The organism is Salinibacterium sp. TMP30 (assembly GCF_038397785.1).
In the GTDB taxonomy this organism is placed as follows: Bacteria; Actinomycetota; Actinomycetes; order Actinomycetales; family Microbacteriaceae; genus Rhodoglobus.
Map to the genome: position 1 here is coordinate 690716 of NZ_CP151642.1, position 56873 is coordinate 747588.

The 56873-nt window shown below is 59.9% G+C and carries 54 protein-coding genes, 1 tRNA gene and 1 pseudogene (2 of these 56 running past the window's edge); 25 read left to right on the forward strand and 31 right to left on the reverse strand.

Features of this window, described 5'->3' with window-relative positions:
* Positions 1-1014, forward strand: the end of a protein-coding gene (locus AADH44_RS03350; RefSeq protein WP_341954090.1) for an HAD-IC family P-type ATPase. It extends 1653 nt beyond the left edge of the window; 1014 of the gene's 2667 nt are visible here — the last part of the coding sequence; the start codon falls outside the window, past its left edge; its stop codon occupies positions 1012-1014.
* Here the strand turns inward: AADH44_RS03350 and AADH44_RS03355 are convergent.
* The 4 genes and pseudogenes from AADH44_RS03355 to AADH44_RS03370 form a co-directional block, all read right to left on the reverse strand.
* Positions 1011-1607 (reverse strand): ArsA-related P-loop ATPase, encoded by a 597-nt coding sequence (locus tag AADH44_RS03355; RefSeq protein ID WP_341954901.1) that lies wholly within the window; start codon positions 1605-1607, stop codon positions 1011-1013. The genes AADH44_RS03350 and AADH44_RS03355 overlap by 4 nt on opposite strands.
* Positions 1586-1708: pseudogene (locus AADH44_RS03360) on the reverse strand (ArsA-related P-loop ATPase); the annotation flags it as partial. The pseudogene AADH44_RS03360 and the gene AADH44_RS03355, both read right to left, overlap by 22 nt.
* Complete coding sequence (arsD, locus tag AADH44_RS03365; RefSeq protein WP_341954091.1) at positions 1689-2081, reverse strand: arsenite efflux transporter metallochaperone ArsD; 393 nt, start codon at positions 2079-2081, stop codon at positions 1689-1691. The pseudogene AADH44_RS03360 and the gene arsD, both read right to left, overlap by 20 nt.
* Before the next feature lie 17 nt (positions 2082-2098).
* Complete coding sequence (locus tag AADH44_RS03370; protein WP_341954092.1) at positions 2099-2488, reverse strand: metalloregulator ArsR/SmtB family transcription factor; 390 nt, start codon at positions 2486-2488, stop codon at positions 2099-2101.
* A 362-nt stretch (positions 2489-2850) separates the two neighbouring features.
* Between AADH44_RS03370 and AADH44_RS03375 the strand changes: the two genes are divergently transcribed.
* A complete protein-coding gene (locus tag AADH44_RS03375; RefSeq protein WP_341954093.1) occupies positions 2851-3357 on the forward strand; it encodes a YetF domain-containing protein in 507 nt (168 codons plus the stop codon).
* Positions 3358-3524: 167 nt separating this feature from the next.
* On the opposite strand, the gene AADH44_RS03380 is transcribed toward AADH44_RS03375, so the two are convergent.
* From AADH44_RS03380 to AADH44_RS03400, 5 genes are read right to left on the reverse strand one after another with little or no spacing between them, the layout of a single operon-like run.
* Positions 3525-5210 (reverse strand): alpha-glucosidase, encoded by a 1686-nt coding sequence (locus AADH44_RS03380; protein WP_341954094.1) that lies wholly within the window; start codon positions 5208-5210, stop codon positions 3525-3527.
* Positions 5197-6813, reverse strand: a complete 1617-nt coding sequence (locus AADH44_RS03385) for a glycoside hydrolase family 66 protein (protein ID WP_341954095.1) — start codon at positions 6811-6813, stop codon at positions 5197-5199. Before AADH44_RS03385 ends, AADH44_RS03380 begins: the two co-directional genes overlap by 14 nt.
* Positions 6810-7652, reverse strand: coding sequence for a carbohydrate ABC transporter permease (locus tag AADH44_RS03390; protein WP_341954096.1), 843 nt, complete (start codon positions 7650-7652; stop codon positions 6810-6812). Before AADH44_RS03390 ends, AADH44_RS03385 begins: the two co-directional genes overlap by 4 nt.
* Positions 7649-8635, reverse strand: coding sequence for a sugar ABC transporter permease (locus AADH44_RS03395; RefSeq protein WP_341954097.1), 987 nt, complete (start codon positions 8633-8635; stop codon positions 7649-7651). Before AADH44_RS03395 ends, AADH44_RS03390 begins: the two co-directional genes overlap by 4 nt.
* 4 nt (positions 8636-8639) lie before the next feature.
* On the reverse strand, positions 8640-9917 hold the full coding sequence (locus tag AADH44_RS03400) for an extracellular solute-binding protein (RefSeq protein ID WP_341954098.1): 1278 nt from the start codon (positions 9915-9917) through the stop codon (positions 8640-8642).
* A gap of 191 nt (positions 9918-10108) precedes the next feature.
* Here AADH44_RS03400 and AADH44_RS03405 point away from each other — a divergent pair, with 191 nt between their 5' ends.
* Positions 10109-11251: an ROK family transcriptional regulator gene (locus AADH44_RS03405; RefSeq protein ID WP_341954099.1), complete on the forward strand. Its 1143-nt coding sequence runs from the start codon at positions 10109-10111 to the stop codon at positions 11249-11251.
* A 42-nt stretch (positions 11252-11293) separates the two neighbouring features.
* Here AADH44_RS03405 and AADH44_RS03410 read toward each other — a convergent pair whose 3' ends face one another.
* The 3 genes from AADH44_RS03410 to AADH44_RS03420 form a co-directional block, all read right to left on the reverse strand.
* A complete protein-coding gene (locus tag AADH44_RS03410) occupies positions 11294-12601 on the reverse strand; it encodes an ABC transporter permease (RefSeq protein WP_341954100.1) in 1308 nt (435 codons plus the stop codon).
* Positions 12598-13296 carry an ABC transporter ATP-binding protein gene (locus AADH44_RS03415; protein WP_341954101.1) on the reverse strand — a complete coding sequence of 233 codons (699 nt, stop codon included), beginning with the start codon at positions 13294-13296 and terminating at the stop codon, positions 12598-12600. Before AADH44_RS03415 ends, AADH44_RS03410 begins: the two co-directional genes overlap by 4 nt.
* A 130-nt stretch (positions 13297-13426) precedes the next feature.
* On the reverse strand, positions 13427-13723 hold the full coding sequence (locus AADH44_RS03420) for a hypothetical protein (RefSeq protein ID WP_341954102.1): 297 nt from the start codon (positions 13721-13723) through the stop codon (positions 13427-13429).
* A 237-nt stretch (positions 13724-13960) separates the two neighbouring features.
* Between AADH44_RS03420 and AADH44_RS03425 the strand changes: the two genes are divergently transcribed.
* The gene (locus tag AADH44_RS03425) at positions 13961-15178 is read left to right on the forward strand and encodes an ammonium transporter (protein WP_341954103.1); all 1218 of its coding nucleotides are present in this window, start codon (positions 13961-13963) and stop codon (positions 15176-15178) included.
* Positions 15179-15240: 62 nt separating this feature from the next.
* On the opposite strand, the gene pdxH is transcribed toward AADH44_RS03425, so the two are convergent.
* Both pdxH and nhaA read right to left on the reverse strand, forming a co-directional pair.
* Positions 15241-15882 carry a pyridoxamine 5'-phosphate oxidase gene (gene pdxH, locus AADH44_RS03430; RefSeq protein ID WP_341954104.1) on the reverse strand — a complete coding sequence of 214 codons (642 nt, stop codon included), beginning with the start codon at positions 15880-15882 and terminating at the stop codon, positions 15241-15243.
* A 44-nt stretch (positions 15883-15926) separates the two neighbouring features.
* Positions 15927-17261, reverse strand: coding sequence for a Na+/H+ antiporter NhaA (nhaA, locus tag AADH44_RS03435; protein WP_341954105.1), 1335 nt, complete (start codon positions 17259-17261; stop codon positions 15927-15929).
* A 167-nt stretch (positions 17262-17428) separates the two neighbouring features.
* On the opposite strand from nhaA, the gene AADH44_RS03440 reads away from it, so the two are divergent.
* Complete coding sequence (locus AADH44_RS03440; protein ID WP_341954106.1) at positions 17429-17746, forward strand: iron-sulfur cluster assembly accessory protein; 318 nt, start codon at positions 17429-17431, stop codon at positions 17744-17746.
* A 62-nt stretch (positions 17747-17808) separates the two neighbouring features.
* Here AADH44_RS03440 and AADH44_RS03445 read toward each other — a convergent pair whose 3' ends face one another.
* The gene (locus tag AADH44_RS03445) at positions 17809-19107 is read right to left on the reverse strand and encodes a hypothetical protein (RefSeq protein WP_341954107.1); all 1299 of its coding nucleotides are present in this window, start codon (positions 19105-19107) and stop codon (positions 17809-17811) included.
* A 262-nt stretch (positions 19108-19369) separates the two neighbouring features.
* Here AADH44_RS03445 and AADH44_RS03450 point away from each other — a divergent pair, with 262 nt between their 5' ends.
* Complete coding sequence (locus AADH44_RS03450; RefSeq protein WP_341954902.1) at positions 19370-23020, forward strand: AAA family ATPase; 3651 nt, start codon at positions 19370-19372, stop codon at positions 23018-23020.
* Between the two features lie 299 nt (positions 23021-23319).
* Here AADH44_RS03450 and mscL read toward each other — a convergent pair whose 3' ends face one another.
* Genes mscL through AADH44_RS03465 form a run of 3 tightly spaced genes read right to left on the reverse strand, consistent with a single transcriptional unit; the run spans position 23320 to position 24752 of the window.
* A complete protein-coding gene (gene mscL, locus AADH44_RS03455) occupies positions 23320-23730 on the reverse strand; it encodes a large conductance mechanosensitive channel protein MscL (protein WP_341954108.1) in 411 nt (136 codons plus the stop codon).
* A gap of 31 nt (positions 23731-23761) precedes the next feature.
* Positions 23762-24154, reverse strand: a complete 393-nt coding sequence (locus AADH44_RS03460) for an FmdB family zinc ribbon protein (protein ID WP_341954109.1) — start codon at positions 24152-24154, stop codon at positions 23762-23764.
* 7 nt (positions 24155-24161) lie between these two features.
* Positions 24162-24752 carry a 5-formyltetrahydrofolate cyclo-ligase gene (locus tag AADH44_RS03465; RefSeq protein ID WP_341954110.1) on the reverse strand — a complete coding sequence of 197 codons (591 nt, stop codon included), beginning with the start codon at positions 24750-24752 and terminating at the stop codon, positions 24162-24164.
* Between the two features lie 38 nt (positions 24753-24790).
* On the opposite strand from AADH44_RS03465, the gene galU reads away from it, so the two are divergent.
* The 3 genes from galU to AADH44_RS03480 all read left to right on the forward strand — a co-directional run bounded on the left by galU (position 24791) and on the right by AADH44_RS03480 (position 27434).
* The gene (galU, locus tag AADH44_RS03470; protein WP_341954111.1) at positions 24791-25681 is read left to right on the forward strand and encodes a UTP--glucose-1-phosphate uridylyltransferase GalU; all 891 of its coding nucleotides are present in this window, start codon (positions 24791-24793) and stop codon (positions 25679-25681) included.
* A gap of 3 nt (positions 25682-25684) precedes the next feature.
* Positions 25685-26344: a GNAT family protein gene (locus tag AADH44_RS03475; protein WP_341954112.1), complete on the forward strand. Its 660-nt coding sequence runs from the start codon at positions 25685-25687 to the stop codon at positions 26342-26344.
* Between the two features lie 151 nt (positions 26345-26495).
* A complete protein-coding gene (locus tag AADH44_RS03480) occupies positions 26496-27434 on the forward strand; it encodes a hypothetical protein (RefSeq protein ID WP_341954113.1) in 939 nt (312 codons plus the stop codon).
* A gap of 130 nt (positions 27435-27564) precedes the next feature.
* Here the strand turns inward: AADH44_RS03480 and AADH44_RS03485 are convergent, their stop codons facing one another.
* Genes AADH44_RS03485 through AADH44_RS03495 form a run of 3 tightly spaced genes read right to left on the reverse strand, consistent with a single transcriptional unit; the run spans position 27565 to position 31644 of the window.
* Positions 27565-29196, reverse strand: coding sequence for a cation acetate symporter (locus AADH44_RS03485; RefSeq protein WP_341954114.1), 1632 nt, complete (start codon positions 29194-29196; stop codon positions 27565-27567).
* Positions 29193-29585 (reverse strand): DUF485 domain-containing protein, encoded by a 393-nt coding sequence (locus AADH44_RS03490; RefSeq protein ID WP_341954115.1) that lies wholly within the window; start codon positions 29583-29585, stop codon positions 29193-29195. Before AADH44_RS03490 ends, AADH44_RS03485 begins: the two co-directional genes overlap by 4 nt.
* A gap of 52 nt (positions 29586-29637) precedes the next feature.
* Complete coding sequence (locus AADH44_RS03495) at positions 29638-31644, reverse strand: AMP-binding protein (RefSeq protein WP_341954116.1); 2007 nt, start codon at positions 31642-31644, stop codon at positions 29638-29640.
* Between the two features lie 119 nt (positions 31645-31763).
* Here AADH44_RS03495 and AADH44_RS03500 point away from each other — a divergent pair, with 119 nt between their 5' ends.
* Both AADH44_RS03500 and AADH44_RS03505 read left to right on the forward strand, forming a co-directional pair.
* The gene (locus AADH44_RS03500; protein WP_341954117.1) at positions 31764-32621 is read left to right on the forward strand and encodes a LuxR C-terminal-related transcriptional regulator; all 858 of its coding nucleotides are present in this window, start codon (positions 31764-31766) and stop codon (positions 32619-32621) included.
* Between the two features lie 77 nt (positions 32622-32698).
* A tRNA-Ala gene (locus tag AADH44_RS03505) sits at positions 32699-32774 on the forward strand.
* A 15-nt stretch (positions 32775-32789) separates the two neighbouring features.
* Here AADH44_RS03505 and AADH44_RS03510 read toward each other — a convergent pair.
* Both AADH44_RS03510 and AADH44_RS03515 read right to left on the reverse strand, forming a co-directional pair.
* The gene (locus AADH44_RS03510; protein ID WP_341954118.1) at positions 32790-34544 is read right to left on the reverse strand and encodes a biotin carboxylase N-terminal domain-containing protein; all 1755 of its coding nucleotides are present in this window, start codon (positions 34542-34544) and stop codon (positions 32790-32792) included.
* 78 nt (positions 34545-34622) lie between these two features.
* Positions 34623-35267 carry a Maf family protein gene (locus AADH44_RS03515; RefSeq protein WP_341954119.1) on the reverse strand — a complete coding sequence of 215 codons (645 nt, stop codon included), beginning with the start codon at positions 35265-35267 and terminating at the stop codon, positions 34623-34625.
* Between the two features lie 20 nt (positions 35268-35287).
* Here AADH44_RS03515 and AADH44_RS03520 point away from each other — a divergent pair, with 20 nt between their 5' ends.
* The 4 genes from AADH44_RS03520 (at position 35288) to AADH44_RS03535 (ending at position 39619) form a co-directional block, all read left to right on the forward strand.
* Entirely contained in the window at positions 35288-36520 is a 1233-nt protein-coding gene (locus AADH44_RS03520) for a TRAM domain-containing protein (RefSeq protein WP_341954120.1), read from the forward strand.
* Between the two features lie 81 nt (positions 36521-36601).
* Positions 36602-37312 carry a response regulator gene (locus AADH44_RS03525; RefSeq protein ID WP_341954121.1) on the forward strand — a complete coding sequence of 237 codons (711 nt, stop codon included), beginning with the start codon at positions 36602-36604 and terminating at the stop codon, positions 37310-37312.
* A complete protein-coding gene (locus AADH44_RS03530; protein ID WP_341954122.1) occupies positions 37302-38573 on the forward strand; it encodes an ATP-binding protein in 1272 nt (423 codons plus the stop codon). The genes AADH44_RS03525 and AADH44_RS03530 overlap by 11 nt, the downstream gene beginning before the upstream one ends.
* Positions 38570-39619 (forward strand): hypothetical protein, encoded by a 1050-nt coding sequence (locus AADH44_RS03535; protein ID WP_341954123.1) that lies wholly within the window; start codon positions 38570-38572, stop codon positions 39617-39619. The genes AADH44_RS03530 and AADH44_RS03535 overlap by 4 nt, the downstream gene beginning before the upstream one ends.
* Positions 39620-40020: 401 nt before the next feature.
* Here AADH44_RS03535 and AADH44_RS03540 read toward each other — a convergent pair whose 3' ends face one another.
* Both AADH44_RS03540 and AADH44_RS03545 read right to left on the reverse strand, forming a co-directional pair.
* The gene (locus AADH44_RS03540) at positions 40021-40254 is read right to left on the reverse strand and encodes an acyl-CoA carboxylase subunit epsilon (RefSeq protein ID WP_341954904.1); all 234 of its coding nucleotides are present in this window, start codon (positions 40252-40254) and stop codon (positions 40021-40023) included.
* Positions 40254-41825, reverse strand: coding sequence for an acyl-CoA carboxylase subunit beta (locus AADH44_RS03545; protein ID WP_341954906.1), 1572 nt, complete (start codon positions 41823-41825; stop codon positions 40254-40256). The genes AADH44_RS03540 and AADH44_RS03545 overlap by 1 nt, the downstream gene beginning before the upstream one ends.
* A gap of 140 nt (positions 41826-41965) precedes the next feature.
* Here AADH44_RS03545 and AADH44_RS03550 point away from each other — a divergent pair, with 140 nt between their 5' ends.
* The 3 genes from AADH44_RS03550 to AADH44_RS03560 all read left to right on the forward strand — a co-directional run bounded on the left by AADH44_RS03550 (position 41966) and on the right by AADH44_RS03560 (position 44676).
* Complete coding sequence (locus AADH44_RS03550; protein WP_341954124.1) at positions 41966-42742, forward strand: biotin--[acetyl-CoA-carboxylase] ligase; 777 nt, start codon at positions 41966-41968, stop codon at positions 42740-42742.
* Between the two features lie 3 nt (positions 42743-42745).
* A complete protein-coding gene (locus AADH44_RS03555) occupies positions 42746-43288 on the forward strand; it encodes a PH domain-containing protein (RefSeq protein WP_341954125.1) in 543 nt (180 codons plus the stop codon).
* 86 nt (positions 43289-43374) lie between these two features.
* Positions 43375-44676 (forward strand): UDP-glucose/GDP-mannose dehydrogenase family protein, encoded by a 1302-nt coding sequence (locus AADH44_RS03560; protein WP_341954126.1) that lies wholly within the window; start codon positions 43375-43377, stop codon positions 44674-44676.
* Here the strand turns inward: AADH44_RS03560 and AADH44_RS03565 are convergent.
* On the reverse strand, positions 44575-45123 hold the full coding sequence (locus AADH44_RS03565; RefSeq protein WP_341954127.1) for a GtrA family protein: 549 nt from the start codon (positions 45121-45123) through the stop codon (positions 44575-44577). The two genes, AADH44_RS03560 and AADH44_RS03565, sit on opposite strands and share 102 nt — an antisense overlap.
* A 103-nt stretch (positions 45124-45226) precedes the next feature.
* Between AADH44_RS03565 and AADH44_RS03570 the strand changes: the two genes are divergently transcribed.
* From AADH44_RS03570 to AADH44_RS03580, 3 genes are read left to right on the forward strand one after another with little or no spacing between them, the layout of a single operon-like run.
* Positions 45227-46345, forward strand: coding sequence for a 5-(carboxyamino)imidazole ribonucleotide synthase (locus AADH44_RS03570; RefSeq protein WP_341954128.1), 1119 nt, complete (start codon positions 45227-45229; stop codon positions 46343-46345).
* A gap of 8 nt (positions 46346-46353) precedes the next feature.
* The gene (gene purE / locus AADH44_RS03575) at positions 46354-46857 is read left to right on the forward strand and encodes a 5-(carboxyamino)imidazole ribonucleotide mutase (RefSeq protein ID WP_341954129.1); all 504 of its coding nucleotides are present in this window, start codon (positions 46354-46356) and stop codon (positions 46855-46857) included.
* A gap of 47 nt (positions 46858-46904) precedes the next feature.
* The gene (locus AADH44_RS03580; protein ID WP_341954130.1) at positions 46905-48212 is read left to right on the forward strand and encodes an LCP family protein; all 1308 of its coding nucleotides are present in this window, start codon (positions 46905-46907) and stop codon (positions 48210-48212) included.
* Positions 48213-48225: 13 nt separating this feature from the next.
* Here AADH44_RS03580 and AADH44_RS03585 read toward each other — a convergent pair whose 3' ends face one another.
* The 5 genes from AADH44_RS03585 to AADH44_RS03605 are packed head-to-tail and all read right to left on the reverse strand — an operon-like array spanning position 48226 to position 53165.
* A complete protein-coding gene (locus tag AADH44_RS03585; RefSeq protein WP_341954131.1) occupies positions 48226-49356 on the reverse strand; it encodes a glycosyltransferase family 1 protein in 1131 nt (376 codons plus the stop codon).
* The gene (gene rfbD, locus AADH44_RS03590; RefSeq protein ID WP_341954132.1) at positions 49353-50207 is read right to left on the reverse strand and encodes a dTDP-4-dehydrorhamnose reductase; all 855 of its coding nucleotides are present in this window, start codon (positions 50205-50207) and stop codon (positions 49353-49355) included. Before rfbD ends, AADH44_RS03585 begins: the two co-directional genes overlap by 4 nt.
* Positions 50204-51187 (reverse strand): dTDP-glucose 4,6-dehydratase, encoded by a 984-nt coding sequence (gene rfbB / locus AADH44_RS03595; RefSeq protein WP_341954133.1) that lies wholly within the window; start codon positions 51185-51187, stop codon positions 50204-50206. Before rfbB ends, rfbD begins: the two co-directional genes overlap by 4 nt.
* Positions 51184-52191 (reverse strand): NAD-dependent epimerase/dehydratase family protein, encoded by a 1008-nt coding sequence (locus AADH44_RS03600; RefSeq protein ID WP_341954134.1) that lies wholly within the window; start codon positions 52189-52191, stop codon positions 51184-51186. The genes rfbB and AADH44_RS03600 overlap by 4 nt, the downstream gene beginning before the upstream one ends.
* 35 nt (positions 52192-52226) lie before the next feature.
* Positions 52227-53165, reverse strand: a complete 939-nt coding sequence (locus AADH44_RS03605) for a glycosyltransferase family 2 protein (protein WP_341954135.1) — start codon at positions 53163-53165, stop codon at positions 52227-52229.
* Positions 53166-53231: 66 nt separating this feature from the next.
* On the opposite strand from AADH44_RS03605, the gene AADH44_RS03610 reads away from it, so the two are divergent.
* The 4 genes in view from AADH44_RS03610 to AADH44_RS03625 are tightly spaced (at most 31 nt apart) and all read left to right on the forward strand, a layout consistent with a single transcriptional unit that may run on beyond the window.
* Positions 53232-54224 (forward strand): glycosyltransferase family 2 protein, encoded by a 993-nt coding sequence (locus tag AADH44_RS03610; protein WP_341954136.1) that lies wholly within the window; start codon positions 53232-53234, stop codon positions 54222-54224.
* Between the two features lie 31 nt (positions 54225-54255).
* Positions 54256-54867 (forward strand): dTDP-4-dehydrorhamnose 3,5-epimerase, encoded by a 612-nt coding sequence (rfbC, locus tag AADH44_RS03615; protein WP_341954137.1) that lies wholly within the window; start codon positions 54256-54258, stop codon positions 54865-54867.
* Positions 54867-55736, forward strand: coding sequence for a glucose-1-phosphate thymidylyltransferase RfbA (rfbA, locus tag AADH44_RS03620; RefSeq protein WP_341954138.1), 870 nt, complete (start codon positions 54867-54869; stop codon positions 55734-55736). Before rfbC ends, rfbA begins: the two co-directional genes overlap by 1 nt.
* Positions 55733-56873: the 5' portion of a glycosyltransferase family 4 protein gene (locus tag AADH44_RS03625; RefSeq protein WP_341954139.1), read on the forward strand. It continues 215 nt past the right edge of the window; only the first 1141 of its 1356 coding nucleotides appear in the window; it begins with the start codon at positions 55733-55735; its stop codon lies off the right edge, out of view. Before rfbA ends, AADH44_RS03625 begins: the two co-directional genes overlap by 4 nt.

Genomic DNA, 56873 nt, shown 5'->3' on the forward strand with positions numbered 1-56873 from the left:
CCGTTGACCGCCACCACAATCGCGCGTCGGCTCGGCATCGCCGACTACGACAACGTGATTACGGGCGACGAACTCGACGACCTCGACGACGCAGCGCTAGCCGAACGTGTCGCTCACGCCGGAGTGGTGGCGCGTGTCTCACCCTCAGACAAGCTGCGCGTCGTCCAGGCACTGCAGGCCAATGGCGACACGGTTGCTGTAACGGGCGACGGCGTGAACGACGCGCCCGCACTCAAGGCGGCCGCGATCGGCGTCGCGATGGGCGAATCGGGCACGGACGTGGCGCGCGAGGCCGCAGATGTCGTGCTCACCGATGACCGCTTCGCCACCGTTGTCGAGGCGGTGCGGCAGGGGCGCATTGTGTTCTCGGCGATCCGCAAAGCTACCTTCTTCTTGCTGTCGACCGGATTTGGCATCATGCTCGCCGTCGCCATCAGCTTCTTTTTTGAGCAGCCGTTGCTCTTGATACCCGTGCAGGTGTTGTGGATTAACGTTGTTACGAGTGGCCTACAAGACGTTGCGCTCGCGTTTGAGCCTGCGGAGGGGGACGAGCTGCGGCGACCTCCGCGGGCCGCGCGCGAGGGCATCCTGTCCCGCGAACTGTGGGTGCGCACCGTGATCTCGGCGAGTTGGATGGCGACCGTGCTGCTCATCACCTTCCAAATGGCGCTCGCCGCGGGCTATGAAATCGAGCACGTACGCACCATCACGATGACTGTGTTCGTGCTCATGAGTTTCTTCCAATCGGGCAGCGCGCGCACCGAGCGCCGCTCGCTCTTCACCATCAGCCCATTCAGCAACCCGTTTCTCATCGCGACCGCCCTCGGCTCGCTCGGGTTGCAGTGGCTCGTGATGACCTGGCCGGTCAGCGCAGGCGTGCTGGGGCTTGTGCCGCTCACGCTCAGCGAGTGGGTGGGGTGTGCACTAGCCGCATCGACCCTGCTGGGGCTCATCGAGACGGAAAAATTTGTGCGACGCATGCTGGCTCGGCGCACGAGTGCGACTGCGGTCTAGACAGGCTGGTGAGCACGCTGCGTCAACCTGGAGAGCTTCACCTCACCGATCGGCTCTTCGGCGAGCAGCGGCACGAGCGCGATCCGTGGGCTGAGCGCACGCACGCCGGCGATCTGTTCGACTTCGTTCGCGGCCCGCTTGCGCAAAAACGGCGACACCGGGTGCGTGGCAGCGATCGAATTGTTGACTACCCAGCCCCATGGGTGAATGCCCGCACGTTCCAGGTCCTGCTGTAGCCCTTCGGCTTCGAGTACGGGGGTTGTTTCCGCCAGGGTGACGAGGATGACCTTCGTCTGCGCCGGATCCTGCAGGCGCATCAGCGGCGTAACGAACGTGAGGATGTCACCGATCTGGCGGGCGATCTCGCGATGGTAGGAGCCCGTGGCATCCAACAGCAGGAGGGTGTGCCCGGTGGGGGCGGTGTCGAAGATGATGTGGTCGTAGCGACCGTAGCTGGAAGTATCGGTGAGGAGGTTCGTGAACTCGTCGAAGGAGGCGATCTCGGTGGTACACGACCGATATTGGATGCGGGGTCGGTGCTTACCAGCAGAACTTGCTTGCCGCGGGCAGCGATCTCGAGCGCGGTCGCGCAGGCGACCGAGGTTTTGCCGACGCCTCCTTTACCGGTGAAGAAGAGGAATCTGGGCGGATCTTCGAGAAACTTCACGGTCGACTCAGCAACATCCAGTTCCACCGCAGCAGCCGCCGGCCGTCTTCTGGGTGAGCCCGAGGTCGAGACGCTCAGCGGATGTCGTGGCAGGGGTGCCGAGGCCGGCAAGGTCGTGCAGCGCCTCTTTAGTGGGATACGCGCCGGTGGCAACGGTGACTCCATCGACGACGGTCAGCGGCAGTCCCTTCGACCCGACGGTGTGCATGAATGCGCGCACCGTTTCATCGCCTGTGAACGCCGTGGGGTCGTTGGCCAGGTTATGGCGCGTGATGTCGGCGCCCAGTTCTTGAAGGCTGCGAACGTCTGCAGTGACGGTCACGAGTGACTGGTCGACGTCGACACCGCACACTCCGGTGTCGCAGCAGAGGGCAGCTTCGTAAATATGGATCGTGGGCATGAGGTTCTCTTTCTCGCTTAGGTGGAACAGGTTGGGAGGTCGAAGTTGGCGGGCGCGTCCACATGGATAGCGACGCCGAGGGCCCGGATCGCCTTGGATTCGACCGCGTAGTGCACGTTCATGCCCCGGCGCTTCTTTGAGACAAGTCCGGCCTTCTCCAGCGTCTTTAGATGGTGGCTAACCGTCGGCTCCGAAAGCCCAACAGCTGGTGCTAGGTCGCAAGTGCAGGCTTCCTTGTTGGGCTGGTTGAGCATAAACGCGATGAGCCGAAGACGCGCAGGATCAGCCAGTGCCTTCAATCGCACTGCGAGACGCACCGCATCATCTAGGGGAAAGTCCGGAGTTGATGACAGCGGCGCACAGCAGATCGGCGACACATCATCCAAGGCCGGGAGAGCTTTAGGCATGGTCCCAGTATGGCACTTATTAGACATATATCAAATAGTCAAGAAGGCGTTGTTAGCAAACCGTATGTCCGCTTCTGGTTGCCGTTCGACGGTTCCTGTCGTCGCCACTGCCCACTGGTCTGCCGACATATGTACCGCACCGACTCGACAGCGTGGAACTTGTTGAGGTTCGAAGGCTGCGCATCCTAAACGCGATTGCTAGTGGCGAACGCAGGTAAGCGCAGCAAGCCCATGCGGTTGTGAATCGGTCGCGGATCATGGTTCCTACTTTGGGCGAGTTCAAGAACCAGTAGCAGGATGACCCAACTATGGTGTGACGCAGAGGAGCGTTGCGCTGCCGTCAGGGGAAAAGGTGACACATCATGTGGTTCGATTCGTGGTCTGACCTCATCCGTATCGCGCTTGCGGGAACAGCGGGATACGCCACTCTCATCATCGTCTTACGTATCTCGGGCAAACGCACCCTGTCACAGCTCAATATCTTTGACTTTGTCGTGACGGTCGCGCTCGGCTCCATCTTGGCGACAGTCTTGTCGAACACGGATGTGTCATGGTCGGAGGGCGCCGCAGCGTTCGCACTTCTTGCTGTTCTTCAGTTCATTGTTGCGTGGGCTACATCTAGGTGGCCGCGTGCCCGAGGCGTGGTCACCTCCACCCCAGTGCTGCTGTTTAGCGACGGGACGGTCCGCCACCAGGCACTAAGGCGCGCCCGTCTTACCGAGTCTGAAGTGCATCAGGTGATCCGGGAAAGCGGGGCGGGTGACCTAGCGGACATTCGAAGCGTCGTCTTGGAATCCAACGGGAAACTCAGCGTGATCTCTGCGAGTAAGTACGGGGACGGCTCAGCGCTCAAGGATGTGAAGAACTAGGCGCCGACTCGAGCGCCGACACCGCCGGATCTGTCGTGATCTCGGGATGAGTGCCGCTGAGCGTCGAGAAGAAGCAGAGCACCTTGGTTCGGATCTGATTTGTCGCCTGGTCTTCGCGAACTGAGCGCGGCAACCGGTACTAGAGATTTCCGATAAGGATGCTCGAACTAACCGATATCGTCGTGTGGGCCGTGATTCACTCGCAGCACTCGGACCTCCCACGGCCGAAGAAGGCCCATGCTCTCGTCGTAATTTCCGAGGACCCACTCGCCGACGACATTGTGATCGACGTTGTCCCCGCTCAGGTTTGCTGCGACAGTGAGCGTAACCCCATCCCAGAATCTTTCGTAGACAAAAAGTGAAGGATGAAGCGGCTCGAGAAGTCGAAAATTGCCGTGAACAACAACAGGATCAGCGTGGCGCAGCGCGATGAGGGAACGATAAAATTCATAGACCGATGACTCAACTCCCACCTGCGACTCTGCGTTCACCGACACCGTGTTGGGATTCATCGCGATCCATGGATCACCCGTGGTAAAGCCTCCGGCGGAGCTCCACTGCATCGGCGTCCGAGCGTTGTCCCTGCCGATTCGCTGGATCGAGGCGATCGCCACGTCGGGAGGTGTTCCCGAAGCAACTGCTTCAGAGTAGTAGTTGAGTGATTCGATATCACGGACGTCGCCGATGTTCAGCCCGGCAACGTTGGTCATGCCGAGCTCTTCGCCCTGATAGATGTACGGCGTTCCGCGTTGCAGATGCAGTACCGCGCCAAGCGCTTGTGCGGACTTTTCGCGATACTCGCCGTCGTCACCGAAACGGCTTACCGCCCGTGGCTGATCGTGGTTGTTCCAGTAGAGACTGTTCCAGCCAACCTCTCCGAGCCCGATTTGCCACTTCTCCATCGACGCTTTAAGTTCGACGAGGTCGAGCGGGCGTCCTTCCCACTTGCCGGTTGGCCCGTGGTCGAGACCGACGTGTTCGAACTGAAAAACCATGTTGACTTCACCGCGGGATGGATCGGTGAAACGTTGAGCCTGATCAACGGTGACTCCGGGCATCTCTCCGACAGTGAGATACGCCTGGGGCCGCCCGCTAAATACTGACTCGTGCATCTCTTGGAGGTACTCGTGAATATGTGGTCCGTAGCTAAAATGCGGGAAGCCGTCACCGAAGCGTGAACCGGGATGCGATACGCCATCAGGCAGGCCCGGTTCCTTGGAGATCAGATTGATCACGTCCATGCGGAAACCGTCGACCCCACGGTCGAGCCACCAGCGCATCATCGAGTAGATCGCTTCGCGAACCTCTCGATTCTCCCAGTTGAGGTCTGGTTGCTTCTTCGAGAAGAGATGAAGGAAGTGCTGCTCGGTTTCCTCGTGCCATTGCCAAGCAGATCCAGAAAAGAACGACTCCCAGTTGTTCGGCTTGTCCCGCCATATGTACCAGTCGCGCTTCGGACTTTCGCGTGAGGATGAGCTATCTATAAACCATGAATGTTCGTCGGAGGTGTGATTGACGACGAGGTCCATTACGAGCTTCATCCCGCGCGAATGGATGTCTGCGAGTAGATCGTCGAAATCTTGCATCGTGCCAAATACTGGGTCGATTGCCTGATAGTCACTGATGTCGTAGCCGTTGTCGTCGTGGGGTGACGAGTAGATCGGAGAGAGCCAGATGACGTCGACTCCGAGATCTTGGAGATAATCTAGGCGACTGCGGATTCCCGGGAGATCTCCGATCCCATCGCCGTTGCTATCGGCGAAACTCCTCGGGTACACCTGATAAACAACGGCACTGCGCCACCATTCGGCGTTAGGAACTAAAACAGTGTTCGTCTTCTCAACGATTGTCATTGTCTTCGCCCTGTCTGCTCGTGGGATCAATCAGCACGAGCTGCCATACGGCCAAGGGCGGGAGCACAGCGAAGGCGAATTCGCCGTCGACCGTAACCTCCACATCGATCAATCGTCCAAGTCCGTCTGGGTCGGCGACCTGCACTCGTGGCACGCAGCCGGGGATTCGACGGATCTTTACTCGGCCAGCGCCGACGTCGGCGGTCGGATTGCGGGGCGCGTCCCATAGAGAGTCGACCTGGCCGACCAGATTGATGAGATGGATGATCCGGCGACCATTGGATTCGGTGACTCGTCGCCAGATCTCGCCCGGCAGGCCAGTTTCGCCCACGATCGCGGACTCGAAAGTGACATCCGTGTCATCGTTGTATGCACCCACGGTCGCACCGGTGACATCGACGATTGAGGTGTCGAGCAGCAGCTCATCGTGCTCGACGAGGAAGTCGTACCACCGTTTCAGGAGCTCTGCAGTTGAGGGTTCGACGGGGTGGTTGCGCACATAGTAGGGGTCAACGAGGATTCGGTCGGCCTCGCCGGCGAGCAGATGGGTGGCGCCGTGGGAGTAGAGGGCAGCCATCGTCAGAGCGGTTGCTCGATCGGATTCCGCAGTTGGCGCGGAGTCATAGACGTGCTGATAGGCCGCGATGACAATCGGTTTTGATCCGGCCACCGTTCGTGCACGCGTGACCACTGACGCTAGAGAGCCCAGTGTTTCTTGGGGAGACCAGACTTCGATATAGACGGCGTCTTGCGGCGACGAGCCTGTGCTCCACGTCGGGAAGTCGTTGACGTTGTTGAATACGAGCGTGGCTTCGGGAAGTCCGCTCCGCACCGTATCGATCATCGTGGTGAATGATTGGGCCACGTCAACGATGTCACCATCAGGGCGTCGTGCCATTTTCGGGTAACCGTATTGGTCGAGGTGGAATCCGTCGAAGCCGACCGAATCGACAGCTGCGGTGAGGTCACCGACGAAGTGTTCCAGCCAGTCCGGTGCGGCTGGGTCGACGAGGAACAGGAAGTCTCCCAAACCGTAGGGTGCTTGCGCGCCATTCAGCAATGCTTGATGTTGCCAGGCCGGCCATTCATCCGGCCCTACCGCGTAGACGGCGGCGTACCCAAGGGCTTTCGCTCCTGCCTGCTGTACGACCTGGACTAGTTCTCGAACGGTTGCGAGCGAGATCGGCTGCGCGAGGGCATCCGTGTAGTTCTCGCCTCCGCCCATGAGCTCTGCGTGCCTGTATGCCCAGTCGTAGAACTGGACTCCGGTGAGGTGGAGTCGACGCACGGTATCAGAGACACCGGTCAGGTCTCGGTTCGGGGAGTAGTCCACGACGAAGCCGTAGCGAAGACGCGCTGCACTCTGCTCCGCCACCTGTACAGCGGTCCGCACTGTGGACGTTCCGTCGCTGAGCTCGATTCCGTAGGACCCAATACCGAGTCCGGGGAGTGCGATTGTGGCTGACCCGTCGTAGTCGAGTTCCAGCACGGAATCCCCGAGGTACCAGACGCTCATTTTTCCTCGAGGCGCATCTCCTCTGATCTCGATCTCGACGAGCTCTCCCGGGGTAAAGGTTGACTTGGTGGGAAGGAGTTCGATCATCCTTTTACTGCTCCTGATGTGAGGCCCTGCACGAAATAGCGTTGGAATACGAGGAAGACGATGATCACCGGCACGATCGCGATCATTGATGCCGCGAATACGAGTCCCCACTGCACGGCGTTGTTCCCCTGACCGGCAAAGAGTTGTATCGCAATCGGTAATGTTCGATTCTCTGGTGAGTTAGTGAGGGTGAGCGCGATAGTGAACTCGTCCCAACACGCCAGGAAGGTGAAGATCGTCGCTGTAGCAAGGCCGGGTTTGGCTAGGGGTAGAGCGAGCTTCCAGTAGCGCAGCCAAGCGTTGGCTCCGTCGACCTGCATCGCTTGATCAAGTTCTGCCGGGATAGATTCGAAGAACCCCCGGAGGAGGAACGTATTCAGGGCGAGAGAGCCGGCGACGTAAAACACGATCAACCCCACGAGCGAATCCAACAGGTGCAGATTCTTGGCAAGGATGAACTGCGGAATGATCAGCATGATCGCCGGGATCATCAACCCGAGTAGGAGAACCCGGAACAGAGTTTCTTTGAAACGAAACCGGAATCGCGCGAAGGCGTAGGCCATCATCGAGCTAACAAGCAGCGAAAGTGCGGTCGAAATGACCGCAACTATCAGCGAATTCATGAAGTATCTGACGAAGTCCGACGATTCGATTGCCTGCTCGTAGTTCGCCGTGGTTGCGGGGTCGGGGATGAACTGCGGTGGGTTGGTGAAGACGTATGTCTGCTCCTTGAACGAGGTCGAGAGCATGTAGATGAACGGGATGATCATGATGATCGCCCCGACTGACAGTACGAGAATCCGGACCGCATTTCCGGCTGCGAAGCGTCGTGTTCTCACAGCGCACCTCCTCCATTGCGATCGCGGAAGACCCTCATCTGAACGACGGAGAGAGCGAAGACAAGCACGGTCAGGATGACGGCGATTGCCGATCCGTATCCGAAGTCCAGGTTATTGAACGCCTGTTCGTACATGTAGGTGAGGAGCACGTCGGTGCGCCCCGCTGGCCCGCCACCCGTTATCAGATACACGGATACGAAGACATTGAAGCCACCAATCACGAGCATGACAGTGACGAAGAGCAGCGCGGGCCAGATCGCGGGAACGGTGACGACCTTGAATCGTTGCCATCGGTTTGTGCCATCCATGGTCGCTGCTTCGACAAGCGTTTGGGGCACGCCTTGGAGGGCTGCGAGGAAGATCATCATCGACCAGCCGATACCTTTCCAGACGCCAAGGGCGCAGATTGCGATGAGGGCTGTCCACCGGTCGGCTAACCATGCAGTGTCACCGTTGGTGATCTGAAGCAGGTCGCCGAGCGCGAAGTTAATCAGTCCATCATCGGAGAAGAGAAATTTGAAGAGGAACGAGACGACAACCCAACTGGTCACCACGGGCAGGTAGAAGAGCACGCGGAAAAGGGGCTGAGTTGGACTCTTCTTCTGAATAAGAAGCGCGATCGCGAGGCCAATGATGATCTGCGGTGCCACGGTGAGCACCATGTAGACTCCGCTGTTGCTCAGAGCGAGCCAGAAATGATCGTCAGCGAATGCTTTCGCATAGTTGTCTAGTCCGAGGAATTCGCTGGCCGCAGACCCGACGATTTTCCAGTCGAAGAAACTCATCTGGAATGCCTGGACCGTGGGATAGAGCACGGTGACAGCAAAGAGGATGAATCCGGGCGCGAGGAATAGGTAGGGCGTTGCAGCGAGGACTGCTCGGCCTTTAGAGCGCCGGCGCCGTTTTTTGGGTGGTGCTGGCGTGACGGAGAGGACCTCCGCCACGCCAGCGCTCAGGCTTTCGCCTGTTGAGAGTACAGACACGAAGCTAATTTCCTGCCAAAATTGCGTCGATCTCCGCGGCGGCGCCAGTTAGCGCGTCCTTCACCGTTACAGATCCTTCAAAGGCGGGAACGAGTGCTTGGTTGAGGATGGTGTCAACCTCAGACCCCTGGGGGATTGCCACTCGCGCTCTGGCGGTTGCGAGCTGGTCCGTGAACAGAGCAAGGTACGGCAGTAACTCGACCTGCTTGTCACCCAGAGCCTTGATGACCGTCAGCTGTCCTGTCGGTACAAGCGCCATCTGGAATTCTTCTGACTGAGTGAATTCGATGAACTTCATGGCTGCTTTTTTATGCTCGGACGTCGAGGTGAGAACGATGTCCTCGCCGCCGACGACGCTGACCGACCCACCGTCTCCGGCGGGCATTGGCGCATAAATGGGGGTGAAGTCGGGGAACTGCTCGCTCCAGATACCGTTCATCCACGGTCCGTCGAGGATGTTTGCGTAGTTTCCTCCGGGAAGGCCTTCTGATGTCGACGTTGCGCCGGCGTTGCCGATGATGCCGTTAGAGATTTGGCCGTCTTTGTAAAGATCCACGAGCATCTGCACTGCTGCCACTGACTTGTCGTTGTCGAGGTAGCCAGTCGACGTCGTGACCTTGTCGTCGGTGACAGCGCCGCCACCCGACCAGATCCATGGCGAGATGTTCCATGCACCCAAGCCACCATCGGCGAACACTTGGACACCCGAATCAGTAAGTGCATCTGCTGCTGCGACGAACTCGTCGAAGGTTGCGGGTGGAGCGTCGAGTCCCTGTGCGTCGAGAGCTTCTTGGCTAGTGATGAGCACGCGGGTGTTGGTATCTAGCGGGAGCCCGTAGTACTTGCCGTCGTAGAGGTTGGTTGAAAGGACGCCGGGGAATGTTGCGTCAGCGAGTTCCTGGAAGTTGTCCATTTCGTCCGAGAGGGGTACGAGCACACCGAGGTCGGCGAACTTGGGAACCCATCCAAGATCGGCACGCACGAGGTCGGGCAATTCATCGCCTGCCGCGCTCGTGGTGAGCTTCTTGAGTAGGTCGTCATACGGTACGTCGACGTATTCGACCGTAATGCCCGGGTTCGCTTCTTCAAACGACGGGATCAGAGTGTCGTTGAGCACGTCTGCTTGTGCAGAGTTGCCGCCGTTGCCGTACGCGCCCCAGAAAGTAATGGTCACGGGCTCGTCGGCAGTGCCTTCGGACTCGGGCGCTGACGAGCAACCCGCCATTACGAGGGCGATGGTCGCGGCGACAGCTGTCACCGCGATGACTTTGGAACGCTTCATTGCAGTTCTCCTCATTGATGTTTACATTCTGACTCAGGGCAGAGCCGGGTATGTGCTTGCGAATTAGTTCTACGGCAAAAGTAATGCCGTGTCAATTGTTGTCATTTAACAAGTTTTGAGCCCTACTTACTTCCCTTGCAAAAGGAATAGGCGCTATGGTGAGACGGTCCGCCGATAAAGAGAGGGTCTTCGTGACTATTGAGGATCAATCGTGGACCAGAGACGGCGGAGCGTCATTATCTGTCGCTCTTCAAGTGCTCATTAACGGCCCGATTTCTCGCAGCGATATTGCTCGCCGACTCGACATGTCCCCGGGTTCGCTAACCCGCCTGAGCACGCCGCTAATCGACGGTGGGCTCCTAGTCGAGGTCGGAGAACGCGCTGACGGACGCGCAGGCCGACCCTCGACCCTGCTTGACGTCGTTGCTCGGTCGCGAAATTTCATTGGGATGAAAATCACTTCGACAGAGGTCCTCGCAGTGGTGACAGACCTCAGGGCGAGCGTGCTTCACCAACGCTCAGCGAAGCTCACGTCGCGCGATCCCTCTGCGGTGATCGCGGTAATTGCTGATCTGGTCCAGACCCTTGCCGCCCGCGTGCCATCGGTGACCGCTATTGGCATCGGCTTGGGCGGCTTGGTAGGCGCCGACGGAATCGTCGAGAGTGCCCCATTCTTGGAATGGACCGACGTCTCCATCCGGGCCCTCGTCGAGGACGCAACCGGCTTTCCCACGGTCATTGACAACGACCTCGTAGCCTTCACCGAGTACGAGCGCTGGTTTGGTGCAGGCAAAGGACTGCAGAACTTCGCCGTGCTCACCCTGGGCGCCGGCATCGGATACGGGGTCGTTATCCACAACGAAATCGTTACTAGTGTCGATTCTGGAATCGGATTGGTAGGCCACTGGCCGCTGGACCCGTTTGGTCCAGTCTGTCCCGCCGGGCACCGCGGTTGTGCGAAGAGTGTGCTTGAACAGGGCGCTATCGTTCGCAATGTTTCCGCCGTAATAGGCCGGGAAGTGACGTACGACCAAGCACTGGACCTTGCGGAGGCCGGAGAGCCGGCCGCACGGCGAATAATCGACGAGGCCGGAGCCGGGCTAGGAACACTGTTGGCTGCGATCGCGAACCTCACGATGCCGCAGCGGATCATCCTTGGTGGTGAGGGTGTTCGCCTTGTAGACGTTGCGTCGGCGGCGATCCAGGAAGGCATCAATGGCCACCGTGATGCGCGCGCATCCGCGATCGACCTCGTCGCCACGTCCGGCGACAACACTGAATGGTGTCGCGGTGCTGCCGTACTCGCGATCCAGAAATACGTCCTCGACAAGTAGTCCAGTCAGCTCACCGTGATCAATGCACACGCGGGAGCCGCCCTATTCGTACCGAAGCGACTCCACAGGGTCAGCCCGAGCAGCGCGCGCGGCGGGCAGGGTGCCGGCGAGGAACGCGATGGCCATCACGACGAGGATGATCACGGCGACCGAGATCGGGTCAAAAGCGATTAGCGTGAGGCCCGGTAGGTCGGCGAGGATTGCGCCGGAGAGCAACGAACTGATCGCAGTGCCCACGATCATCCCGATTCCGACACCGATCGCGCTGCCCAAGAAGCCAATGAAGACAGCTTCGAGGCTGAAGAGTCCGAAAACTTTGCCGCTGCCCATGCCCATCGCTTTCATGAGGCCAATCTCGCGGGTGCGTTCCTGCACAGACATGAACAGGGTGTTCACGATTCCGAAGCTGGCAGCCAACAGGGCAATAATCGCGAACGCATTCAACACCAGCACGATTGCATCAATGATGGTCTTGAACGTGCCCAATTGGTCGGCGACAGTCGTGCCAGTGAAGCCTGCATCTGTGAGCCGCTCCTTGAGGGAAGTGACCTCGGCATCGGTCGCCGCCGGATCGAAGCGGATGCTCGCCTGGGCGTAACGTTCCTGCTGATCAGCGGGGATTCCAATGTTCTGGGTCTGATACAGCTCATCGGTCAGCGCAGAGTTCACGACAAGTCCGCCAGCACCGGGAGCAGCAATGCTCTCCTCGGCAACGCCCACGATGGTGGCGTCGATAAAGTGTTGCGTGCGCTCAGCATCCGTGATCGCAATCGTGAGGGTTTCCCCCACGGCGGCAGCTGAGTCAGCGAACCCGAGCGACTCCACATAGGTGACAGGCACATTCAGTTCGAGGGCATCCGAATCTGCGGCAGGCACTGCCCCAGCAGCAAGCTGCACGGTTTGGCCGGCAACGAGTCCGCCGACACTTGTCAGATACTGCGTGCCATCGCCATACTGAATCCAGTCCGGGGAAATCGACTTTGTCGCCTCAACATCGAGCACACCCGCGATGGTGGCGAGAGCATCCAAATCATCGGGAGTGAGGGCCACGACAGTGGAACCGGGACGGCTGAAGCCTCCGCTGACCACCGCATCAGGGTCGTATTCGGCCGGCCCAGAGGCATCACCAAAACCGGCATTAGCGTCCTGGGTCACCGAAACCGTCATCACATCTTCCGCACCGATGGAGGTGACCGTGTCATCGATGTACCGATTGATGCCCGTACCGAGGCCGTTGGTTATGGTGAGAGTGAACGCACCAACGAAGATCGCGAGAATCGTCAGAATGGTGCGGGTCTTCGAGCGGAAGGTGTTCGACGCGGCCGAGCCGATCAGGTCGAGAAGGTTCATGCGGCTACCTCCGTGGTGTCGTTCACGAGCAGGCCGTCGCGAATGTAGAGGCGTCGATCGCATCGTGCCGCCAGCTCCTCGTCGTGAGTGACCACGATCAAAGTGATGCCGTTATCACGGTTGAGATCGAACAGGATGTCTTCGACGACTGCGCCGGTGGCGGTGTCGAGATTTCCCGTGGGCTCATCAGCGAAAATGATGCGTGGGTTATTGACCAGCGCGCGAGCGATCACGGAACGCTGCTTTTGACCACCAGACAGGTTAAGAGCCTTGCTCGACGCTTTGTCGGCCATTTCGAGTTCCTCAAGAGCGACAAGGGCTCGCTGCTTGCGCTCGCTGCGCCGAATGCCCGCGATTTTCATCGGCAACATCACGTTTTCGAGAACGGATGCGTTTGCAGTGAGGAAGAACTGCTGAAATACGAACCCGAAAGTCTTGTTGCGCGCGCGGTTGAGGCTTTTTCCCTTCAGTGAGCTTGTGTCCACACCTTCAAGCTCAACGCTTCCTGATGTTGGGGCATCAAGCAGCGCGAGAACGTGCATCAGGGTTGATTTGCCCGACCCACTCTTGCCGATGATGGCGATGCTTTCGCCCTCAAAAATGTCGAAAGACACCCCTTTGAGTGCATCGAATCGGTTCGGGCCTCGGCCGTAAGACTTGTGTACATCCGTGACGCGGATGATCGGGGTATCCATAGCTCTCAGTCTCACGAGTTTGTGGGGAGAAAGCATCAGCCGTGGGGAGGTATTTGCCTACGCCGAACGGTGTATCTTCGGCGTCCGTAAAGTTTCCTTCGTCGTCGCCAGCGGGCGATTAGTTCGTTACCTACAACTTGAGCTTCGCCTTACGCTTCTGCTCGGCAGCACGCTCGAGCCGTTCAACGCGCAATACGTCTACGAGCAGTGCCGCGATAGGCACGACGGACGCGATGCCAAGCCATTCCTGCGTTGCGCCGGTGCTGACATAGATCACGTTGAAGACCACAGCCCAGACGAGTCCGCCGACGAGCCAAACCATCCGCCACCATGGTGTCGTGAGCTGACGGATGCGAGTGCGAGCCGCCGAAGGCTGCTCCGGTGGGGTTGTTGACTCGGTCGCATGTGCGGGCGTGGTTTCGTCCATGCGTCAACTCTACGGGCTCCAGAAATCTGATTCGCTGGATACAGCTGGCTGCCGGAAACCAACCCGTAACACCCACGGCACACGTTTAACGTGCTCGAAACATAACTGGCGAGCTTACGAAACGCTAAGACGGAATGCTTTGTGGTGCGGGTCGGTGGGAGTGGAATAACCCGGCACTCACTGAAATCCGCCACAGAGTTACGTGTGCACTAGGCGCACAAAGCGAAAGAGGTTGAGATGGATACAGTGGTATGGGTACTCATTAGCACTGCATTAGTGCTGCTTATGACCCCCGGTTTGGCTTTCTTTTACGGTGGACTCGTAAAAGAGAAGTCCGTAGTCAGCATGATGATGATGAGCTTCGGAGCGCTCGGCCTTGTTGCTGTTCTCTGGATTCTTATCGGCGCGAACATGAGCTCGATCGATGGGTCGATCTGGTCATTCTCGGGCAACCCGTTCAGCAACTTCGGTCAAGAGGGCGTCGCAGGCGTTGACCTCTTGAGCGTTGCTTTCGGTGGAACCTTCGCCATCATCACCACCGCACTCATCTCGGGTGCCATCGCCGATCGTGCACGCTTCGGACCGTGGATGATCTACACCGGTGTCTGGGCAACGCTCGTCTACTTCCCTGTCGCCGCGTGGGTTTGGGGCGGTGGCTGGATCCAGAACCTCGGCGACACCCTCGGCGGTCTTCCTGCAGTAATTGACTTCGCTGGTGGTACCGCAGTTCACATCAATGCCGGTGCTGCTGCTCTCGGTCTCGCCCTAGTTCTCGGCAAGCGAGTTGGCTTCAACAAGGGCATTGCGCAGCCTCATAACGTTCCCCTCGTTCTCATTGGTGCAGCTCTGCTCTGGTTTGGCTGGTTCGGATTCAACGCTGGTGCTGCTGGTACGCCTGATGAAGCTGGACTCATCGTCTTCAACACTCTCGCTGCCCCTGCCGCCGCAATCCTGGGTTGGATCGTTGTTGAGAAGCTTCGCACCGGTAAGGCCACCGCAGTGGGCGCCGTTTCGGGTGTTGTTGCTGGTCTTGTCGCCATCACCCCGGCATGTGCAAACCTCACGCCCGGCTGGGCATTAGTACTCGGTGCTGTAGCGGGTGCTGTTTGTGCTCTCGCTATCGAGCTCAAGTTCAACCTGGGCTTCGATGACTCGCTCGACGTTGTTGGACTCCACCTTGTTGCCGGCATCATCGGAACGATCTACCTCGGCTTCTTCGCAACCGACACCGGGCTCTTCGTTGGTGGGGATGCAGGCCAGCTCGTCGTTCAGACCATCAGCGTTCTCGCCGTCGCAATCTTCTCCTTCGCGATGTCGTGGTTGATCGGAACTGCCATTCAGAAGACCATTGGATTCCGCGTGACTTCTGAAGAAGAAATCGCTGGCATCGATCTCGCCGTCCACGGCGAGTCGGGCTACGCAATGCAGGCACGGGGAACCGTACCGGCTGAGTAGAGCCCACAACCTCGGGAGGGGCACGACTGTTATCGCGGTCGTGGCCCTCTTTTGGTGTGAGGTTACGGCTGCAGCCGCATCCGCTCCCAGCTGCCCGACGCAGCACGGGTGAAGCGCACCCGGTCGTGCAGTCGTGAGCTGCGGCCCTGCCAAAACTCGATGGTGTGTGGCTCAACAACGAAGCCGCCCCAGTCATCCGGACGCGGCACGTCACTGCCCTCAAACTCTTTCTCGAGCTCCGTTACGCGCTGTTCAAGCAGCGCTCGGGATGTGATGGGTTGCGATTGTTCGCTGGCGTGCGCCGCGATTTGGCTGCCTCGCGGTCGCGTCGCAAAGTATTCGTCTGAGACGGCTGCGGGCACGGGCCGAGCAACTCCCTGCACGAGCACTTGCCGGTGGATTGCATACCAGGGGAACACCAACGCAGCGGCAGGGTTTGCCAGCAGTTCCCGGCCTTTGATGGAGCTGTAGTTGGTGAAGAACTCGAGGCCGGCGTCGTCTATTGCGCGCAACAGCACGGTGCGGCTGCTGGGGGAGCCGTCGGCATCCACGGTCGACAGAACCATCGCATTGGGCTCATACACGTTCGAATCGGTGGCGTTTGTCAGCCACATCCGAAACTGTTCGAGAGGATCGTCGAGCACGTCGGCGTCATTGAGCGGCAACTGGCCGTAGTCGGTGTGTTGGCTCAGCGGATCTGACACGGAATGTCCTTTCGAGAGGGTGGAGCAGCCTGCGAGTGCACCAGCTAGTCGGCACCGTCGATTAGCGCTCTGTTCTTGTCGGGGATGCCGTCTTCGTTCATGTCGCGCTTGCGGGCGAGACGTGAATCCCAACGCAGGCTGATTGCCGCAAATATTGCCGCCAGTGCGGTGCCGATGAGGATGGCGAGTTTGGCTCCTGTGGTGTGCACGCTGTCGGGGAATGAGAGCTCTGAGATGAGCAGCGAAACCGTGAATCCGATACCGGTAAGGAAACCAATGGGGAGAAGGTCACGAAGCCCAATTGAGTCTGCTAACCGGAATTTGGTGACTTTGGTGATGAGGGCGGTCGTGCCGAGCACTCCGATTATCTTTCCTACCACCAAGCCGATAACGATTGCTGGCACAACGGGCTGAACCAGAACCGAGCCGATGCTGTCTTCGCCGCCCAGCGAGACGCCTGCTGCGAAGAATGCGAAAACAGGAAGGGCTATGCCGGAGGAGGTGGGGCGCACTGCATCGTCGAAGACGTGGGTGCGAACTTCTTTTTCGCCGTGAACGATTTTGGCCGGAACGGTGAATCCGAGCAGAACGCCCGCAATTGTCGCGTGCACTCCCGAGTCGTGCATGAATGCCCAGGCGACGAGCGCCAACGGAATCAATAGCCACCAGTAGGGCTTGCGTGAGCGAACCACAAGACCGAACAGGGCAATCGCGACAAGTGAGAAGAGAAGGGACAGAAGGTCGATGCTGTCGGTATAGAACAGCGCGATGATGATGATCGCCAGGAGGTCGTCAACGACGGCCATGGTGAGCAGGAAGGTGCGTAGTGCGCGCGGCAGTCCGCGACCGAAGATCGCGAGCACTGCGAGAGCGAAGGCGATGTCGGTTGCCACCGGAATTGCCCACCCCTGCAGCGCGGAAGGGTCGCCCATTGTGAGCACGATGATCACGAAGAGCAGCGCAGGGAAGATCATCCCGCCGATTGCAGCGAAAACGGGGACGGCGGCTTCGCGTGGTTTGCGCAGGCTGCCCGCAATGAGTTCGTGCTTGAGCTCAACACCGACAACGAAGAAGAAGATCGCCAGTAAGCCGTCAGCAGCCCACTTGGCCAAGGAAAGATCGAGGTTGAGCGCAGCAGGACCTATGACCGTCTCGGTGAGCGCTGCGTAGCCTTCGCGCCATGGCGAGTTTGCCCAGATAAGAGCGAGCGCGGCGGCAACCATGAGCAGGATGCCGCTGGTGGTCTCCATGGTGACCCACCGGCGAAGTCGCGTACGGGGGCTCAATTTCTTTGTGGATGTTGTCACTGAATTCCAGACGTTGAGGTTCGTCAGCGGGGTCGCCGACGCAATCGCCGACCAGACTTCCCGGCACTCCACAAAGAATTCTACCGCGTGCACAGCTGGGGAACGCGCGAATACGCACCCTGACTGCGCGCTCCACTGCGCATGGGAGTTGTCTCACAATCGGCGCTCACGGTTGATGCGCGGCGCCCAGTAAGGAATCGTGGGTTGTTCATTCCGCTGAATCTGGAAGGACGAACACTATGCTCACACTCACCGAAACAGCCACCACAGTCGTCAAAACGATTGTTGACCAAGATCCCAATACCGAAGCTTCGGGTCTCCGCATTAATGGGGAGCCTGGCGCCCCCAACCTCACGGTTGCCGTTGTTGCTGAACCTGAGGCGGGAGACTCCATCGTTGAGGCTGAAGGCGCACGCGTATTTCTGGAAGAGAACGCCGCCATCGCACTCAGCGACAAGACTCTTGACGCACAGGTCGGCGAAGATGGCGCAGTGAATTTCGCCATTGTCGACAACGGCAGCGCTAGCGACAACGGCAGCGCTAGCGACAACGCCTAGTCAGGCACAAGGGCAGTAACTAGATCTAGGTTCGTTGGCGCACGGTCGACGGAATCCTGAGACTAGTAGCGGGCGAGAGCGTCAGCATCTCGAGCATGAGTAACCGACCGGCGGATGGCGTCTAACGCCTCCACGGGGTCTGTCTCAGCTTCAGCGATCATGAGCTGGCGCTCCGCCTCCGCTAGTCGAGTGCGAGCACTCGCACTTGCACCACCCCGGCCGATCAGTTCTCTCACAGCGCTGATCTGGCTCCGGGCCGCGATAAGAGTTCCCCGGTAGGCCGCGCGGGCGTGTTCGAACCGCTGTTGCTGGTTACGCGCCGTCGCAAGGGCTGCATCCAAATCAGCGCCGGCATCGCCGAGCGCTATCAGTTGTGTAAACGGATCGATCGTGGCGCCGGGATCGACGGCGGTCTCAGTAAGAGCCTTCTCTACGGCAGCAATCGCCGCAACGATGGCGGCTCCTGTGTCGGGATCGGGCGCACGTTCCAGCGCCAGCCGCGCTTCACGCAGGTCACCCGCACTCGTGTCGCGCATCCGGCCCACCGCAAGTTCGGCATCTGCGAGCTCTGCCAGAGCGCGTTCGGATGCCGCGAGTTGCTGGTCTGCCCGGTGCAGTTCAGTAGCAGCAGCATGCAACCGGTCTGCCACGGCGTTCACTCCGGTCGAACTGATCTCGGGGGAGGCGACATCCAGTTCCTGCTCGGCACGGTCAAGAAACGCCTCGCCGTGGGTCACGTACCGCGCTGCTGGTGCGAGCACCACCTCACCGAAACGGTGGGCAGCGTCAGCGCATTCCTGCTGAGAGTGTAAAAGTCGATCACGCAGGGCACATAGCTGCTCCCGCAACGCGCGTACTGTCTGCGCTGCATCCACTTCGGTGCGGCGCCGTTCAGCAAAAGCCGCGTCGAAACGGTCAAGATTCGCCAGAGCCTTCTCGCAAATGGCAATCATTTGCCGGGAGTTGCGGCGACGCAACTGTTCAGCATCACTCGCGGCGGTGTCCCGCTGCTGGCCTAAACGAAACGCTTCGGTCAGCTGAAGCTTCGCGTCAGTGAGAGCGCTGTCGAAATCACGGGCGCTCGCGGCCCCGAATTGGGCCACGGCAAAACCGACTTCGTTGTGGGCATCGCGCACCCGGTCATCCAAACTCACCAGCAGCGCAGCGGCCTGGGAATCGAGAGAGGCCTGAGAGGTCGCGCCACGACGACCACGATCACCTCCGCGACGAAACAGCACAACGAACGCCCCGGCTCCCAGCAGCAGCACAAGCACGATGAGGGCGACGACCGCAACTATGGTGCCGCGCGCAAGTTCGGCGGCATCGGTGGCGGCCAACAGGGGGAGGGCGTAGGGCACCATGACTCGTATTCTACGGCGGTGAACCGCAAGAACTGGGGGTGCTGCCGGCGACTGAGTCTCGCGAAACTCGTGGTTGTTGCACCATTTCTTGCGGTTAGACGCTTAAGGTGGCGGTGTGTGGCGTGCAGATAAAGTTTCAGATGACTTCTCGGTCGATCCAGATTCGGTTGACGAGAATGTCGACGACGCCGAAAACGAGCACTCCCATCCCCACATTCAGGTAACAGCGCCTCATACGCTGAGTTTTGGTGAGCCGAACATCATGGCCGGAAACGTTGCAGAGCCCACGTGGACGCTCTGGCGTTCGCAATTGTCAGAGCTGGGCGGACAGTCGCCACTCTTACACTTCGTCGATTCGCCTCGCACACGCGTTGAGCTCTCTACGACGCATCCGGGCGGTTTGGCCCAGTTCATCACCGGTAAGCGCACACTGCTGTCGAGTTTGATCCGCGACGATGTTGCTTTGCGCTCGGCCAAGGTCGCGGCCGGCGCTGTCGCAGCGAAGGGTCTTGAACTCTCGACGGCTCGCGGAATCGATTCCGTGCACTTGGGCATTGGCATTGCGCGCTGGAACCACGACGGCGTTGAGTACTGTGCCCCAGTGTTGCTGCGGCCCCTCGCCATCCGTCGGCACGGTCGTGACTTTGAGCTGAAGTTGCGCGGCGCCGCCTACCTCAACCCAGAATTTGCTCGTGCACTCGATGAGCAGTTCCATTTGCGCCTCGACGCCGAATCGTTTGTCGCGCTCACGGATGCCGATGGCACCTTCAAGCCGAACCCGGTCATTGATCGCCTGCGCGGTCTCACCTCGCACCTCACGAATTTCGCGGTCAGCCCACGCCTCGTGGTGTCGTCCTTCGCCGATGTTGCGCCCGGTCTTGCTGACGATGCCGCCGAATTACAGCATCCGATCCTCGATGCACTAGCAGGCAACACTGCGGCAGCGTGGACCATCAAGGAGGGTTACGCTCCTGTGCCCGCGCTGTCGGCTGATGAGCGCTCGCCGCAGACCGATAACCTGCTGCTCGATGCCGATGCTGAGCAAGAGAATGTGATCGCCCAGATCGAAGCCGGCAACTCGTTGGTCGTTCGAACGCTCCCCGGCACTGGTGGCACCCAAACAATCGTCAACGCCGTTGGTGCACTCGTGGCGCGGAATAAGCGGGTGCTTGTCGTAACCCCGCGTCGTGCATCGCTGCACTCGATCGCTGATCGCTTTGGCGACATCGGGTTACCGGGCCTTGCTGTGGCACCGCGCACGTTGCGTCGCGACATCATCCGGTCCATTTCCCGCAGCGAAAAAGCGGCACGGCCGCAAATCGAAGACGTGGATGATGCACTGCTGCGCCTGCGCAAGATCATGCTCGACTACCGCGGGTCGATGGCTGTCGCCGATGATGTGCTCGGTGTCTCGGTTCTCGATTGCGTATCGGAGCTCAGCCGATTGGCGCTGCTGCCCAACCCGCCATCGACGACCGCACGACTCTCGCGCGAAGCCGTAGAGAAGCTTGCCGCGGATCGCACCTCCGCTACCGGTGTGATCATTGCCGCCGCCAAGCTGGGCGAGTTCAAGTATGGCCCTGGAGATTCGCCATGGTACGGAGCCCAGTTCGCTAACGGTGGCGAGGCGCTCAAAGCTCACGAGGTTGCCAAGCGTGCCAACACGCAGCTGTCTGAACTCTTAAGTGTCGCCAACCGTCTGGTGTCGAACACCCGCATGCGGCCATTCCAGAGCATTGAAGAGTTGGGCGTCTATTTGCGCCTCCTCGTTGATCTTCGGGAAACACTCGACCGTTTCGTGCCCACCGTTTTTGATCGCGCAATTACCGAACTTATTGCTGCGACAGCTCCGCGTCGCGACTTTCCCGACATGACCGCTGCCAACCGCCGCCGCCTCAAGAAGCTTGCTCTCGAATATGTGCGGCCCGGTGTGCGCGTGAACGACATGCACGCGGCCCTCATGCGCATTCAGAAGCAGCGCGTGCTGTGGCACCGTTTCGTTGCCGAAGGTGCAAGCCCCGCTGTTCCCGTCGGCATTGGTGAAGTTCAACGTTCGTACCAGCAGGTCTCAGAAGACCTTGCCGCCCTCGACATCCCGCTCGGCATTGCAGATTCTCACCTCACCCTGTCAAGTTTGCCCATCCCGTTCCTGATCGAAAAGGTCGAGGCGCTCGCCGCCGAGTCAGATGTGCTCAACAATCTGCAAGAGCGAACGGCGCTCATGGGCAGTCTGCGTGAGCTCAAACTCAACCCCCTGATCGATGATCTGGCCAAGCGTCACGTGCCCGAAGACCAGGTCGCCGCGGAGCTTGAACTCTCGTGGTGGAAATCAGCACTCGACTCCATGCTCGAAATGGATCGTGCACTTCTCAACGCCAACACGTCGGTGGTTGATCGTCTTGAAGCCGACTTCCGCCTTGTCGATGAAGCTCACGCCTCGGCAAACGCGAAGCAACTCTCCTGGCAGATCGCCGAAAACTGGAAAATCGGGCTCGTCGACTGGCCCGACGAAGCAGGTGCTCTCAAACGAGCGCTGGGCAAAGAGCGGCTCACGTCATTTGACGTTCAAACGTCAGCACCGCACCTTTCTCGCACCATTGCACCCGTTTGGTTGGCCTCGCCCTACGAGATCGACTCAGTCGTTGACACAATGCCGTTCGACACGGTGTTCCTCGTTGATGCCGGCGCGATGACCGTGGCCGAAGCGGCGGGAGCAATCCGCCGCTCGAAGCAGGTTGTCGTTGTTGGCGACCCCGTTATCCAGTCGCCAACCCCGTTTGAGATCGCGGTGCGCGACGCGACAGCTGATGCACCACCACCCATTGATGATGAGGTGCGCGAGGCTCTAGTCGAAGATTCAGCGTTCGCTCGCTTGAGTGGCCTGCTGCCGACTCTGACGTTGACCCGCAGCTACCGGCCCGGTGGCGAAGAGCTCGCCGAACTCGTTAACCGCCGCTTTTATGGCGGCCAAATCGAGTCCCTGCCCTGGGCGGGAAGCTTCCTCGGGCACGGCAGTCTCGCCGTCAGCTACGTTGCCGACGGTGTCGGAATGCCTGATCCCGACTCTGGCGCGGTCGAAAGCCCCGACGCCGAGGTCTCGCGCGTTGTTGAACTTGTTCTCGACCACGCCACCAAGCGGCCACAAGAGTCGCTCATGGTCATCACGGCAAGTCCGCTGCACTCGGTTCGGGTCATGCAGTCAGTGTTGGATGCTGTCAGCCGCCGTCGCCCCGAACTGCTCGATGTCATCATCGGCGATCGTGCTGAACCGTTTACGGTTACCACGATTGATCAGGCTGTGGCCCAAAGTCGCGACCGGGTAATTTTCTCTATCGGATACGGCCGCACACCACACGGTCGCGTGCTCTCAGACTTCGGTTCGCTTGGTGAGCCCGGGGGAGAACGGCTTCTCGCTGTCGCAATGACGCGTGCTCGTCGTTCGCTCGAAATCGTCACGTCGTTCCGTTCTGAAGACCTCGACGACGGTCGCATGAAGCACGGTGCGGTCGCCCTCGCTGAAGTGCTCGACGAAGTGGATGCGCGCTACGCCGAAATTCCTGTGCCTGACGACAGCGAGCCCATGCTGGTTGATCTTGCGCGCCGTCTCGAAAAGCGCGGACTGCGCGTTGCTCTCGGGCATCGCGGCAAACTGGGGCTTGTCGCCTCGCGTGGCGGTCGTTGCGGAACCGTCGAAACCGACGCCATGGTGCACGAGTCAAGCTTGCGTGAGTCGCTTCGACTGCGCCCCGAGCTGCTGCGTCGACTCGGCTGGCACTACCTCCGCGTGCACGCCTTCGAACTCTTCAGTGATCCCGATCAGGTGGCTGACAAAGTGGCCCGGATGCTCGGAGCGGAGCCTGCTCCCACGACCGAGCCCATTGGGATCATCCCCGCCACACGTCCCGAGCAGTAACTCGTGGGAGGCACTGACAACTCGCGGTCGAGCGAGCAGCACGGCGAGTCCAAGAAACATGACTCGCGGGAGTCCGGGCGCGAGCACACCGCCAAGGTCACCAAGCGCCGCCGTGTGACAACCGCACCACCCACCGGTTCCGACCCGCACCCGACTGGTGAGCCCGAGCGGCATCCTGCTAACGAGAACGATGAACGGCTTAGGGGCGACAAACCTCCACATTGGGGTTAGCGCCGCAGCCGCCCGACGATAAGTTCGTACGCTAAACGAGCCAGTCGTTAGGGGCGAGATGTTGGCTGTTAGCTATTCTGCTTCGCGAGCAGATCGCGAATCTGAAGGAGAAGCTCTGCCTCGGTGGGGCCTGCTTCGGGCTCGACAACTTTCGGTTTGCGTGCGTTGGCTCGCTTGTTGGCAAAGTTCATGGGTGCGACGATCGCAAAGTACACAACAACGGCGACGAGCAGAAACTGGATGATGGCAGCGAGCAACGCGCCAAAAGCGAGCACTGCGGGTTCGCCGGTGGCAGTGGGAATTTCTACCGCGAATGCTTCCGAAAGAGTCTCAGCGTTAAACATCGCTCCGATGAGGGGGTTGAAGACGCTGGCGACAATCGCGTTGACGACCGCGGTAAACGCGGCTCCGATGACGACCGCAACCGCAAGGTCGATGACGTTGCCACGCAAAATGAAAGTCTTGAATCCGCTTAACATTTCGTGCTCCTATTTATGGAGGATTCGTCAACTATGACGCCTTTGCCGCCGATGGAGAAGAGGCTGACGACGAAGAAGACGAAGTCGATCCAGAGGAAGAACCTGACGACCCCGACGAGTTCGAAGACCCGGAGGTTGAAGAAGCCGAGGAAGATGAATCCGACGACTTACTCGATGACGACTTACCCGATGACGCTTCTGACGACGAACCAGACGAACTCGAACCGGAGTCGCTGGAACCCTTCGTGGCGCGCGAATCGTTGCGGTAGAAGCCGGAGCCGTTAAAAGTGACACCGATCGCCGAAAACACTTTGCGAAGCTTGCCCTCGCAGGCGGGGCAGACCGTCAATGAATGATCGGTGAACGATTGTTGAATATCGAAGGCGTTGTCGCATTCGGTGCAGCGGTAGGAATAGGTAGGCACTAGATCCTTAGTTGTGCTCGGTAATGGTCACAATTCCCGAGGGGGTGACTATGCCATTAACAGGTTGGTCATGAAGTTCGGTGGGTACGGCATCCACATATTCGTTGTCGAAGATCACGGCGTAGACGGGAGGTTTCGTCTCCATGGAGCCGAGAGTCTTGTCGAAGTAGCCACGACCCCAGCCCATGCGCATGCCGGTGCGATCCACGGATGCCGCGGGCACAATGATCAGGTCGACGTCGTTGATAGCAATCGGGCCCAGTACTTCGCTGGTCGGCGCCGGCATTCCAATGAGGTCTTCGTCTTCATCTTCGCCGTCGTAGGGCGCCCAGTCGAGCAGCCCATCAGCGCGAGAGATGGGCAGCAGCACGGTGATGTCGTGTTCGCATGCCCAGCGAAGGAAGCCGCGAGTTTGTGGTTCGTCTGTGGCGGAGAGGTAGGCCGCTACCGAAGTGGAACCGAAGCGGGAAGCGAGTTCGATAAGGTTCGCGGTCACACCCGCTTCAGACTCTTCCCGCTCTTTGGCGGTGCAGATGCGGCGGCGTTCGCGTAATTCGGCCCGGAGTGCACGTTTATCGTGACTGACGTCGTCGGTCATGTATGCATTCTACGAGACTGTCCCGGTAGCCTGTACCCATGGCATCGAAGATTACTAAAGCGGTCATTCCTGCGGCCGGTCTGGGCACCCGATTTTTGCCAGCAACGAAGGCAATGCCCAAAGAGATGTTGCCCGTTGTTGATAAGCCAGCAATTCAGTATGTCGTTGAGGAAGCAGTCGCTGCTGGACTCACTGATGTGCTGATGGTGACGGGCCGCAACAAGAATGCGCTCGAGAATCATTTCGACCGTATGACTGAACTTGAGGCGACTTTGGAGTTGAAGGGCGACATCGACCGTCTGTCCAAGGTTGAGTTCTCGAATGACCTCGCCGATATGCACTATGTGCGCCAGGGTGACCCTCGCGGTCTCGGTCACGCCGTGTTGCGCGCGCGGATGCACGTGGGCGATCAGCCTTTCGCCGTGTTGCTCGGTGACGACCTCATCGATGCCCGAGATGTTTTGCTTTCGCGCATGCTCGAGGAGCAGACGGCACGCAATGCGACCGTTATCGCGCTCATGGAGGTCGATCCGGCCCTGAGTCACCTGTACGGAATCGCTACCGTTGAGCCGACTGATGATGACGACGTTGTGCGCATTACGGGTCTGGTGGAGAAGCCGGCCCAGGGCACCGCGCCTTCTAACCTTGCCATCATCGGTCGCTATGTGCTCCGCCCCGAAATTTTCGAGATCCTTGAGCGCACCGATCCAGGCAAGGGCGGCGAAATCCAGTTGACGGATGCCCTGCTCGAGATGGCCAAAAACAATGTTGCCGGCGGCGTCTACGGTGTTGTATTCCGCGGCCGCCGCTATGACACGGGTGACCGTCTCGACTACATCAAGGCGATCGTGCAGCTCGCCGTTGAGCGAGAAGACTTGGGCCCCGAACTGCGCCCCTGGCTCAAGCAGTTCAGCTCAACGCTGGAATAGCGGATGGCGTATGGCATTCCGACGCTCAGCGACGGAGACATAACTATTCGCCCCATTAGGGTGCGAGACGCTCGTGCGTTAGAGAAAGAACTCCGGGATAACCGGGGGTGGCTTCGCCAGTGGGAGGCCACGAGCCCCGTTGGGCCGGTCAGCTTTGACGTGAAGTCGAGCATCCGGGGACTGTTGCAGCAATCACGCTCCGGCGCAGGGTTACCGTTTGTTGTCGAGCGCGAGGGTGATGTTGCCGGTCAGCTGAATGTTTCGTCGATTACCTACGGTTCGCTTGCGTCGGCGACGATTGGCTATTGGGTTTCTGAGCGTTTTGCGGGCAAAGGACTTACCCCCACGGCGGTGGGTTTGGCTACCGACTACTGCTTTTTTCACCTCGGGTTGCACCGCATGGAGATCTGTATCCGTCCCGAGAATGCGCCAAGCTTGCGTGTCGTTGAGAAGCTCGGTTTTCGCTATGAGGGGTTGAGGCGTCGCTTCATCCACATTGATGGTGATTGGCGTGATCACTTCTGTTTTGGGCTTACCGTTGAAGAGGTTCCTCAGGGTGTGTTGCGTCGCTGGCAAGCGGGCAAGGCCCCCGAAGCCGATGCCAACATTCCGGCGGTGGATCGCGCCCGTGCAGCCAACCCGCTGATCCCTCCGCGCCGCTGACGGCAGCCGTTCGCTTCTTCGGTTCGCGACAAGTGTTGCGACAAGGGTTGCGACATCCGTTGGGGCGCAATCGGGGCAATTCTCAGGATCTTTTGATTTCACTGCCGCGTGCCGACAGCGCGTCGTGCGTGGATGCTCGTACCGTATAGCCATGGAATTCACCAGCATCGGCGGCGGCGTGATGATCGCGCTCGCGGCAGGGCTCTGGCTGGTGTATCTGGTTCCTAACTGGTTCAAGAACCGCGAATACTTAGCAACCGAACGTAATGCGGTTCGACTGCAGCAGACGATTCGTGTTCTTGCGCAGACCGCAGAGATGCCCGAAGAGATCCGCGCTGAGGCGGTTGCCCGCAGGGCCGCTGAGCTGGCTAAGGCTCGAGCATTGCAAGGCCCCGTTGCGGTCGGTCGGGCCGTTGCGGTGCCAACTCGCGAACAGGCACTCGCACTCTCGGCTCGACGGCTTCGCCGCACTCGTGCATTGACCGCGCTCGTTCTTCTTGCCAGCGTCGTCGTCGTTGGCGTGCAGCTTTCGCTCGTTGTTACCGCTGGTGCGGCGATCGTTTCGGGAACCTGGTTGGTGCTCGCTACCGCGACCATCGCGGGGATCAGCGCAAGCGCGATGCTCTCCCGTCTCGCGGAACGCTCACGTGCTCGAAATGTCAAAAGCGCACCCGCTGTGCGCACAGCCGCGCCGCGCCGCCGCGTTGTGCTCTCCTCGGATGCGCCCGTCGAAGACGTCACTGCCAAGGTCAGTTGGACCCCCGTGCCCGTGCCCAAACCCATGTATCTGACGCGCAGTAACGCACCAGAAGCTGCTGTTGCTGCCGCACGTCATGCCGCCGAGATCGATAGCGAGCTGCGTCAGGCAGCGGAATCTGCCGAACAGGCTCTGCGAGCAAACACCGTTGCAATGGCCGCAGCAACGCGTGAGGCGGAGTTAGCGCGCGAAGCCAAGTGGTCACCAGCGAAGCCCATCGCGGTGCCCGCCGCTGCCGCCCCCAACCGTTTCGCCGGCATGGGCATCGTCGACGTTCAGGGTGGCACTCCCGACTTGGATGCCGCTCTCGCGCGTCGTCGTCGCGCTAGCTAGCGCTTACGAGTGATGGGGGGAGACGACGTCTCGTTCCTGTTGAGCATGAAAGTTCGGATCAGTCTCGTGCGCGCACAGCGATGGGGCGTACGAGTTGGTGGTGAGTCCAAGCCGACGCCCCATCGCTGTTCTAGTGTTCGGTTGCAGTCTCCGCGCCGTGCCCGGTGAGCGAGCGCACATCCATCTCGGCTGCGAGTTCAGGATCCTCCTGCCGCTGAGAGGTGACCGTCCCGAGCCAGCCGAGTGCGAACCCGAGCGGAATGGAGACAATGCCGGGGTTCTTCAGGGGGAAAATCGCGAAGTTGATATCCGCCCCCAACATCGACGTTGGCGTGCCGCTCATCACTGGCGAGAAGACGATGAGCAGAACCGCTGCAGCCAGACCACCGACCATGCTCCAGACGGCGCCTCGGGTGTTAAACCGCTTCCAGTACAGGGAGTAAAGAATCGTGGGCAGGTTCGCGCTTGCCGCAACGGCGAATGCGAGTGCCACAAGGAAGGCGATGTTTTGGCCTTGAACACCGATGCCTCCCAATACTGCAAGCACACCGATCACCACGACGGTGCGTCGAGCGATCTTGACCTCAGCGTCGGGGTCTCCCTTACCCTTTTTGATTACGTTCGAGTAAATGTCGTGGGCGAAGGATGCCGCCGCCGTGATCGTGAGCCCGGCAACGACCGCGAGGATCGTAGCGAAAGCGATCGCCGAGACGAACCCCAGGAGCAATGGACCGCCGAGCTCAAGTGCCAGCAAAGGAGCCGCAGAGTTCACGCCGCCCGGTGCATTTTGGATGGTGTCGGAACCCACTAGGGCGGCAGCACCGTAGCCGAGCACGAGCGTGAGCAGGTAGAAGCCACCGATGAGCCAGATCGCCCACACCACAGAACGTCGTGCCTCTTTTGCCGTTGGCACCGTATAGAAGCGCATCAAGACGTGAGGCAAACCAGCGGTACCGAGCACGAGTGCAATCGATAGTGAGATGAAGTCGAGCGGATTGGAGCCGTACTGGAGCCCGGGTGCAAGGATCGCCTCAGCAGGCGTAGCCACGGAATTGTCCACGGCACTCTGCATCACACGTGAGAGATCGAATCCATTGAGAATGAGCACCCAGATGGTCATCGCGATCGCGGCCCCGACTAGCAGGAACGCTTTCACAATCTGCACCCAGGTGGTGCCCTTCATGCCGCCGATCAGCACATACAGAATCATGAGACCGCCGACGACCGCAACCACAACTGATTGACCGAGCTTGTCGTTGATACCGAGGAGCAGCGAGACCAGGCCACCGGCTCCGGCCATCTGCGCAAGCAGATAGAAGAAGCAGACTGCGAGCGTTGTTGCCGCGGCCGCCATCCTGACCGGGCGCTGCTTCAGACGGAATGACAAAACATCCGCCATCGTGAACTTGCCGGTGTTGCGCATCAACTCTGCAACCAGGAGCAGGGCGACGAGCCAAGCGACGAGGAAGCCGATGGAGTACAAGAATCCGTCATACCCGTTGATCGCAATTGCTCCAACGATCCCGAGGAAGGATGCTGCCGACAGGTAGTCACCGGTGATCGCGAACCCGTTTTGTGGGCCCGTGAACGAGCGACCTCCGGCGTAGTAGTCCGCAGCCGTCGCGTTGTTGCGGCTGGCACGGATCACGATGAACAGCGTGATTGCTACAAATGCGAGGAAGATGGAAATGTTGAGAACCGGATTGCTCTGGGACTCCGCGTCTGCGGCGGCGGCAAGTGTGCTCAGGCTGAGGGCGATCATGCGACGGACTCCTTCGATTCAAGATCTGCTCTGATCTGAGCGGCAAGAGGATCCAGTCTGCGGTTGGCAAACGATACATAGGTCATCGTGATAACGAAAGTACTCACGAACTGGCCAAAGCCGAGTAGTAGCCCGACATTGATAACCCCGAAGACAGGGGTTGCCATGAAGTCATGCGCATAGGCGGCCAGAATCACGTAGCCGAAATACCACAACAGGAACGTGATGGTGAGGGGGAAAACGAACGATCTGTGCCGCCGTTTGAGCTCCACAAATGCGGGGTCTTTTTCTTCTTCGCGGTAGTCGAGCCTGGCAGTCGCTCGTGGCGCTCTTTCAGGATTGGCGGGTGGGGTGGTTGTATCCCTGGTAGGGGAGTTTTCATCAGACATCTGGGGCCTCCTTGCCTCAAGAAATTGATGGATGGGTTGGATCGTTTGAAAATTAGCGAACGGGGGTGCGGCCCGCGGCGACAAATAGCGGATCAAGTACCGTGACGTCTTCGATTGTCGGGGGAATACGAACTTCCTCACCGTCGAAGATCTGTCGAATGGTTTTGCGAAGGATCTTTCCGGAGCGCGTCTTCGGTAGCCTCTCGACAACCATCACGTCGCGGAATGCGGCCACCGGGCCAATGACCTCGCGCACGAGCGCCACAAGCTCTATCGCGAGATCGCTTTCTGGCCGTGTGTGACCGTGTTTCATCGTGATGAAACCGGCCGCTCGTTGACCCTTCAGCTCGTCGTACAGACCGAGAACGGCGCACTCTGCGACATCCGGGTGCTGGGAGAGAACTTCCTCAAGTGATCCTGTCGAGAGGCGGTGCCCGGCCACGTTGATGACATCGTCGGTGCGCCCCATCACGAAAAGGTAGCCGTCGTCATCGAAATAGCCGGCGTCACCCGTCGCGTAGTATCCCGGGAATTCTTCGAGGTACGAGCTCACGAATCGCTCGGTGCTGCCCCACAGCCCAGTGAGAGCACCGGGAGGAAGTGGCAACTGAATTGCGATGTTTCCCTCGGTGCCTGGCTTCGTGACGTCATTGCCCTCGCGGTCGAGAATGCGAGGGAGGAAGCCGGGCATCGGCACGCCGGTCGATCCCGCTTTTGAGGGGAGTTGCTGCACACCACGAGGGTTCGCGCAGATCGGCCATCCGGTCTCTGTCTGCCACCAGTGATCGATGATGGGAACATGGATGCCGTTGTTGGCCCAGTGCCACGTCTCGGTGTCGAGACGCTCGCCCGCGAGGTACACGGCTTGCAAACTGGAGGTATCGTATTTGCCGAGTTCGTCGAGCGTGGGATCCTCTCGGCGGATAGCGCGCAGCGCTGTTGGTGCGGTGTAGAGCACGTCGATCTTGTAGTCCTGAATGAGCCGCCAGAACGTGCCAGCATCGGGGGTGCCGACAGGCTTACCTTCGTACAAAACGGTCGCTGCGCCGGCAATTAACGGACCATAGACAATGAAGGAATGGCCAACAACCCAGCCAACATCCGAAGCGGTAAAGATTGTGTGTTGGTTGTCGATTCCGTAGATGTGGCTCATGGCCCACTGGAGAGCTACTGCGTAGCCTCCGGTATCGCGGACCACACCTTTGGGGCTGCCCGTGGTGCCTGAGGTGTAGAGAATGTAGAGCGGATCTTGGGCGTGCATCTCAACAGCATCGGCCGGTATTGCGGCAGCCTCGAGTTCGTCCCAATCACGCCACGCCACATCGACAGTCCCTCCGCTAGTGGCACCGTTGGCGTATTCGGTGATATCGCCGTCGAGCTGAGGGCGGTCTTTGACCACAACGTGTCGAACGCTGCCGGTACTCAGACGGATTGCTTGGTGCACGATCGGGAGGTACTCCACTGCACGGGATGGCTCGAGACCGCCGGTTGCGGTGACGATCACTGAGGGCGTGGCGTCGTTGATCCGCACAGCCAATTCGTTCGCTGCAAAGCCGCCGAACACGACAGAGTGAATGGCCCCGATTCGAGCGCAGGCGAGCATGGCCACAACCGCTTCAGGGATCATGGGCAGGTAGATCAAGACACGGTCTCCCACACCAACGCCCAGTTCGTGTAGGGCTCCGGCGAAATTGCGCACGCGTTCGAGGAGTTGTGCGTAGCTCAATACACCCTGTTCTCCAGTCATAGCTGAATCGGAGATGAGCGCTGGTTGGTCTCCTCGTCCGGCGGCCACATGGCGGTCGAGAGCGTTGACGCTCATGTTGAGCGTTCCGTCGGCAAACCAGGCGCCGTGATCGGTTCCGGGTTTGGTTGCCTGCGTCGGAGTGGCACGAGTTGGTGGGGTGAACCAGTCGATGCGTTCTGCTTGCTGCAGCCAGAATTCGTCGGGAGCGTCGGTCGCGTGGGCTTGAATTGCGGCGAATGAACCGCTCTGCTGTGGTGCGCGAGCTGCAGGTTGTAGCGAAGGTACTGGCTCCAACGAAGGGGCATTTGACATCAATTTCTCCTGTGAAATGTTTGATGTGGAGTTTCTCTTGTGGGGAGACAATCCCGTGCTAATCTCAGGCTACGTAGGGGCGTAAGGCACGTAATACCCCCGAAAGTTGGGAATCCGCAATGACGCAGATAGCTGAACTGAGTGACGTCGATTTGATCCAGAAAGCCACTCAAGAGGTCGCAGCCAGCACTGGATTTAGCTTGTCGTTTGGTGGCCTCATCTCGGGAACCGAGCTGACCATTAATGCCTTCAGCGGCGCTCGAACCGGCCGACTCGACGGATTGCAAGTGCGAAAAGAGCGAGGGCTCGGCGGGCTGGCAATGGCCCAGAGGGCCCCCAGATTTACGCACGATTACGAGCACTCTCCGCAAATCACTCACGACTATGACGCACCAGTTCTCGGTGAAGGAGTTGTGTCGCTTCTGGCCATTCCGATTGTCGCGTCGGGAACGTTGCGAGGGTTGATCTATGCAGGTTCTCACTCACTTCTCATGCCAGACACGGTCGCCGCTCGCCCTGCTGTCGCAATCGCAGACGCACTGGGCAGAGAGCTTGCTATCCGGGATGAGGTGACACGTCGATTGGTGGCCCTACAGTCACGACAGGGCGGAAGGTTGTCGCCGACGGCTGAGGAGCACCTGCGGGAACAATTTGCGCAGATCCGCCAGCTCGCTGCCGATGTCTCTGATCGCGACGTCCGACTGAAGCTTCGAAGCATTGGGCGGGGCCTTGCCGACGTTTTAGGAGTGGAGGCAAAGGATACTCAGCCGAACGAGGCGCCCGTCTTGCTATCTCCGCGAGAGATTGACGTGCTCTCGTACGTCGCCCTCGGCTACAGCAACGCTCGTACAGCGGCGCTGCTCTACCTCACCGAGCAAACCGTCAAGGGATATCTCAGCAGCGCAATGAAGAAACTTGACGCGTCTTCGCGCTACGCAGCGGTAGCAATCGCACGTAAACAGGGGCACCTGCCCTAGCGAAAGCGGAGTGCATCGAGCGACATCGGCACGTTCCGTTCAGCGAACACTCGGTGATATCGTTGGTTCAGCAGTACGGGCCCTTGGCGCAGTTGGTAGCGCGCCTCGTTCGCATCGAGGAGGTCAGGAGTTCAAATCTCCTAGGGTCCACCACTAGTTAGTAAGCGCTTAGTCGGCGATGTTCATGAGCAGATGACCTGACGCAACCGTCAAACCAACGCTTGCGTTCACTGACGCGACAACGCCGTCTTTGTGAGCCACGAGCGGTTGCTCCATCTTCATTGCCTCAAGTACGAGGATGAGGTCGCCCTTGACGACCTTGTCGCCCTCAGCCACAGCGAGCTTCACGATGGTTGCCTGCATCGGGGCCTTCACTGAGTCACCGGTGACGGTGTTAACTGCAGAGGTGGCGCGGCGCTTGGGTGCGGCAGAAAGAGTAGCTCCCGTTGACGTGCTGGGGACCAGCCTTGACGGCAGGTTGACCTGCACGCGCTTGCCGGCAACCTCTACGACAACGTTGTGGCGGGCAGCAGCAACAGTGGGTTCGCCGAGCGACCCTGTCCACGGCTCGATGTCGTTGTCGAACTCGGTCTCGATCCAGCGGGTGTAAATCGTGAACGGGTTGCTCGTGAAGGCAGGATCGCGAACGATCTTGCGGTGGAACGGCAACACGGTGGGCAGGCCAGCAACCTCAAACTCGTCAAGGGCTCGACGCGAACGTTCGAGCGCATCCTCACGACTCGAACCTGTGACGATGAGCTTGGCCAGCAGCGAATCGAAAGCACCACTGATTTCGTCCCCCGTCGTGACACCGCTGTCTACACGGACGCCGGGACCGCCTGGCATACGCAGCACATGCACAGGGCCGGGTGATGGCATGAAGTTGAGTCCGGCATCCTCACCATTGATACGGAACTCGAAAGAGTGACCGCGCGGTACGGGGTCGTCGTAGTCGAGCACACCGCCCTCGGCAATACGGAACTGCTCACGAACCAGGTCGATACCCGTGACCTCTTCAGAGACAGGGTGTTCAACTTGAAGGCGCGTGTTTACCTCAAGGAACGAAATGGTGCCGTCTTTGGCAACCAAGAACTCGCAGGTGCCGGCACCGAGGTACCCCACCTCGCGCAGGATGGCCTTCGACGACTCATAGAGCGCCGTGTTCTGCTCATCGCTCAAGAACGGCGCAGGGGCCTCCTCGACAAGCTTCTGGTGGCGACGCTGTAGCGAGCAGTCGCGGGTAGAGATAACGACAACATTGCCGTGAGCATCCGCAAGGCACTGGGTTTCGACGTGGCGAGGCTGGTCGAGGTACTTCTCAACGAAGCACTCACCGCGACCGAACGCGGCAACCGCTTCACGCGTAGCGGAATCGAACAGTTCAGGAATTTCTTCGCGAGTGCGCGCAACCTTCAAGCCACGACCACCACCGCCGAACGCTGCCTTAATAGCGACGGGAAGACCATGAATGTCAACAAACTCGAGAACCTCAGCAGCACCAGAGACCGGGTTCAGGGTTCCGGGAGCCAGTGGGGCACCCACCTTTTCTGCGATGTGGCGCGCGGAAACCTTGTCGCCCAACTTTTCTATCGCCTCAGGCGATGGGCCGATCCAGATAATGCCAGCATCAATGACAGCGCGAGCGAATTCTGCGTTCTCGGCCAAAAAGCCATAGCCGGGGTGGATCGCATCAGCACCAGAGCGGCGAGCGATCGACAGGATCTTGTCGATTACGAGATACGTTTCGGCGCTCGTTGCACCGTCAAGTGCGTAGGCCTCATCGGCGAGCTTGACGTGACGAGCATCCCGATCCTGGTCTGCATACACCGCAACTGATGCGATGCCGCTGTCTTTAGCCGCGCGGATAACGCGAACAGCGATCTCTCCGCGGTTGGCGATGAGTACCTTCGTAATTCGAGCCATAGTTACCTAGCTTAAGGGGGTAGAGGCCGAAGCCTTGAGGTATTGCACACAAAAATAGGGGGCAAGCACTGTGGATGCCTACAGACCGGGGCGCTCCATGTTCCAGAGGTCAGTCCACTCGGCATCGAATTCGCGCAACAGTTGGCGAAGCAGTGAGACAGAAAGCCCCACAACCGCATGAGGGTCGCCCTCGATTTTCGTGATGAATGCGGCACCCAAACTGTCGATCGTGAATGCACCAGCAACTTTCAATGGTTCACCCGTCGCGACGTAGGCGTCGATCTCGGCATCACTGATGTTGGGAGCAAACGTGACAATCGCACTAGAGACCGCACCGGTTGCGCCGCGAACTTCGCCACCACGGTGGTCGATCAGCCAATGCCCGGAATGCAACACGCCAGTGCGTCCGCGCTGCGCCAACCACCGCTGTTTAGCGATCTCCGGTTCGTGCGGCTTTCCAAACAACTCACCGCCCAATTCGAACGCAGAATCGCCGCCGAGGATAAACCCGTCAATTGGCTCGCCACTGATACGCGAATCGGTCACTGCCTCAGCTTTGGCTCGGGCCAGCAACTCAACCAGTGAGGGCCCATCCAGAGGCCCAGGGGCTGCCGCCGCGACTGCTTCTTCATCGACGCCGGAGGCCACAAGCACAGGGTCGACACCGGCCGCCCGCAACGTTGCAAGCCGTGCGGGAGAGGTGGAAGCAAGATAAAGGCGCACAAGGCTCCTATGCTCAAGGGATGGGTGAATGGCTTGGCACAATGATCGAAGTAGACGTTACCAACATTGCGCACGGGGGTGTCAGCGTTGCACGTCACGACGGTCGTGTCGTATTTGTTTCTGATGCGATCCCCGGTGAACGGGTGCTTGTTCGTATAACCGACGACAAGAAGAAGTCGTTTTGGCGTGCAGAAACAGTGAAGGTGCTCACCGCGAGTGAGCACCGCCGAGACCACGTGTGGTCGGCGGCAAGCGTTGACCACGATCCCGACAATCGCGCCGGTGGCGCCGAGTTTGGCCATATCGAGCTCAGTCACCAGCGCACGCTCAAGGCTCAAATCTTGCGCGAATCACTCGAGCGCATGGCACACGTCACTCACGCACCAATCGTCGAAATCGTGCCGGGTGACGATGAACGAAATGGACTCGGATGGCGCACACGCGTTAGCCTCCACGTTGACGAACACGGCAATGTTGGCCCGTTCGCGGCTCGCTCCCATCGGGTGATCTCGGTCGCCGACCTTCCCTTGGCAACCTCCGAACTCTCCGCAGGAGCCCCCCTCAGCGAAAACTTTGACGGCTTCGAGCGCGTAGACGTGCTCAACCCCAGCAGTGGCGGAGTGCGCCTCATTATGGGCAAGCAGAAGCCTCAAGTCATCACCGAGCTGGTGGGGGAGCGCGAATTCTCGCTGCTCGACTCCGGCTTCTGGCAAGTGCACCATGGCGCCGCCGAAATGCTGACCGCGGCTGTGCAAGACGCAATAGATCCCGAATTGTTCGACCCCGCAGCATCCAACCTGGATCTCTATGGTGGCGTCGGTCTGTTCGCAGCGGCGGTGGGCGACAAGTTTGGCCCCGCAACCAAGATCACGACGGTCGAATCCGAGTCGTCCGCTACCGATCACGCCGCCAAGAACCTCTCGGAATGGTTGGGTGCACACGCCGAAACGGGTCGCGTAGATCGGTGGCTTCGCCAGCTGGTTAACCACGCCACAGCGACCGAGCGTGCTCGCCTCGAACGCGCCACGATTGTTCTTGACCCGCCTCGGTCAGGCGCAGGCCGCGAAGTAGTCGAGTTGGTAGCGGCGGCGAAACCTGCCCAAGTGGTCTATGTGGCATGTGACCCCGTGGCGTTCGCTCGGGATGTCGCATTCTTCGGCGAACAGGGCTACAAACTCAACAAAGTGCGGGCATTTGATCTCTTTCCGCACACTCATCACGTCGAAGCTGTCGGAACATTCACCCGCAACTGAGCGCGCGTGTTAGCCCCCATTGCGGCATGATTTCGATGCAACGCCACTACGATGGGGTACAGAAACTCAGGAGGACGCCACATGGCCCAGACAGAATCATCCGGGACCGCAGCGCCCAATGAAAGCCCGCAGAGCAAAATTGCGGTTGCCGTAGTTGACGACCATGAATCGGTTCGGCTTGGGCTCAAGGCTGCCTTCATCGACGAAGGCTACGACTTCGTTCTTGCCGCAGCGACCGTCAAAGAACTGGTTGAGGGTCTCAACGGCCGCGAGGTGGACGTAGTCGTGCTTGACCTCTCGCTGGGCGACGGATCAACCGTCACTGACAATGTCAAAAACGTTCAAGCCACAGGCTCAGCGGTGCTCGTGCACAGCATCGCTGACCGCGTTGCTAGCGTTCGTGAAGCCTTGGCAGCAGGAGCCGCTGGAGTGATCCCCAAGTCGTCTGCCACCAAAACCGTGCTTGCAGCGGCAGCAACCGTCGCGCGCGGCGAGGTTCTCAACAACCTCGAATGGGCTACGGCGATCGATGCCGACCGCGACTTCTCAAAGGCGCAGCTCGGCCGTCGCGAACGAGAAATCCTTCACCTTTATGCCTCGGGACTGCCGCTCAAGCTTGCGGCACAGCAGCTGGGCATTGGCTATTCGACGGCACGTGAATATCTTGACCGTATCCGGGTGAAGTATGTCGAAGTTGGTCGCCCAGCTCCGACCAAGGTCGATCTGTTGCGCCGCGCAGTCGAAGACGGAATCCTTCCGGGCTTGGACTCCGAAGGCGGCGATGGCCACTAGCGGCGTGACGGCGCGCCAAGCGCCATCGGCAAAGCAGCCCAGAAACCCGATCAGCCTCAAACAGGTTGAGCGGGTAATTTCGCGTTCGGTTGCCATCATTGGTGTTGTTTTTGGTGCGCAGACCATACCGTGGCTGTTGGGACAGATGGACGAAGCGCAGCCGTGGTGGCTGTGGGCTTTTGTTCCTGCCCTCTTTGGGTTGTTGATCGTGGCCGTTGTGGCCTCGTTCGCTAATCGTGCGGTGCGGCCGGTCCAAGGCACCTTTGCGGTCGTCTATCTCTTGGCGTTGCTGAGCTGGCCCTTTACGGTGCTCCCCGGCGTCGAAGTGTTCAGCGGAATCCACTGGCTCAACTACCTGATTACGGTCGGCACCGCGATGGCGACGATTGCGTTCGGTCGGGTGCTCGCCACTACCTATCTCTTCGTTGCACCGCTCATCTACCTCGTCGTGCGCATCCTGCCCGTCGGGGGCGGTGCGCCGTGGCAGTTGGCCGTCTTGGAGTCCGTCTATGCGCTCATACTGGGTAGCGCCATCATGATTATCGTGACGATGCTGCGACAGGCTGCATCAAACGTCGACAATGCGCAAACGACGGCATTGCTGCGCTATGGCAACGCCGTTCGACAGCATGCGACCGAAGTGGAGCGAGTTCAGGTCGACTCGATCGTGCACGATAGTGTGCTCACCACGCTCATCTCAGCGGCGCGCGCCCACACGCCAGAGGCGGAACGCCTCGGTGCGGTGATGGCAGGGAACGCCATCGGTCACTTGACAGAAGCGGCAGCAACCTCGCCGGATGACATTTCTATCGTGCAGGCTACCGACCTTGCCCAGCGCGTAGTGACTTCGGCAGAGTTGCTCGCCTCGGACTTCACATTCTCCGTTCGGAGCGTTGGAGCGCGGTCGCTTCCGGCAGTGGCGGCTGAAGCTGTGCACTCTGCGGCTGTTCAAGCGATGGTCAATAGTCTCCAACACGCGGGCGGGGCGGATGTTGAGCGCAGCGTTGACGTGCGGGGATTAGAGGGCAATGGAATCGAAGTTCTCGTAGCCGACACCGGCCGAGGCTTCGATATGGACCGCGTGCCGCAAGAGCGATTGGGCGTGCGGGTATCCATCGTGGAGCGAGTAGCAAATGCTGGCGGTCGCACGTCGATCGCTTCAGGTCCGGGCTCAGGTACGCAGGTGTGCATTCAGTGGCCCTACGGCGATGGCGTCGACGATGTGCTCGGCGATGACGATATCGAAGAAGGTGTTCTGTGAACATCGGAGTACCGCGGTATCTCATTGTCGGAATGGCGGCGCTGTTCTCGGCGTACCACATCCTGTTGGCTCTTTACACGATTGATATCCCTGAGCGACCGGGTCCGATCTTCATCGCGATGGCGCTGTACGGTGTGGCCACAATCGTCAGCTTGCTTCCATTTGGCACGGCCCGGATGCCCATCTGGATGGCGACCTTTAATTTCGCGATCGTCGTCGCCATCACGCTTCTGGTCGCCAACGAACTCGACTTTGCGCGTGAAGGTGGCACAGGCTACGCGACCTGGTATGTCGCTGCGAGTGGAACACTTCTCACGATTACGTCTACTCGAGGTCGTCATACTTTCGCGTGGTTGGGTATTGGATTTCTCGTTGCCCACACCTTCAGCCTCGGTCCCGTCGGCCCGGCAGGACTCTTCAGCCTAGGCATCGTTGGCAGTGCGTCGTGGGTGGCGGTATCGCACGTTCTCAGCAGTGGCCTCGCCAAGGCATCCAAGGACGCTCAGCGCTTTGTTCTGGCCGAGCAGGAAGCCACCGATTGGCAGGCAGCGCAAGATGCTCACGTGCATGAGCGGCAGTTCCGGCTCGAACAGACCGGATCGATGGCCCTGACTATGCTTGAGCGGATCAAACAGACCAATGGCAATCTTTCCGAAGAGGAACGCCGCGAGTGTCTCAACCTTGAGGGCGCCATCCGCGATGAAATCCGAGGTCGCAAGCTGCTCAACGATGCCGTGCGCGAACAAGTGATGATTGCGCGGCGTCGCGGTGCGACAGTGACACTGCTCGATGAAGGGGGAATTGATGACCTCTCTGATGCTGACCTCGATCGAGTGCTCAATCGGTTGGCCCTCGCCATTCAGTCCACCAGCGCAGACAAGGTCATCGCGCGCACCGTTCCTGAGGGTTCGGATGTCGCAATAACGGTCGTCGGTTTGCACAGCGCTGGCGATGGCGAATCGAGCGCACTCGGCCAAGATTCCCTTGAAGATGATGTCGTCGACATCTGGCTAGAGATCCCTCGTGTCGACGCTGTCCACGTCTAAATTGCTTGTCGCATCATACGGCTGACGCACTGCATGGGGACAAAATTACCCTTAACGGCGGAAGAGCCGGAGTGGCTATAAGAAGCACTTCTCCGACTCTTCGCTAGAACCCGGGTCAGGACGATAACCCGAATACCGTCCTGACCCGCCCCCAAAGAATTGGCCCGCTTACCCTAGTCGGCCAATCTTTGGCGGTGTAACTCCTGTGGAGAGACACCTAGCACTTAATATTCTGCATCAAGAAAGTGAGGAGCATAGTCGGTTCTTTGGGGGACTCTCGGGGGACAATTTTCTCGGAATGGTGCGGAAATCACTGTATTTCTGTGGATTTCAACGAATTCCGTGCCCTCCAATTGGGGTACGGCTGACGAATGGTGGCTCTCCTAGTGAACAGAAATACTTTAGTGCCGGGAGCTTGCGTTCCACGCGCCAGGCCCAGGATGCAGTGGCGTGCGAATGGGGCGCTGACTGCGAGCCCACGCAGATGCCGGCGCCGATTCATCCAGTCCCGCTAGCTCGGCAGACTCTGCGAGAGCAACTCGCACCACTGCGGTGACCGCAGCGATCTCCTCCGGGGTAACGTTCGTCGAGACGATCCGAATGTCGGGAACGTCCTCGTTAGCGTCTGCACCCATCACAGCGGGATGTTTCCGTGCTTCTTGGGAGGCATGCTCGCTCGCTTTGTGCGCAGCGCACGCAGCGCCTTCACTACCTGCACGCGAGTTGCCGCTGGCTCGATAACGCCATCAAGCTCCCCACGCTCAGCAGCAAGGAACGGGCTAGCAACGTTGTAGGTGTACTCGTTGGCCAGTCGGGTGCGCACTGCTGCGACATCCTCACCGGCAGCTTCTGCAGCCTTGATTTCGCCGCGGTACAAAATGTTGACAGCACCTTGGCCACCCATGACGGCAATCTCTGCGGTCGGCCACGCATAGTTGAGGTCTGCCCCCAACTGCTTGGAGCCCATCACGATGTACGCCCCGCCATACGCCTTACGCGTGATGACGGTAACGAGCGGCACAGTTGCTTCGGCATACGCGTACAGCAGCTTCGCGCCACGGCGAATCACGCCGGTCCACTCCTGATCGGTGCCGGGTAGGTAGCCGGGAACATCCACGAGAGTCAGAATCGGGATGCTGAACGCGTCACAGAATCGCACAAACCGGGCGGCCTTTTCACCAGCTTCAATGTTGAGGGTTCCGGCCATTGCCTGCGGTTGGTTCGCGATGATGCCCACCGAGCGGCCCTCGACTCGACCAAAACCGACAACAATATTGGGGGCGAACAGTGGCTGCGTCTCGAGAAAGTCGCCGTTGTCGACGATGTGCTCGATGATCGTCTTCACGTCATAGGGCTGGTTGGGGCTGTCCGGGATGATCGTGTTGAGTTTGCGATCCTCATCGGTGATTTCCAGCTCAACTTCACTTTCGTAGAGAGGAGGATCGGAGAGGTTGTTGTCTGGCAAGAAGCCGACGAGAGTGCGGGCGTAGTCGAGGGCATCCTCTTCGTCGCTGGCAAGGTAGTGAGCAACACCCGAAACCTTGTTGTGGGTGAGTGCGCCACCCAGTTCTTCCATGCCGACGTCTTCACCAGTGACGGTCTTGATGACGTCGGGGCCAGTAACGAACATCTGGCTGGTCTTGTCAACCATGATCACGAAGTCTGTGAGGGCGGGGGAGTACACGGCCCCACCGGCGGCCGGGCCCATGATGATTGAGATCTGCGGGATCACGCCTGAAGCCTGAGTGTTGCGGCGGAAGATTTCGCCGTACTTGCCAAGAGCAACAACGCCCTCTTGAATGCGGGCTCCACCGGAGTCGAGCATGCCGATTATCGGAACGCCGGTCTTCATCGCGTGGTCCATGACCTTAATGATCTTTTCGCCGGCCACCTCGCCCAGTGAGCCACCGAAGATCGTGAAGTCTTGAGCGTATACAGCAACCTGACGGCCGTGGATCGTGCCAACTCCGGTGACGACAGCGTCACCATAGGGGCGCTTCTTTTCCATGCCGAACGCGTGGGTGCGGTGGCGAACGAACTCATCGAGCTCAACGAACGAACCGTGATCGAGTAACTGCTCGATGCGCTCGCGGGCCGTCATCTTGCCCTTAGCGTGCTGTTTTTCGATTGCCGCATCACCGCTAGCAGTCACGGCTTCGTGATAGCGGATCTTGAGATCGGCGATCCGGCCGGCGGTCGTGAACATGTCTGGGGTCGAGTTGTCTTCGGTCACTGTGTCACTTTACCCACCCATGCGCCGCTTGTGTGGTTGGCGGAACCCACAAGTTTGAGGCCGGTTTCATTGAGGAAACACTAAAGTCACTGAGCTGCCTTTACGCTGAAGCGATGCACTTTCCCTTGAGTTCCGCCGTCTTGCCGTTGCTTGAGCACCTCGATGAGGTCGGCTCGACCAACCAGGAGCTTTCGGCGCGGGCGGCGCGCGGCGAAACAGAGCACCTCTCGGCGCTGGTGACGACACATCAGTCGGCGGGGCGTGGCCGACTGGGAAGGGAGTGGATTGCGCCTCCGGGGAAGACCTTTGCCGTGTCGGTGCTGCTGGCGCCCGCTGAGGCTTCCCTCGAATCATTGGCCTGGATGCCGCTCATCGGCGGGCTGGCGATGGCTCGGGCCGTGCACGGTCTGGTCAACGATCGCAACGTTGCCCTCAAGTGGCCCAATGACGTGCAGATCGAGGGCTTGAAGGTTTCTGGTCTGCTCTCTGAACTTGTGGCGGGCGGTTCGGCGGTAATCGTCGGTGCCGGGTTGAACCTCACGATTGAGCGCGATGAGTTGCCAACATCCGTCTCAACGTCGTTGCTGCTAGAAGGTGCCGAGCCGAGCGTCGACCTCGCGCTCAGCCGCTATCTGACAGAACTTACCGGGCTGTACGTGCAGTACCTCGCTGGCGGGTTCGATGCAGTTCACAGTGGAATCGCGGATGCCGTGCGTGCTGAATGCGCAACGATTGGCCGTCGGGTGAGAGTGGAGCTTCCTGGCGGGGCACGAATTTTTGGTACCGCTGAAACCATCGACGACCAGGGTCAATTGGTGGTGAAGGATGATGCGAACGGCAGTCTGCAGCACGTCGCGGCAGGGGACGTCACCCACCTGCGGTATGAATGAGCTATGCCAAATGAGCCAGTAAGCGTTCAGCGTGAGGCGATTGTCGCCCGTGTTCGTTCGCACGCGCGGGCGCTGATCTTTCCCGGCATCGTTCTTGTCGCCACGGCGGGCGCGCTTGGCTATTTCTTTGGCAGTTTTGCCGAAGACTGGCAGAACCTTGCGCTGCTTACCGCGGGCCTCCTGCTCATCGTCGTTGCGTGGTTCTTGCCATTCTTTGGGTGGCTCTCCAGAAACTACACAATCACCACACGACGAGTAGTGCTCTCGAGCGGCGTATTTGTTCGTGTCAGGCAAGAGTTGCTGCATAGCCGCGGCTACGACGTCACTGTGCGGCAAAACTGGGTGCAGCGGATGTTCGGCAGCGGCGATCTACTCATTAACGCCGGCCATGACTATCCGGTCGTCTTGCGCGACATCCCTTCCGTCTTGATCACTCAGGCGGCTCTGCACGACCTCATGGAGAACAACCAGAACCTTGTCTCGATGAGGCGGCAACGGGACGAATCACAGGCCTCAGACGAGACCACCGTCTGGGGTACTCGCTAGGTTGCTCCGGCTCGGCGATCGTTTTTGCGCTGTTTGCGTGCCGACACGCTACGTTCTATCAACCCTGATCAGATAGGGTGCGCAGCGTGAAGATCTCAGTTGTTGGATGCGGCTACCTCGGTGCTGTTCATGCGTCCTCTCTCGCAAAACTTGGCCACGACGTAATCGGAATCGATATCGACCAGGCAAAAGTTGACCTGTTGGCCTCGGCTCACGCCCCGTTCTATGAGCCGGGTCTGCCCGAACTGCTGAGTGAAACCCTTTCCTCGGGCAGGCTCGCCTTCAGTACCGATATGAGTCTCGCTCGGGGGGCCACTGTTCACTTCATCGCGGTCGGCACGCCTCAGCAAGACGACTCAAACGCGGTGGATCTCACGGCAGTTGAGTCGGCCTTTGACGGGATTGTTGCCCACCTGTCGCCTGGCGATGTCGTTGTCGGAAAGTCAACTGTGCCGGTCGGAACCGCTCAGCGCCTTGCGGAGCGCATCGAAGCGGTCGGCGCACACTTGGCCTGGAATCCAGAGTTTCTGCGCGAGGGCTATGCCGTGAAAGACACGATTAGCCCAGATCGCCTTGTGTATGGAGTGCGCCCGGGAGACGACCACTCGGTCGCAGTGCTCGATGAGGTGTATGCCTCTGTGCTCGCCCAAGACATTCCTCGTGTCATCACGGATTTCGCAACATCGGAACTCGTCAAGGTCGCCGCTAACGCGTTCTTGGCCACCAAAATCTCGTTCATCAATGCGATGGCAGAGGTTGCTGAGGTTACCGGGGCAGATGTGACCCAGCTTGCGGATGCCATTGGTTACGACCAAAGAATCGGTCGCCGCTTTTTGAATGCCGGCCTCGGCTTCGGTGGGGGCTGCCTACCGAAGGACATCCGAGGATTTATGGCGCGCGCCTCGGAGTTGGGTGCTGGCGATGCGCTCAACTTCTTGGGAGAGGTCGATGCAATTAACCTTCGTCGGCGTGAGCGCATGGTCGACCTGTGTCGGGAAGTGCTTGGCGGAACTATCGAAGGCGCCAAAATAGCGGTGCTCGGGCTTGCCTTCAAGCCAGATTCTGATGACGTGCGTGATTCTCCGGCACTTGATGTCGCAGCACGTCTCGCTGAGCTGGGTGGCCGCGTGCGTGCAACAGATCCGCAAGCAATTGATACGTCACGCCGACTGCATCCTGATCTCGACTATGTTGCAACCGCCGCGGAAGCAGCCCGCGATGCCGATATCGTGCTGGTGCTCACCGAGTGGCGCGAGTACCGCGAGATTGACCCTGCCGAGCTCGGTTCAGTCGTTGCGGTGCGCGCGATCCTCGACGGTCGCAACTGTCTGAACCCGGTGCAGTGGCGCGATGCCGGCTGGACGTTTCGCGCGCTCGGTCGCCCCTAGCGCCACGTCGGCGGCGAGCAGGCCACGACCCGGCCGAAAGACCCACCAGCGGTAGAGGGCGAAGCGGAACACAGCGCCGAGTGCGAGACCGATAACGTTGGTGGCGATGTTGTCGGCGAGCAGCGATGTGTAGCCCAGCACGTAGTGCGACACCCACAGGCACAGTACGCCGATTCCCATCCCGGCAACGCTGACGACGGCGAATTCTAGGCCTTCCCGGGCCGCTCCGATGCGACCGGCGGTAGCAAAAGTCCAGCGCCGGTTGCCGACCCAGTTGGCACCGATGGCCAGGGTGGTCGAGATCACTTTTGCGACCATCGGTCCTTCGTGAAGAACGTCGGGTGAGAGGATTGTGATCCGCAACAGATTGAATACTGCGACATCGATCACGAGCCCGCCGAGCCCAACTACGCCGAAACGTAAGAATTGGCCGAGCAGCTTTCGCATGTGATCTCCACAGTAGACAAGAATGGGGCAGGGCGGTTGGAAGTCTAACGCGCCAAGCTAGGCCCGAAGCTGGGCATCATCTTAGACAGTGTAGGAGTCACTAGTGCCACCGATCGTGGGCGTAATTGGCGGGGGCCAGCTGGCCAGAATGATGATCCCGCGCGCAATCGAGCTCGGGATTGAGCTGCGCGTCCTCGCGGAGGGTGAGGGAATGTCGGCTCAGTTGGCGGCGACAGCCGTCGGCGACTACACGGATGCCGACACCGTTCTCGCTTTTGCCCGCGACGTTGACGTCATTACTTTCGACCACGAGCACGTGCCTCAGGATGTGCTGACTCAGCTCGTCGATGCTGGTGTTGCCGTGCATCCGGGGCCTGCGCCGTTAGCGGTCGCGCAAGACAAGATTCTGATGCGACACGAGCTGAGCCGGCTCGGTTTGCCGGTTCCGGTGTGGGCGAGTGTTGCGACGTCGGGGGAACTTGATGAGTTTTTGGTCGCCAATGGTGGTCGTGTCGTCGTGAAGACGCCTCGCGGTGGCTATGACGGCAAGGGCGTGCGCATCGTCTCCGATTCGAGCGAGGTCGCTGACTGGTTTGATGCGGGCGCACCGCTGCTGGCCGAAGAACTGGTGTCGTTCACTCGTGAGCTCGCGCAATTGGCAGCCCGCAGCCCGCGCGGCGAGATCGCGCTGTGGCCCGTGGTCGAGTCGGTTCAAAAAGATGGGGTGTGCGCTGAAGTTATCGCGCCCGCGCCGTCGATCACCGACTCACTCACCGAAGCCGCCGCCACCATCGCTCGCGCCGTTGCTGACGAGCTGGGAGTCACCGGCGTCCTCGCTGTGGAACTTTTCGAAACCACCGATGGACGCCTCCTCATCAACGAACTCGCGATGCGCCCCCACAACAGTGGGCACTGGACAATGGATGGCGCGGTCACGAGCCAATTCGAACAACACTTGCGTGCCGTGCTCGACCTCCCTCTGGGGGCGACCGATGCCCGCTCGCCGTGGACGGTCATGATCAACGTTCTCGGGGGACCAGCATCCGGAACCATCGCCGACCGTTATCCCGCCGCATTCGCCAACCAGCCGACGGCGAAGTTTCACGAATACGGCAAAGCACCACGCCCCGGCCGCAAGGTCGGCCACGTGAATGTGAGCGGCGATGACCTCGATGACGTCATGTACCGCGCGCGTGCCGCAGCAACGATTCTCACGGATTGACACCTAGCATGGGTTCCGTGACTCAACCGCAAGTAGCCGTCGTAATGGGATCAGACTCTGACTGGAACGTGATGGTCGACGCATCAGCGGCGCTCAAAGATTTTGGTATTGCGCACGAAGTGAGCGTGGTGTCTGCGCATCGCAGTGCCGAGAAGATGATCGCGTTCGGCAAAGAGGCGGCTGGCCGCGGCATCCGAGTCATCATTGCGGGTGCTGGCGGCGCCGCTCACCTTCCCGGAATGCTGGCATCGGTCACAACGCTTCCCGTTATTGGTGTGCCGGTTCCCCTTGCGCGCCTCGACGGCATGGATTCGCTGCTGTCAATCGTGCAGATGCCTGCGGGTATCCCTGTTGCGACGGTGTCGATCGGGGGAGCGCGCAACGCCGGAATTTTGGCTGCCCGGATTCTTGGATCTGGCGACGCCGAGTTGACCCAAAAACTTGCCGACTATGCGGCGCAGCTTGAGGCTCTCGTTGACGATAAAAACGCCGCACTGAACGCGAGCCTGTGAGCACAGCGAGTTCCCTCCGCCAGCCGGCCGATCGGTCGCCGGAGACGATGACAAAACGCGCATGGTGGCTGTTGGGCCTCAACGTGCTCATTCCCGGCTCCGCTCAACTTCTTGCGGGAAACCGCAAGCTCGGTCGTTTCGGTGTCGTCGCAAGCTTCCTGTTCGTGCTGATCGTCGTCATCAGCGTGCTGCTTTCCTTTGCCGCGCCAATGGTGCTGCTCACGATCGGCAGCAGCACGCTGGGGCTCTGGGCAATTGCCCTCATCTTGGCTTTCTATGCCGTTCTGTGGCTCATTCTGACCCTCAACGCCTGGCACCTCGCGAATCTGGGGCGTGCCACTCCCACGGGACGTACCTTCGTCGCCGCGTTTAGTGCCATCGTGCTCCTCGCCGTAGCGGGCACCGCAGGGTATGGCGCCTACGTCGCGACCACCGCCAATTCTTTCCTCAGCGATGTCTTTATCGCCGCCCCCACTAAGGAACCCATCGACGGTCGCTACAACATCTTGCTGCTCGGCGGGGATGCCGGAGCCGATCGTGAAGGGTTGCGCCCCGACAGCATCACTGTTGCCAGCATCGATGCGGAGACAGGGGAGGCCGTGCTCATTGGCTTGCCGCGCAACATGGAACTCGCCCCATTCGTTGCAGGCTCACCGCTGGCCGATAAGTATCCGGATGGCTATGGGGCCTACGGTTGTGACGTTGACGTGTGCCTCCTCAACTCGATTTACACCGAAGTGGAGCTCAATACTCCGGATCTCTACCCCGATGCGGCCGCCAACGGCAGCTCGCCGGGCATCGAAGCGATGCGCGACGCGGTTGAGGGTATAACCGGGCTCGGCATCCAGTACTACGCTCTCATCGATATGCAGGGCTTCTCTGACCTGATCGACTCCTTGGGCGGTGTCACAATCAACGTTGCGGAGCCGGTGCCGATCCATGCGGATGCCGAATTTACGATCGTCGCTGAATGGATCCCCGCTGGGGTTCAGGTCATGGACGGATACCACGCTCTCTGGTACGCGCGTTCGCGGCACGACACTACTGACTATGACCGCATGGGGCGCCAGCGCCAACTGCAGCAGGCGGTCATCGAGCAGTTCACGCCAGCCAACGTGCTCACGAAAGTTCAGGCGATTGCCGCAGCCAGCTCCAAGGTCGTCAAGACCGACATCCCCCAGGGGAGCCTGCCGTATTTCGTGAATCTCGCATCGAAGACACGGGCTCTGCCGATCGGCTCGCTTGAGCTGGTCCCCGCGAACGACATCGTGCCCGAGTTCCCCGACTTCGAGTACATTCGTGAGCTCGTCGCCGCAGCCACAGCACCCACTCTTGTCGACGAAGGTGCCGAATAGTTAGTGGCTGGCCCTAAAGGTCAGCGTGGAGTTGCCACACCTTTTCGGCAGACATGCGCCAGTTGAAGGCGCGGGCGCGATCTTGACCGGCGTAGAACATGCGCTCGGCTAGCGAAGCGTCGTTCAGCACGCGACTGATTCCTTCGGCCAGTGCTTCACCGTAACCTTCGGCTGGCTCGCGCTCCACAACAACGCCGGCATCTGCTGCAAGCTCAAGCAGCGCCGGGGCGTCGGAGTGCACCACGGGAATGCCGAACGACAGTGCTTCAAGTACGGGCATCCCGAATCCAACCTCGAGGTTCGGATAGACGAACGCTGCAGCATGGTCGAATGCTACCGACAGGTCTTCGTTGCTGAGAGTGCCGAGGCAGCGAACGCGTTCGGGGCTGAGTCCCTCGGCCGCGACGACGGCGGCAACGCTTTCGTCTTCGGGTTCTGGCCCTACCAGCACTAGGATGACGTCGTCATCGAGGTCGCGCAATGCGTGGATGAGGTGGTCGTTTCCGCGGTGCGGTTCGAGCCCGCCGATGGCGAGCAGGAAGCGCTCGGGCAGGTCAAGCTCGACTGCTCGTTCCTCGACATTGTCGGGGACGCGCAAGCTCGTGCTTGCTGCCCCGCTGATGACGCGAACACGGTCGCCAAAGCTGGCGATTGACTCGAGCTGTTGGGCGACGGTGTGGCTGGGAACGACTATGGCGTCCGCATACTTTTCTGCGCGCTTGAGCATTGCGCGGCTCCAGCCTGCTCGGCGGGTGCCGAGGGACTCTGGCCGCGTCCACGCGACCGTGTCGTGCACGGTGACGACGATCTGATCTCCACGATTGAGACGGTCATGGCGGCGCAGCGGGGCGAGCAAGCTCGTTGCATGCAGCATTCCGCTACCGGGAACCTTCGTGAAACCGTGTTGCCACGAAGCACGGAGTTCGCGGCGGCTGAGGGCGCTCTTGTGGAGCTTCGCGAGGTTTGGCAAACGTTCGGCGATGAGTGCGTACTCCGCCTCAGTCGATGCCGACACGAACGCTTCAACGAAACAGTTGCTTGGCGCACTAGCAATGAGTCCTCGCGTCAACTCTTCTGAGTATCGGGCGACGCTGCCGTGAGTTGGCGAGAGCATCTCGTCGATGATGACGCGGAGAGTGGTCATTCTGCAGTCAATGCTCCTGAATCATAGGCGTCGTGAAGTGCCTGCTTCCAATCACGCATTGGTTCAATCCCCGCATCGAGCCACGCTTGGTGGCCAAGCACAGAGAAGCTCGGTCGTGGCGCAGGCCGTTGAAAGGCTGAACTGTCGGTCGGCTTGACCCTATCAGGATCAAGTCCGGCACAAACGAACACTGCCTGCGCTAGGTCGAACCATGTGGCTTGGCCGCCGTTGGTGCCGTGGAATATTCCGGCGGGGGTGCCAGCATCGACTAGTGCGATAAGTTGCCGGGCCAGATCGCCTGTCCAGGTGGGTTGGCCGCGCTGGTCATTCACCACGTCGAGCGTTTCGCGATCTGCAGCGAGCCTCAGCATCGTGCGGGGAAAGCTCGAACCGTGCTGGCCGTACAACCACGCTGTGCGCACAATCGCCGTGCGGCCAGGGTTGTGCTCAAGAGCCAACAATTCGCCGGCAGCTTTTGTGCGGCCATACGCGGACACCGGATGCCGAGGAGCGTCCTCCGCGTAGGGTTCTGTGGCCGTGCCGTCAAACACGTAGTCGGTAGAGAGTTGCACGAGTCGTGACCCGTGCGTCGCCGCGGCGAGGGCGAGATTGTGGGGACCAACCGCGTTGATGAGGTGAGCGGCCTCTTCGTCGCTTTCGGCGTCATCCACTCGCGTGTATGCCGAGGTGTTGATGATGACGTCGTAGCCGCTGAGCACGTCGAGTGCAGCCTCGCGGTCGGTGACGTCGAGTTCGTTGCGCGTCAGTGCGGTAGCGTCGCGGCCGCTGAGCGCACGCATGAGGTCGGTACCGAGCATTCCGCCGGCACCGACAACCGCAATTCGGGTCACAGCACGGCCTTGTCCTTGAGCGGTTCCCACCATTGACGGTTGTCGCGGTACCACTGAACGACTTCGGCAAGTCCGGTGTCGAACGGCACTTGGGGTGCGTAGCCGAGCTCGGCACTGATCTTGGAAATGTCGACGCTGTAGCGTAGGTCGTGACCAAGTCGGTCGGGAACGCGGTCAACAGACGACCAGTCGGTGCCGGTGTGATCGAGAAGCATTTGGGTGAGCTCTTTGTTGGTGAGCTCAGTGCCGCCACCAATGTTGTAGATCTCGCCAGCGCGACCACCGGTGACGACGAGTGCGATGCCTCGGCAGTGGTCGTCAACGTGCAGCCAGTCCCGCACGTTGTTTCCCTCGCCGTACAGCGGAACGTGCTTGCCGTCGATCAGATTCGTGACGAACAGCGGGATCAGCTTTTCGGGGAAGTGGTATGGCCCGTAGTTGTTTGAGCACCGCGTGATTGACAGGTTAAGGCCGTGCGTGCGGAAGTAGCTGCGGGCAAGCAGGTCACTGCCAGCTTTCGAGGCCGAATAGGGAGAGTTGGGTTCGAGCGGCTGCAGTTCATCCCACGAGCCCTCGTCGATCGAGCCGTATACCTCGTCAGTGGAGACGTGAACGAAGCGCGGGGTCTTTGCGCGCAGAGCGGCGTCAAGTAGACGTTGGGTGCCGAGCACGTTGGTCTCGACGAATGCGCTGGCATCGCGCACCGAACGGTCGACGTGCGACTCGGCAGCGAAGTGCACAATGGTGTCGATGTCGACAAGCAGTTTGTCGAGCAGGACAGCATCGCGGATGTCGCCCTCAACGAAGGTGTATCGGGGGGAGTCGGCAACGGGAGCCAGATTTTCCAGATTACCCGAGTAGGTCAGCGCATCAAGTATGACAACATCTGCTCCGGCTAAACCGGGGTAGGCGTCTTCGAGGGTGCGTCGAACGAAGTTGGAGCCGATGAATCCGGCGCCGCCGGTCACGAGAAGCTTCATGAGGGGTTCCTGTCGGTGTGGGGCGTTGCGGCCGAAGCCGACGCGCTGCTGGCGGGAAACTCCGAGGCCAGTGTGCGTTTGAGAGCCTCGTTTAAACTGTACGTGGCGGTGTAGCCGGAGTCACGAAGACGGTCGGTGTTCACCGTAGTGTCGGCAGCAAACTTGCGGATGCGCACGGCACTGATCGGAAACGTCCGTCGGGTGATTTTAGCCGCAGCATCAAAAACGTGGCCCGCAGCTATCCCCAGCCCCAGCGGTAGACGCACGTTGCTCGCCGCGTGCACATTCATTTCGTCGCGCAGAATCGAGATGAGATCTTTCGTTGAGAGGTCGGGCTTGTCGGCGAAGTTGCGGATCTCGATTCCGACGGGGGCATCAAGTCGGCTCGCAATGTAGCCAACAATGTTGCCCACATACGCCATCGACTTTTTATTCTCGCCCTTGCCGACCATGATGAAACGGCCAGAAGAAACCTGCTTGGCTAGGTTGTACACATTGCCGCGATTGCCTTCGCCGAACACGACTGAGGGACGCACGATCGCGAGTGACCGTGCAGCATCCGCGTCGGCCCACGCGGTGAAAACACCTTCGGCGGCGAGCTTCGAGCGGCCATACTCGTTAAAGGGTTCGGGCACCGAGTCTTCGGCGGCGTTGTTTTTGTCAAGTCCGTACAGCGCGACAGTGCTGGTGAACACGATGCGCTGGATGCCGTTGGCTTCGGCTGCCGCAACGATGGCGTGGGCGCCTCCAACGTTGACCTCGGTGTACAGGCTGAGGGGAGAAACGTCATCGCGGTGCTCGGCGGCGAGGTTGATGATTGCGTCGTGGCCGGCGCTGGCGGCAGTGAGTTCTTCAGCAGACCGCACATCCCCGGTCACGGTCTGATCAGGAAAGCGCGGCGAGAGCTGACGGTCAAAGTTGGTGAATTGGTGTCCTTGCTCGTTCAGAGTTTCGAGCAGTCGAGTGCCGATAAAGCCACTGCCGCCGACGACGAGAATCTTCATAGAGTTGCCTTGTCCATTCACGACAGATTGTCCGTTCACCACACACCAGCGCCAATCAATAGCGCAATTATCCATTGATCTCTTGGGCGTCGCCTGAGTTGTGTCGCGCGACGAGCCAGGGCACATCGGGCACGCAGGTTTCGTCGTTCGACGAGGTCTTGCATCCGGAGAAGTTCTGGTCGATGTTCCTCGTCGGCAACGCTGAGGGCTACACGGGTTAGCAGGCGTGCTTGACCCCGATGCCACTGTTCGCGAACCAGCGACAGTCGTGAAATTGCGGAACGAGCACCAACATTGGCGCCCATAACGTTGGCGTCATGCTGGCGGTACTCGACGGTAGGTACGCCGTCGATGTGCCACGTCCAGCCGTGTGCCCGCGCCAACACATACAGCAACCAGTCGTGGTACTGCGGTGGCTTCGTTGTGTCGGGAGAGTTGAGGTAGTCCCGTGCGAGGGCAACGAGTCGATTCGACATGAGGAACGTTGAGCCTGGGCCGGGGCTCTCCAGTAAGTAATCGAAGCGGCGCTGCGGAAAGTCTTTCTTGACGAGGCTCTGCTCGCCGTCGGGAGTGAACGACATCACATTTGAGGAGACACCGTCAACCCCGAGCGCGGCACTCAATCGCACATGAGACGCAAGTTTGGTGGGAACCCAGATGTCATCCTGATCGCAAAACGCATAAAACTCGCGGTCAGCCGGAACCAGCTGAATGAGGCGGTAAAAGTTTGCCGCCGCACTGCCCGAAGCGCCATCGCTCGGAATGACAGTCAGCCGTGATTCGGCGGTGGCACGTTCGGCAAGCCACTCGGCGGTGCCATCTGTCGAGGCATCGTCGCGTGCGAACACCTCAACTTCTACACCGGACTGCGCCAGCACACTATCGAGCTGTTCGGGAAGCCAGCGGCGGCCGTTATGGGTTGCCAGTAGCACTGCGACGCGGGGGAGCACCCCGGAGGTGGAATCGGCAGGCATAACTCAACAATGATAGTTGGCTTGGCGTTGCGCAATGCTGCACCCTCGCCGCCGTAGTCTGGAGCAATGAGCGCGCCCCAGTCGACCCCCAGCATCTCGGTGGCCCTGTGCACGCACAATGGCGCCGCTTACATCGACGACCAACTCGTCAGCATTCTCGAGCAGGTGCCAGCGCCGCAGCAGCTTGTGGTGTCGGATGATGCCTCCAGCGATGACACGATCGCCCGCGTTCGAGAGGTCGCGGCCCGCTATCCCTCCGTTGAACTCACCGTGTTCGAAAATATTCCGCCGCTGGGTGTGACCAAGAATTTTGAACAAGCGATTCGTGCGTGCACCGGCGAGCTCATCGCGTTGAGCGATCAGGATGATGTGTGGCATGTGGGGAGGCTTGAGCTGTTCGCGGCCGAGTTTACTGCGCGGCCAGAGGTTTCGCTCATCCACAGTGATGCTCGGCTCGTCGACGCGCACGGGCAGCCACTGGGTCACACGCTTGCCGAGGCACTCGGGGTGAGCGCAGCCGAGGTGGCGAGCATCCACGCCGGTGACGCGTTTTCAGTGCTGCTGCGACGCAATCTGGTGACCGGTGCCTGCACTGTGTTTCGCCGATCGCTCGTGGAGTATGCGGCACCGTTCCCCGCAGGGTGGGTGCATGACGAATGGTTGGGAGTGATTGCGGCCGCGGTCGCTTCAACCGATTTCATTGATCACCCCACGATTGACTACCGTCAGCACGGCGCCAACCAAATCGGGGCGACCAAGTTGAGTGTGGCGGGCAAGTTCCGTCGCATGGTTGAACCGCGGCGGGCCCGCAATGCTCGGCTCGAGGCCAACATGAGCGTGCTTCTCGACCGACTCCAGCGGCTAGGCGCCCGAGTGAGCGACGAAAAAGTGCAGCGCACACTCGCGAAGCTCGATCATGAACGCATGCGTAGTTCGCTGCCCGAGGGTCATCTTCGCCGCATTCCCGCAGTAACGCGAGCGTTTCTGGCGGGCAACTATCGGCGGTATAGCCGTGGCCCGCTCGACGCTGTGCGCGACGTCGTGCAGCCCGTCGACTGACTTCCACGACTCGCCGGGTAGGATTCCGGGTGTGCAGATACGTGAACTCTCGGTGCCCGATTCCTACGAAATCACCCCTAAACAATTCGCTGATGACCGCGGCGTTTTCTTGGAGTGGTACCGCTTCGACAAGCTCGAAGAGGTTATCGGTCACCCCCTTGACCTTCGGCAGGCCAACACGTCGGTCTCGCAGCGCGGCGTAGTGCGGGGCATCCACTATGCGGATGTTCCTCCCGGGCAGGGCAAATATGTCACTGTTACGCACGGTGCCGGCATCGACTTCGTGGTCGACATCCGAGAGGGCTCACCGACGTTTGGTCAGTGGGACTCGGTCATTCTCGACACCGTTGACCGTCGTGCCGTGTACGTTGCCGAGGGTCTTGGTCATGCTTTCATCGCGCTCACCGACGATGCCACACTCACCTACCTAGTGAGCGACATCTACAAGCCTGGCGCGGAACACGACATCAACGTTCTCGATCCTGAGATTGGTCTCGAATTTCCCCCGGAACTCGGCGACCTCGTGCTCTCACCCAAAGACAAAGAAGCGCCCACTCTTGCCCAACGGCTAGCCGACGGCTCACTGCCGTCGTACGCTGCCGTAAAGAAGCACTACGAGGCGAACCGAAAGGAACGCAACTAATGCGCGGAATCATTTTGGCCGGCGGCAGCGGAACACGCCTGTGGCCCATTACCAAGGGCATCTCGAAGCAGCTCATGCCCATCTACGACAAGCCGATGGTCTACTACCCTTTGTCGACTCTGATGAGTGCGGGCATCCGCGAGATTCTGATTATTACGACACCGGATGACCAACCGCAGTTTCAGCGCTTGCTGGGCGATGGCAGCGAACTGGGCATCGAGCTGAGCTATGCCGTGCAGCCCTCACCGGATGGTCTCGCGCAGGCGTTCATCATCGGCGAGGAGTTCATCGGCGACGAGAAGGTGGCGCTCGTGCTCGGTGACAACATCTTCCACGGCGTTGGGCTGGGCTCTAATCTGCGCAAGCATAACGATGTTGATGGTGCGCTGATCTTTGCCTACCACGTGCGTAACCCGCGAGCCTATGGTGTTGTTGAGTTTGACGAGAACTTCATTGCCCAGTCGATTGAAGAGAAGCCGCTCGAGCCGAAGAGCAACTATGCGGTACCTGGGCTCTATTTTTACGACAACTCGGTTATTGAGATCGCCAAGTCGATCACGCCAAGTGCTCGCGGTGAACTCGAAATCTCGACCGTCAACGAGCACTACCTTGACCGCGGCAACCTGCAGGTGGATGTGCTCGATCGTGGCACCGCCTGGCTCGACACCGGAACGTTTGAGTCGATGGTTCAGGCCACCGAATTCGTGCGCGTCATCGAAGACCGCCAAGGCTACAAAATTGGGTGTATTGAAGAGATCGCGTGGCGTGCCGGGTGGATTTCGGATGATCAGCTCGCCACCCTCGCAGCCCCCCTCGTCAAGAGTGGCTACGGCGTATACCTTGAAGGACTGTTGGCGGCCGCGCGGTGACACGGGTACTGATCATCACGGGTGATCCGATTGGACCTCGGATGGCAGGCCCTGCGATCCGGTCGTGGAATATGGCTCTCGCGCTCGCCGACGCGGGCAACGAGGTCACGTTGATGACCACCACGAAGCTGCAGAAGGTGGATGCTCATTTCGAGCTCACGCTCGTCACGCCGGGGGAGAATGACGCCTTCGCGAAGCTCGAGCGGTGGTGCGAGGTCGTCGTATTCCAGGGCCACGCCATGCGCCAGTTTGGGGTGTTGCGCACGACCGACAAGATCACTGTCGTCGACATCTACGACCCCATGCACCTCGAGATGCTCGAACAGGGTCGCGAGCTTGCGCGCGCCACCTGGGAGCTGCGCGTCACCACCGCAACCGAAGTGCTTAATGAGCAACTCGCTCTCGGCGACTTCTTTATGTGCGCCTCCGAGCGCCAGCGACTGTTCTACTTCGGTCAGCTTGCCGCTCTGGGGCGGCTCAGCCCCACCACCTACGAGAATGACCCGCACCTTGAGGACCTGCTCAGCGTTGTCCCGTTTGGGCTCGAAGGCACGCCCCCTGCCCACACCCGCGACACTCTCAAGGGCGTAGTTCCCGGCATCAGCGCCGGCGACAAGCTCATGATCTGGGGCGGTGGCGTTTACAGCTGGTTCGATCCGAAGACTCTGATCCGTGCCGTTGCGAAGCTGGCGGAGACGCGCGATACGGCCAAACTCTACTTTCTGGGCACCCGGCATCCGGGCGTCGACCAGATGGGTATTGTGCGCGAATCGCACGATCTCGCTGCTGAGTTGGGCGCTCTCGATACGTCGGTGTTCTTCAACGAAGAGTGGGTTGATTACGCCGACCGCCAGAACTACCTGACCGAGGCGGATGCCGGAGTCAGCACCCACATGTCACACATCGAGACCACGTTCTCTTTTCGCACCCGCATCCTCGACTATCTCTGGGCCGGACTACCCATGGTGGTTACCGAAGGGGACAGCTTTGCGGACCTCATCGAAACTGAGGGCCTCGGCCTTACGGTGCCCGCTCAGGATGTGGATGCTCTCGCCGCGGCCCTCGACCGCGTGCTGTACGACGAGGCCTTTATCGCCGAGTGCACGCGCAACGTCGCTCGCGTGCGGGAGGATTTCT

Coding starts and splice junctions, on each gene's coding strand:
- galU (WP_341954111.1), top strand. CDS start 24,791: ATGGCATCGAAGATTACTAAAGCGGTCATTCCTGCGGCCGGTCTGGGC.
- AADH44_RS03490 (WP_341954115.1), bottom strand. CDS start 29,585: ATGTCTGATGAAAACTCCCCTACCAGGGATACAACCACCCCACCCGCC.
- AADH44_RS03495 (WP_341954116.1), bottom strand. CDS start 31,644: ATGTCAAATGCCCCTTCGTTGGAGCCAGTACCTTCGCTACAACCTGCA.
- AADH44_RS03480 (WP_341954113.1), top strand. CDS start 26,496: ATGGAATTCACCAGCATCGGCGGCGGCGTGATGATCGCGCTCGCGGCA.
- AADH44_RS03555 (WP_341954125.1), top strand. CDS start 42,746: ATGCCAAATGAGCCAGTAAGCGTTCAGCGTGAGGCGATTGTCGCCCGT.
- AADH44_RS03500 (WP_341954117.1), top strand. CDS start 31,764: ATGACGCAGATAGCTGAACTGAGTGACGTCGATTTGATCCAGAAAGCC.
- AADH44_RS03550 (WP_341954124.1), top strand. CDS start 41,966: ATGCACTTTCCCTTGAGTTCCGCCGTCTTGCCGTTGCTTGAGCACCTC.
- AADH44_RS03610 (WP_341954136.1), top strand. CDS start 53,232: ATGAGCGCGCCCCAGTCGACCCCCAGCATCTCGGTGGCCCTGTGCACG.
- AADH44_RS03510 (WP_341954118.1), bottom strand. CDS start 34,544: ATGGCTCGAATTACGAAGGTACTCATCGCCAACCGCGGAGAGATCGCT.
- AADH44_RS03540 (WP_341954904.1), bottom strand. CDS start 40,254: ATGGGTGCAGACGCTAACGAGGACGTTCCCGACATTCGGATCGTCTCG.
- AADH44_RS03600 (WP_341954134.1), bottom strand. CDS start 52,191: ATGAAGATTCTCGTCGTCGGCGGCAGTGGCTTTATCGGCACTCGACTG.
- AADH44_RS03485 (WP_341954114.1), bottom strand. CDS start 29,196: ATGATCGCCCTCAGCCTGAGCACACTTGCCGCCGCCGCAGACGCGGAG.
- AADH44_RS03380 (WP_341954094.1), bottom strand. CDS start 5,210: ATGACAATCGTTGAGAAGACGAACACTGTTTTAGTTCCTAACGCCGAA.
- AADH44_RS03415 (WP_341954101.1), bottom strand. CDS start 13,296: ATGGATACCCCGATCATCCGCGTCACGGATGTACACAAGTCTTACGGC.
- AADH44_RS03580 (WP_341954130.1), top strand. CDS start 46,905: ATGACAAAACGCGCATGGTGGCTGTTGGGCCTCAACGTGCTCATTCCC.
- mscL (WP_341954108.1), bottom strand. CDS start 23,730: ATGTTAAGCGGATTCAAGACTTTCATTTTGCGTGGCAACGTCATCGAC.
- AADH44_RS03605 (WP_341954135.1), bottom strand. CDS start 53,165: ATGCCTGCCGATTCCACCTCCGGGGTGCTCCCCCGCGTCGCAGTGCTA.
- AADH44_RS03465 (WP_341954110.1), bottom strand. CDS start 24,752: ATGACCGACGACGTCAGTCACGATAAACGTGCACTCCGGGCCGAATTA.
- AADH44_RS03440 (WP_341954106.1), top strand. CDS start 17,429: ATGCTCACACTCACCGAAACAGCCACCACAGTCGTCAAAACGATTGTT.
- AADH44_RS03530 (WP_341954122.1), top strand. CDS start 37,302: ATGGCCACTAGCGGCGTGACGGCGCGCCAAGCGCCATCGGCAAAGCAG.
- AADH44_RS03520 (WP_341954120.1), top strand. CDS start 35,288: ATGGGTGAATGGCTTGGCACAATGATCGAAGTAGACGTTACCAACATT.
- AADH44_RS03585 (WP_341954131.1), bottom strand. CDS start 49,356: ATGACCACTCTCCGCGTCATCATCGACGAGATGCTCTCGCCAACTCAC.
- AADH44_RS03420 (WP_341954102.1), bottom strand. CDS start 13,723: ATGGACGAAACCACGCCCGCACATGCGACCGAGTCAACAACCCCACCG.
- AADH44_RS03400 (WP_341954098.1), bottom strand. CDS start 9,917: ATGAAGCGTTCCAAAGTCATCGCGGTGACAGCTGTCGCCGCGACCATC.
- rfbA (WP_341954138.1), top strand. CDS start 54,867: ATGCGCGGAATCATTTTGGCCGGCGGCAGCGGAACACGCCTGTGGCCC.
- AADH44_RS03370 (WP_341954092.1), bottom strand. CDS start 2,488: ATGCCTAAAGCTCTCCCGGCCTTGGATGATGTGTCGCCGATCTGCTGT.
- AADH44_RS03385 (WP_341954095.1), bottom strand. CDS start 6,813: ATGATCGAACTCCTTCCCACCAAGTCAACCTTTACCCCGGGAGAGCTC.
- AADH44_RS03565 (WP_341954127.1), bottom strand. CDS start 45,123: ATGCGAAAGCTGCTCGGCCAATTCTTACGTTTCGGCGTAGTTGGGCTC.
- AADH44_RS03525 (WP_341954121.1), top strand. CDS start 36,602: ATGGCCCAGACAGAATCATCCGGGACCGCAGCGCCCAATGAAAGCCCG.
- AADH44_RS03410 (WP_341954100.1), bottom strand. CDS start 12,601: ATGAACCTTCTCGACCTGATCGGCTCGGCCGCGTCGAACACCTTCCGC.
- rfbB (WP_341954133.1), bottom strand. CDS start 51,187: ATGAAGCTTCTCGTGACCGGCGGCGCCGGATTCATCGGCTCCAACTTC.
- AADH44_RS03375 (WP_341954093.1), top strand. CDS start 2,851: ATGTGGTTCGATTCGTGGTCTGACCTCATCCGTATCGCGCTTGCGGGA.
- AADH44_RS03450 (WP_341954902.1), top strand. CDS start 19,370: ATGGCCGGAAACGTTGCAGAGCCCACGTGGACGCTCTGGCGTTCGCAA.
- AADH44_RS03445 (WP_341954107.1), bottom strand. CDS start 19,107: ATGGTGCCCTACGCCCTCCCCCTGTTGGCCGCCACCGATGCCGCCGAA.
- AADH44_RS03545 (WP_341954906.1), bottom strand. CDS start 41,825: ATGTTCACGACCGCCGGCCGGATCGCCGATCTCAAGATCCGCTATCAC.
- purE (WP_341954129.1), top strand. CDS start 46,354: ATGGGTTCCGTGACTCAACCGCAAGTAGCCGTCGTAATGGGATCAGAC.
- AADH44_RS03425 (WP_341954103.1), top strand. CDS start 13,961: ATGGATACAGTGGTATGGGTACTCATTAGCACTGCATTAGTGCTGCTT.
- arsD (WP_341954091.1), bottom strand. CDS start 2,081: ATGCCCACGATCCATATTTACGAAGCTGCCCTCTGCTGCGACACCGGA.
- AADH44_RS03475 (WP_341954112.1), top strand. CDS start 25,685: ATGGCGTATGGCATTCCGACGCTCAGCGACGGAGACATAACTATTCGC.